The organism is Meiothermus sp. QL-1 (genome assembly GCF_003351145.1).
Taxonomy (GTDB): Bacteria; Deinococcota; Deinococci; order Deinococcales; family Thermaceae; genus Meiothermus.
In genome coordinates, this window is sequence record NZ_QQSV01000004.1 from 56,126 (window position 1) to 111,067 (window position 54,942).

The window sequence follows — 54,942 nt, forward strand, 5'->3', positions numbered from 1 at the left end:
GTTTTCAGGGCTCCTACACCGCCTTCATCCGCTACGTGGTGGCCCACCGCGCCGAGCGGACCCCCCGCGCGGTGGAAAAGGGCCTGGCAGAGCTGGTGGGGCTTGGGGTAGGGGCTTTCGGCGACATCGCCTACCGGCCCGAAGTTGTCGACTGGCTGGTGGAGCATAGCCCCCTGCCGGGGGTGGTCTACCTCGAGGTCATCCACCGCGACCCCCGGGAGGCGGAAGCGGTGGCCACCCGCCTGATGCGGCGCCTGGAGGGATGGCGAAAGGGCCGCCTGCGGGTGGGCCTGGCCCCCCACACCCCCTTCAACGTGAGCGGGCCCCTGCTGCAAAAACTGGCCCGCCTGGCCCGCCAGGAGGGCTTTCCCCTGCAGATGCATGTGGCCGAAAGCCCAGAGGAAGTTGAGTTGATGACCCGGGGAAGCGGCCCTTTGCAGAAGGTCGCTCGGGCCCTGGGCCTGCCCCCTTACCCCAGGGTGGGCCTCACCCCCGTGCGCTACCTGGCCGAGCTCGGGGTGCTGGGCCCCCACCTGACCATCGTCCATGGGGTGCAGGTGGACGAGGAAGAGGTGCGGATGCTGGCCCAGTCGGGCACCCGGGTGGTGGCCTGCCCCCGCAGCAACGCGGCCCTGGGCTGCGGCGCGTTTCCCTGGAGGCTGTACCTAAGACACGGCGTCGAAGTGGCCCTTGGCACCGACTCCCGCGCCAGCAGCCCCGACCTGGATGTGCGCAACGAGGCCCTCTTTCTTTGGGAACAGGTGGACCCCCGGATACTGGTGCGGGCCGCCGTGCGGGGCGGCTACCGGGTGCTGGGCCTCGAGCCCCCCCGCCTCACCCGCGGAAGCCCGGTTTCCCAGGTACAATCCTGGTGACCGGCGGACCGGTTTTTTATGCAGGTCGGCGCACTCATCCTCTACAGCGCGTTCGTAGGTGCCCTCACCGGGGTCTTCGCCGCCGGCTTCGTTTTCCTGTTGGGGATTTTCGCCCACTACCTGATGGGGGAAGTCCTGGGCTACCTCCCCCCGGGCCTGCCGGGGGAGGGGGGGCTCATGCAGGTCTTCCGGGGGCCCGCCTACGCGGGGCTGGCCCTTCTCCTGCCGGTGGTCTTCGCCGCCTCCAGCTACCTGGGCTCGGGCCGGGGGCTGGGCTGGCTTCTGGCCGCCTACCGCAGCGGCCAGGCGGTGCGCGCGGGCGAGTACTTCCGCGGCATCTTCGGCGCTTTGGTCCAGCTTGGGGCCGGCTCGCCCATGGGGCGGGAAGGACCCATGGCCGCTCTGGGGCTTTGGGTGGGCAGCGCCCTCGGTCGGCGCATCCCTTTGGGAGAGGCCAGCCGCTTCCTCCCCTTCGCCGGCATGGCCGCAGGCTTTGCCGCCGCCTTTCACGCCCCCATGGCCGGGGCCCTGCTGGCCAGCGAGATCGTCTACCGCGGCCTGGCTTTGGAAGTGGGGGCGCTGGCCCCGGCGCTCATCGGCGCGCTGGCCGGCTTCACCGTCTACGGCCTTTTCCACGGCTACGGCCCCCTGCTGGAGCTCACGCCCGGGCCCCTTGCCTGGCCCCAGCTCCTCTTCGGCCTGATCACCGGACTGGTCTGCGCCGGGGTGGGCACGCTCTGGCTCGAGGGCGAACGCCTCCTGCAGCGCCCCTTGCGCCGGCTTGGCTTCGGGGTGCGCCACGCCCTGTTCGGGGCTGTGCTGGGGCTGGCCCTCTTGCTGCTGCCCGAGGCCCTGGGCAGCGGCCTGCCCTGGGTCCAGCTCGGCACCTCGCCCATCCTCACCCTGCCCTTTCTGGGGGCACTTTTCCTGGCCCAGCTCGCCCTGCTGATTCTGGCCGGCGGGGTGCGGGCCTACGGCGGCCAGCTCACCCCGGCCCTGGCCCTGGGGGGGCTCAGCGGGCTGATCCTGGCCCAGCTCTTAGGCCAGGCCCTCCCCCCCATCGCCCCGCCCCCCGAGACCGCGGCCCTGGTGGGGATGGCCGCCATGCTGGCCGGGGTGGCCCGGGCCCCCTTCGCCGCGGTGGTCCTGGCAGGGGAGATGGGTGGGTACGGCCTGCTGCCTTTGGGCCTGGCCGCAGCCTTCTCCGCCTACGCCTTTACCAGCCCCCGGGGCAGCCTGGAGATGGAGGCTAGCCCAAATAGGGGTGCGCCAGAGGGCTCTCGCCCTGGAAGCGCTCCGCAAACCGCACCCCGGCCTCAGCCCCCAGCCTCGAGCGACCCGCCCTGAACTCCTCCAAAGAGTAGTTCCAGCGGTAGAAGCTCTGGTAAAAACTGAAGACCTGTTCGGCCACGGCCTGGCCCTCCTCGCCGATATCCACGTAAACCGCCGGTCGGGGTATATCGCTGCGGTAGTAATGCAAAAGCCGGATGGGCTCCCGGTGGGCAGCCCCCACCAGCTTGGGAATGCGGCAGAGCTTGAGGGCCGACAGGGTAGCCCAGTAGGTCGCCCGGTGGTCGGGGTGCACATCCTCGGGGTTCCAGGTCAGGACCACCTGGGGCTTCCAGGCCGCCACCACCCGGGCAATCGCCAGCGCCTCCTCCCGCCCCCCGGTAAGGCCGCAGTCGGGGAAATCCAGAAAAGCCCCCTCGGCCCCCACCATCTCGGCCACCCGCCTTCCGTGCCCTTCGCGCACCCGGGCCACCTCCTCAGGGGGCGCGTCGCCGAACTGGCTCGCCAGCTCGCCCCGGGTCAGCCAGAGGATCTTGACCGCATCCCCGCGCAAAGCGTGCTTGGCCAGCGTGCCACAGGCCCCTATCTCGTCGTCGGGATGAGCGAAAACCGCAAGCAAACGCACCCCCCAAGTATACCTAGGCCCCGTACGGCAGCCAGATGTTCTTGACCTCGGTGGCCCGGCGCAGCACCTCCTCCACCTCGGGCAGAGGACCGGTTTGGGGCAGGGTCCACGTGCGCTTCATGTTGCCAGCGCTGGCCCGCTCCACCATCGCCCACCCCTCGCGAGGGCCGGCGTACCAGAGGGCATCCACATCGTCGTGCTCGGCCAGGGTCTGGGCCAGCTCGTCGCGCACGCCGGTGACCAGGTTGAAGACCCCTGCGGGCAGATCGGAGCTCTCCAGCACCTGGTAGAAGTCGGCGACTAGGGGCGAGGGCACCACCACCAGGGTGTTGCCCAGGGCCAAAGCGGTCCCCGCCAGCCTGGCCAGGGCCAAAAGGGGCCAGTCGTCCGGGCAGACAATCCCCAGCACCCCCACGGGCTCCATGAGGGCCAGGGTAAGGCCCCGGAAGGGGGTGGGGTGAACCATCCCCTCGTGCTTGTCGGCCCAGGCTGCTGCGGTGAAAAGGGCCTCGATGGAGGCTTCCACCTCGGCCTCACCCAGCCGCCGGGCGAACTCCTGGGCCCGTTCGGCGAGGTTTTCAGCCAGGAAGTAGAGGATTTGGGCCCGCTGGTGGGCCGAAGCCCCGCGCCAGCCCTCCAGCGCCCCGCGGGCCGCTTCCACCGCGTTTCTTATGTCCTTGCGGTTGCCCAGGGGCACCTCCCCTAGAAGCCGGCCGTCGGGGGCGTAGACAAGCTGGCTATAGCCCGAGTCGGGGCGGGCCTGCTTGCCGCCAATGAAAAGCTTGACGGTGCGGTCGATGGGGGGAAGGCCCGGGGACGGGCTTCTTTCGGGCAGGCGGTCTGGCCCCGGGGGCTGGGGCTTGCGAGACGTGGTCCTCTTCAGGTAGGCCCAAAGCCCCTCCTTGCCCCCCTCCCGTTCAAACCCCGACTCGCGGTAGCCGCCGAAGCCGCTGGCCGCGTCGAAGAGGTTGGTGCTGTTGATCCAAACGGTGCCAGCCTTGAGCTTCATGGCCACCTCCAAGGCCTTCTGCACGTCCTCGCTCCAGATGCTGGCGGAAAGACCGTATCGGGTGTTGTTGGCCAGCCGCACCGCCTCCTCAGGGGTGCGGAAGGTGAGGGCTGCGAGCACCGGCCCGAAAATCTCCTCCTGGGCCAGGGTGGAGGCGGGGGCCACCTGGGTGAACAGGGTGGGGGGATAAAAGCAGCCCTCCTCCGGCACCGCCCAGGAGGGCTGCCAGAGCAGAGCCCCCTCCTCCTGGCCCTTCTGCACCAGACGCTTTATCTTTTCAAGCTGCGCCGGGGCGATGATGGCCCCCATGTCCACCGCCTTATCCAGGGGGTCACCCACCCGCAGCTTCTCCATGCGGGCCTTGAGCTTGGCGTACATCCGCTCGGCAATGCCCTCTTGCAGCAGAAGCCTCGAGCCCGCACAGCAGACCTGCCCCTGGTTGAACCAGATGGCATCCACCACCCCCTCCACCGCGCTGTCCAGGTCGGCGTCCTCAAAAACGATGAAAGGGGACTTCCCCCCAAGCTCCAAAGCCAGCCGCTTGCCGCTTCCGGCGGTGGCCCGGCGAATCTGGCGCCCTACCTCGGTGGAGCCGGTGAAGGCGATCTTGTCCACCCCGGGGTGCTCCACCAAAGCCGCCCCGGTCCGGCCATCGCCGGTGAGGATGTTGACCACCCCCGGCGGCAGCCCCACCCGCTGGCAGACCTCGGCGAACAGAAGAGCGGTGAGCGGGGTGAGCTCGGCCGGTTTCAGCACCACCGTGTTGCCCGTGGCCAGCGCTGGGGCCACCTTCCAGGCCAGCATCAGCAGGGGGAAGTTCCAGGGAATGATCTGGCCCACCACCCCGAGGGGCTCATAGCCGGCAAAGGCCTGGTCCATGAGCTGGGCCCAGCCCGCGTGGTAGTAAAAGTGCCGCACCACCAGGGGGATATCGATATCGCGGGCCTCGCGGATGGGCTTGCCGCTGTCCAGCGTCTCCAGCACTGCAAAAAGCCGGGCGTGCTTCTGCACCTGGCGGGCCATGGCGTAGAGGTAGCGGGCCCGGGCGTGCGGGGGGGTGTCGCGCCAGGCAGGGAAGGCTGCGCGGGCGGCCTGCACCGCCCGGTCCACATCGGCCGGACCGGCCTGGGCCACCTCAGCCAGCGGTCTTCCGTTGGCGGGGTTGTAGGTGGGGAACCACTCTCCGCTCTGGGGCTCGAGCCACTCCCCTCCGATGAAGAGGCTGAAGCGCTGGCGTGAGCTTAGCCAGGCCAAAGCCGGCCCGGCGTCCTCAGGGGCAGGGCCGTAGGGCAGGTTTTCCATTAGCTCGATAAGGTTCATGGGTTTCCAAAAGAGCCCGCGCCCTAGCCCAGCGGCTGGTACTGCATGGAGGCGTAGCGACCGAAGGCCAGGTGCTCGAGCTGACGCTCGATGTCGTTGAGAAGAGCGCTGGCGCCGATACGGAAAAGCCAGGGCTGCATCCACTCCACCCCCAGCTCCTCCCGCAGCAAAATGAGCCAGTCCAGCGCCTGCTTGGCGCTGCGAACCCCGCCTGCGGGCTTGAAACCCACGCGGTAGCCGGTGGCCTCGTGGTAGGCCCGGATAGCCCGCACCATCACCAGGCCAGCATCCAAAGTGGCGTTGACGGCCTCCTTGCCGGTGGAGGTCTTGATGAAGTCGGCCCCAGCCTGCATGGCCACCAGGCTGGCCTTGTAGACATTCCCAAGGGAGCCGAGCTCCCCCACCGCCAGGATGACCTTGAGGTGGGCCTCGCCGCAGGCTGCGCGGAAGTCGCGCACCTCCTGGTAAAGCGCCCGCCAGTTGCCGGTGAGCACGTGGTGGCGGGAGATAACCGCGTCGATTTCGCGGGCCCCGGCCACCACCGAGGCCTCGATTTCCTGCAGCTTGAGGCGGTGGGGGGTGAGGCCGGCGGGAAAACCGGTGGAGACCGCCGCCACGGGAATGCCGCTACCAGCAAGGGCCTCCACCGCAACCGGCACCATCTCGTGGTAGACGCAGACCGCCCCCACCCTGAGCGGAAGCCCCGCCACCCCCAAAGCCGCGAGCAGCTCGGGGCGCACCGGGGAGCGAGCCTTGGCGCACAGCCGGCGCACGGTGCCCGGGGTGTCGTCGCCCGAGAGGGTGGTGAGGTCGAGGGTCCGAACCGCGTGCAGAAGCCAGGCTGCCTGCCAGGCCTTCTTCACCGTGCGGCGGGCGGGCAGGGTGGCCACCCGACGCTCGACCGCCGTGCGGTTCACCCGGGCCTCCTCCACCCAGGAGAGGTCCAGAGGCATCCCGGGGTTGCGCGGCAGGGGATGGGGCTGGGAAAGGGTAAGCGCCATAGGGGCTTGGCCGATTATACACCCCGGCCAAAGGGGGTATACTAAAGCCTAAGGAGGAAGCCATGCCGCTAGGCCCGACCGAATTGCTCATCATTCTGCTCATCGTGGTGCTCCTGTTTGGCGCCCGAAAGCTGCCCGAGCTGGCTCGAGGCCTGGGCCAGTCGGCCCGGGAGTTCCGCAAGGCCCTCAACGAGGAGGAGAAGAAACCCGAAGAAAAGCCCGAGCAAAAACAGTCCTAGCCAGGCATCAGGTGCAGGCAGCGGGGGTCTAGGCGCACCTCGACAGCCCTTCCCTCGCAAAGCCCAAGCCCGGCCTGGCGGTGGCGGGGAAGGAGAAACTCCAGCTCCCCCTCCCCTACCCGGAGTTTCCCGTAGAGCTGCACCCCTTGGGGGCGCAGGTGGAGCACTTTGGCCAGGAACCGGTTCTCCGAACCCTCCTGGGTGAACACCTCTTCCGAGCGTAGCCCCACCCAGAGGGGCTGGCCGGGCTGGAGCCAGGGGGGGCGGGGGGTCTTTAAGGTCCCCAGGGGTGTTTGTACCCGGGCCCACCCGCCCTCCACAGCCACCGCCCGGCCCCTCATCAGGTTGCGGAAACCCACCAGCCGGGCCACCTCGAGGCTGGCCGGCCGGGCAAAGACCTCCTCCGGCGGCCCCTGCTGCACCAGGCCGGCGCGGGTCAGCACCCCCACCCAGTCGGCCCGCTGGGCCAGCCACTGGTCGTGGGAGGCGGCCAGGGTGGGAATGCCCAGGGCCCTGAGCTCCTCCAGCACCCCCCCGAACACCTCCTCCCGCGTCGCGGCATCGAGCGCGCTGGTGGGCTCGTCCAGCAGCAGGATCTGCGGGGAACGGGCCAGCGCCCGGGCCAGCGCCACCCGCTGCTGCTGCCCGCCCGAAAGCTCGCGCGGGAAACGCTCGGCCAGCTCGGCGATGCCCATCTGGGCCAGGTAGGCCAGGGCCCTGGCCCGGCGCTCGGGGGGGGGCAGGTGGGCCAGGGGAAAGGCCACGTTCTGCCAGGCCCGCAGGTGGGGGAAAAGGGCAAAATGCTGGGGCAGGTAGCCCACAGGGCGCTTCTGCGGCGGAAGACCGGCAAAAGGCTCGCCCTGCGCGGGCAAAAGGCCCGCCACCGCTTTGAGCAGGCTGGTCTTGCCCACCCCGCTCTCCCCCAGCAAGACCGTAAAACCCCGCACCGAAAGCCGTACCTGAAGCCTTATCGGCTGCTCGAGGGCATACGCGATCTCCACACGTCCTCCAGGGTACGCACCAGGTAGACCAGGGCAAAGCTTATGCCCAGCAAGACCCCCGCAGCCTCGGCCGCCCGCTCAAACCGCAGGGCCTGCACCTGGTCGTAGATGTAGATGCTCACCATCTGGGTCTTGCCAGGGATGCTCCCCCCCACCATCAGCACCACCCCAAACTCGCCCAGGGTATGGGCAAAGGCCAGGATGGAGCCCGAAAGAATACCGGGCCAGGTGAGGGGCAGGATGACCCCGAACCAAACCCGCCCCCAGCCTGCCCCCAGCGTCCGGGCAGTCTGCAGAAGATCGGGGTCCAGCGCCCGAAAGGCCTCGCGGTAGCCGTTGACGGCAAAGGGCAGGCTGAAGAGCACCGAGCCCACCACCAACCCTTCGAAGCGGAAGGCCCAGCTAAAACCAAAAGTCTGGGCCAGCGGGCCGTTTTGCCCCAGCAGCAGAAGCAGGTAGAACCCCAAAACCGTGGGCGGCAGGGTGAGGGGCAGGAGCACCACCGACTCGACGACCCGCTTGGCGAAAAACCTCTTGTGGGCCAGCACCCAGGCCAAAGGAATGCCCACCAGCAAAAGGATGGCGGTGGTGGTCAGGCCTACCGCCAGGGTAAGGCGCAGGGTCTGCCAGAAGGCGGGGTCGCTCATTCCTCTGGATTCTCTCCCGGCAGCAGAAAGCCGTAGTGGCGCAGAATCCGGCGGGCCTCCGGGGTGCCGATGAACTCATAGAAGCGGCGGACTTCCGCCCGGCCCTGCCCTTGCAGAATCACGTAGCTCTGGTTCAGGCGCAGGTGGCTGCTCAGGGGGGCCAGCCAGTAGACCCCGGCCCGCTCCAGGGCCTCACTTCTAGCGATGGAAAGCGCCAGGAGACCCAAATTGGTGCTGGTCAGGGCAAGCTGCGCGGTCTGGGCGATGTTCTCGCCATAGACAAACTCGAAACTGCTCTTTCCCTGGCGCAGGACCGAGGTGTCGTAGTAGGCCGGTATGCCGGCGGTCATCTCCTCCCAGGGCACAGGACGAAGGGGCCGCAACAGGCCAAAGCGCTGGAGCAGCGTCACCCCCGCCCGGCCATAGGGGGCATGCACCGGGTTGGCAATCGCCAGCCGGGTGGCCCGGGGGTCGAGCAGGAGGCGGGGGCCCAGGCTACGGGGGTCTAGGCCCTGCTGCACCAGGCCCCAGGAGGCCCAGAGCACCATCCGCCCCACCGCGTAAAGCCGGAGGGTGCCCGGCTCGGTGCGGCCAGCCTGTTCCAGCCGCTTGGGGAAGTCCTCATCGGCGGAAAAGAAGATGTCCGCCGGCAGGCCCTGCATGAGCTGGGTGTAGAACTTGCCTGAAGAGCCGAAGCTGAGCTCAACCCGGACCCCCGGGTTCTGCCGTGCGAAGGCCTGGACTATCTCGGGCAGGGCGTACTGCAGGTCGGCGGCCGCCACCACCCGCACGCTCTGGGCCCAGACCATACCCAAGCCCACCCCCAGGGCCAAAACCCATCCACGCATCCAACTCACCCCCTATAGTTACACTGTAACTATAAGGCCGGATGCCTAGCTCCACAAGCCGGGGTCCTCCAACAACCTCTGCACGAAGCCCAGACTGGCACGGGCCATCTGCTGGCGCCACAACAGCGAAACCCGGCGGACCCGGCTCTCTGCTTGCTGCTGCTCGAGCGAGCGAAGAATCCGCTCGTAGACCGCCTGCTGGGCCTGCAAGAAGCTCCTCAGGTCCAGCCCTAAGCGCAACAAAAAGGCAATCTTGAGCCGGAGGTCGGAGCGCCCATAGCGCAGACGCTCCACCGGGGTAAAGAGCCAGCCCAAAGCAGCCTGCCGCCCGGCCTCGGTCAGGGCGAAGAGGGTGCGGGGCGGGCCCGCCAGCCCCTCCTCGCACCGCACCACCTCGATCAGGCCCAGACTCTGCAGGTGCTCGAGGGAGCGGTAAACCTGGGGGCGCTGGATGCGCCAGATCTCCCCGAGCTCCCCCTCCAAGGAAAACAAGGCCGCCAGCCGAAAACCATGCGACTCACCCTCCAGCAGGGCCGACAGCACCGCCCAGTCGGTGGTGGAAAGCCGGGGAGGCATTCAGGGCACGGTGATGCGGGCCCGGTTCTCCCCCACCTGCTGGGGGGTGAGCCGGGGGGTGGTACTGCGCAGGTTGGCCACCTCCTGGGCGGTGATGGGCCGGTGGCCCTGGGGCAAAAGCCGGTCGTTGCCCCAGGCAGTGAGGACGTAGTTGAGCACCTGGGCCACCTGCTCGTCGCTGAGCTGGGGGAAGGCTGGCATCACCCCGTTGTAGTTCACCCCTCGGACCCGCACCGGCCCCTGCATGCCGTAGAGCATGACATAGATGAGATGGGCCCGGCCCTCGGGCGTCCGGATTAGCTCCGGAAGATGCTGGGCCAAAGGAGGGTAGGCCCCCACGCGGCCCTGGCCGCTATCGCCGTGGCAGAAGGCGCAGTTCTGCTGGTAAAGCTGGGCTCCTCCCTGGGCCAGCGCCACGCCCAGGCCGGTTACTAGAGCGAGCCACCTAAGCATGGCCTGAGTATAGGCCCAGGCCTTGGGGAAAAAGGTAAGCGACGGCCCCGGATTAACCCTAGGTAAACCCCCTTACCGTCAACCCCCGGCCCCGCTTAACCTGAATAGCGTGCGGCGGCTGCCCCTCTTTCCCCTGCCTCAGACGGTGGTTTTTCCCGGGCTTCTGATTCCCCTCTACATCTTCGAAGAGCGCTACAAGCAGATGGTGCGCCATCTGCTGGCCCAAGGCGAGGAACGGCGCTTCGTCATCACCCTCGCCACAGCCGCAGGCATCCGCGAGGTAGGGGGGTACGTAGAGCTGCTGGCCGCCTCGGAGAACCCCGATGGCACCTTCAACATCCTCTGCCGGGGTGGGGAGCGCTGCCGGGTGGAGGGGGTGGGCGTGCTCGAGCCCCACCTCTACCACACCACCCTGGACATCCCCTTTCCCCTGGAGAGGGCCCCCCGCAGCGAGGAGATCGTGGCCGCCTGGGATGCGCTGGAAACCTTTCGCAGCTACATGGCCGGCCTGGCCGACCCCAAGGCCCTGGAAGCGGCCCTCGCCAACCTGCCGGATGACCCCCTCTACCAGGCCACCTTCCTGTGCGCGAACCTGCGGGTCTCCCCTCTGGACAAGCAGGCCCTGCTGGAGGCCCCCTCGCTTCTGGCCCGGCTCGAGCTGGCCCAGACCCTCATGCGCCAGGGTCCTTTTCCAAACCACCCCGCCGAGGCCTAGGCCCAGTGGTTCAGCGGCCCATGCCCCCGGCCCAGGGGGGGTGCGCTCAGGAGGGCCCGGGTGAGGTAGGCCTTGGCCTCGGCCACCGCCACCTCCAGGGGCCTGCCCAGGGCCAGGAGGGCGGTGATGGCGGCGGAAAGGGTACACCCCGTGCCGTGGGTGTTCCGGGTGGGGACCCTTTGGGCGCGGAAGGCCTGGAGGCCCTCGGGGGTGGCCAGGAGGTCCACCGCCTCCTCCCCCTCCAGGTGCCCCCCCTTGAGGAGCACCGCCTTGGGGCCCAGGGCCAGGAGGGCCTTGGCCGCCTCCTCGGCCTCCTCCAGGGTGCGGATGGGGGCACCCAGGAGGGCTTCGGCCTCGAGGCGGTTGGGGGTGATGAGGCTGGCCAGGGGGAAAAGCTTCTCCTTAAGGGCAGCCACCGCCTCCGGGGCCAGGAGGGGGTCCCCCCCCTTGGCCACCATCACCGGGTCCACCACCAAAGGCCCAAGGCCAAACCGCCCCACCGCCTCAGCCACGGCCTCCACAATGGCCGCATCCCCCAAGGCCCCGGTCTTGGCCGCGTGGGGGGGCAGGTCCTCGGCCACGCTCCGGATCTGGGCGTAGACCAGGGCAGGGGGAAGCAGGTAAAGCTCCTGCACCCCCAGGGTGTTCTGGGCGGTGATGAGGGTGAGGGCACTGGTGCCATAGACCCCGAAGCGGGTGAAGACCTTGAGGTCCGCCTGCACCCCGGCCCCGCCCCCGGAGTCCGAGCCCGCGATGGTGAGGGCTACGCGCACGCTCCACCCCTAGACCACGGGCAGCTCCATCCGGGCCTTCCCCTTGAGCACCGCCTCCACCAGGTTCATGGGGCAGAAGGGGCCGCACATGCTGCAGGCCTTGGTGCGGCTTCCCCGCTCCTCCTTGAGGCGGCGGGCCTCCTCCGGGAAGAGGGCCAGGGCAAACTGCCCCTCCCAGTCCAGGCGGTAGCGGGCCTCGGACATCTTCCGGTTTCGCTCCAGGGCCCTGGGGTTCCCCCGGGCCACGTCCGCGGCATGGGCGGCAATCTTGAAGGCGATGACCCCCTCCTTCACGTGCTCGGGGGTGGGGAGGCCCAGGTGCTCCGCGGGGGTGAGGTAGCAGAGCATGTCCGCCCCCATCCAGCCCGCCAGGGCCCCGCCGATGGCCCCGGCGATGTGGTCAAAGCCCGCGGCGGTGTCCACGGGGAGCATGCCCAGGATATAGAAGGGAGCCCCCCCGGTGAGCTTTTTCTGGACCTGCACGTTGGTGGCCACCTCGTTCAAGGGGATGTGCCCGGGGCCTTCCACCATGGCCTGGACCCCGGCCCTCCGGGCCCGCTCCACCAGCTCCCCGATGGTAAGGAGCTCGGCAATCTGGGCGCGGTCGGTGCTGTCCGCCAGGGAGCCTGGGCGGAGGCCGTCCCCCAGGGAGAGGGTCATGTCGTAGGTGCGGGCGATGTCCAGGAGGTCGTCAAAGCGGGCGTAAAGGGGGTTCTCCTCCCCCCGGTGGAGCATCCAGGCGGCCATCAGGCCCCCGCCCCGGCTCACGATGCCCGTGGTCCTGTGGCTTTGCCGGTAGACCTCCAGGTTCTTCAGGGTCACCCCCACGTGGACGGTGATGTAGTCCACCCCCTCCTGGCCGTGCTCCTCAATCACCCCCAAGAGCTCGTCCGCGGACATGTCAAAGAAGTTCTTGCGCTTGGCCGCCCGGAACTCCGCCTCGTAGATGGGCACGGTGCCCAGGGGCACGGTGGCCACCTCCAGGATGCGGCGGCGGATGGCCTTGAGGTCGCCCCCCGTGGAGAGGTCCATGATGGTGTCCGCCCCGTACTGGATGGCCACCCGGGCCTTTTCCACCTCCTCCTCCGCGTCCACGTAATCGTAGGAGGTGCCCAGGTTGGCGTTCACCTTCACGGAAAGCCCCTCCCCGATGCCCTTGAAGTCCCGGAGGGTGTGGTGGTGAGGGTTGCGGGGGATCACGATGCGGCCCGATGCCACCCCCTCCCGCACAAACTCGGGGGAAACCCCCTCCTTCTCGGCCACGTAAGCCATCTCCTCGGTGATGATGCCCTTCCTTGCCGCCTCAAGCTGCGTCATACTCTACCCCCAAAAACCTAAGCACCCTATGGGCCGTCCAGGGGGCCAGGAGGACCCCGTTCCTCCCGTGCCCCACCGCCGCCAAAACCCCCTCTTCTACCTCCCCTATGAAAAGCTCCCCCAGGGGCCGGTAGCCCCAGAGAGCCCCCAAGAAACCCGCCCCCTCCAGGAGGGGAAAGCGCTCGTGGGCATAGTCGACAAGCCACCTCAAGCCGAAGAGGTCCACCCCCCCGCCCCAGCCCTCCCGGCTCGTGGCCCCCACGTACACCCCCCCTTCCCGGGGCAGGAGGTACCCATCCCCGGCGAAGAGGGGGGCGGGGGGCGGAGGGCCCTTTAGGAGGAGGGCCTCACCCCTAAGGGGCCGCACCGGCAGGCTAAAGCGCCCGCCCCAGGCCCCCACGGCCAGCAGGACCCACCGCACCCTGGCCTCCCCCTCCCGCCAGCGGACCCGGCCCTCCCCTACCCCCTCCACCTCGGCCTCGAGGCGGGGCACCCCCATGGCGGCAAGGGCCTGGAGGAGGGCGGCCCTCAGGGCCCTGGGGTTCACGTACCCCCCGGGGAAGGCCCTGGCGCCCAGGCCCCCCCGCACCGGGTAGGGCAGGGGCTCCTCCGCCCCCCAGAGGGCCTTTTCCCCCTGGGAGAGGGCCACCACGTGGGTGCCGGAAAACCCCGCCTCCACCTCGAGGCCCTGCCTCCTCAGCTCTGCTAAAAGGGCCGGGTAGTAGTCCAGGCCGAAGTGGGCCCCCTTGAGGAGCTCCCCGGAAAGCCCCTCGGGGTAGGGGGCCAGCATCCCGGCGCTGGCCAGGGTGGCCGCCCCCGCCTTCCCTGCGTCCAGAAGGAGCACGGAAAGGCCCCGCTTCCTGAGCTCGTAGGCGGCCAGGGCCCCCACCACCCCCGCCCCCACCACCGCCACCTCGGCCCTCATGCCCGGCCCCCCAGGGGCACCCCGTGGGTGGGGCTGGAGGGGCTTGCCCCCTCCCTGGGCCGCATGGGGCCCGCCAGGAAGGCCTTCCGCCCCGCCTCCACCGCCAGCCGGAAGGCCTCGGCCATGCGGGGAGGGTCCTGGGCCTCGGCGATGGCGGTGTTCACCAAAACGGCATCCAGCCCCAGCTCCATCACCTCCGCCGCATGGGAGGGCAGGCCCAGCCCCGCGTCCACCACCACCGGGGGGAGGCTCTCCCTCTCCCGGGCGAAGAGTTCCAGCAGGGCCCGGGTCCTCACCCCCCAGCCGGAGCCGATGGGGGCCGCCAGGGGCATCACCGTGGCCGTGCCCAGGGCGGCAAGCCGCTTGGCCAGGACCAAATCGGGCCCCATGTAGGGCAGGACCACGAAGCCCTCCTCCAGAAGCCTCTCCGCCGCCCTCAGGGTCTCCAGGGGGTCAGGGAGGAGGTAGCTGGGGTCGGGGATCACCTCCAGCTTCACCCACCTTTCCCCGGTGAGCACCCGGCCCAGGCGGGCCAGGCGCACCGCCTCCTCCGCCGTTTTGGCCCCGGCGGTGTTGGGCAGAAGCCGCACCCCCTCTAAGGCCTCCAGAAGGCCCACGTGCCCCGGGGCCTTAAGCTCCACCCGCCGCACGGAGACCGTAACCACCTCCGCCCCCGCCGCGGCCATGGCCTCCCGCATCACCCCGAAGTCCCGGAACTTCCCCGAGCCCAGGATGAGCCGGCTCCTAAGCTCCTCTTCCCCTACCTTCCAGGTGTCCATCTAGCCTCCTTGCATGAGGGCCACCACCTCCACCACGTCCCCTTCCCGCAGGACGTGGTGGGGGAGCTCGGTGCCGGGATAGGCCTCCTCGTTGAGGAGGACGGCCACCCGGCCAAGCTCTACCCCCAGCTCCTCCAGGGCCTCCCGCAGGGTTTTGCCCTCGAGGGGCTTGGGCTCGCCGTTAACCCACACCATAAAGCCGCTCCCTAAAGGCCCTGGCCGCCCGCTCGGGGTCCTCGGCGTCCAGGATGGCCCGCACCACCACCACCCGCCTGGCCCCCGCCTCCAGGACCTGGTCCAGGTTGGCAAGGTCTATGCCCCCGATGGCGAACCAGGGGGCCTCGAGGTGCTCCGCCGCCCAGCGCACATACCCCAGGCCCGCCGCCTTCCGCCCCGGCTTGGTGGGGGTCTCCCACACGGGCCCCACCGAGAGGTAGTCGGCCCCCTCCTCTAAGGCCCTTAGGGCCTGCTCGGGGGCGTGGGTGGACCGGCCCACCAGGCCGGAGAAAAACCGCCGGGCCTCCAGAGGGGTGAGGTCCCCCTGGCCCAGGTGCACCCCGTCCGCCCCCAGAAGGGCGGCCAGGTCGGGCCGGTCGTTGAGGAAGAAGGGCACCCCGTAGGCCTGGGCCAGGGCCCGCATCCTCTCCCCCAGCTCCAGGATGGGGCGGGCCTCCCAGTCCTTGGCCCGTAGCTGCAAGACCTCCACGCCCCCCGCCAGGGCCCGTTCCGTGCGCTCCAGGGTCTCCTCCTGGCTCCAGCCGGGCCTGGGGGTCACCACCAGGTAAAGCCTTCCCTGCAAGCCGCTCACCTCCTCAGGCCGGCAAGGCAAAGCCCTGCGGCCCAAGGAGAAAGGTGGGTTTTGGGGGTATTCTCCGCATAAGGCTTCCCTCCGCCGGCATTACCCGGATCAGGTTCCAAGGGTTGCTGGGATATACCCAGCTCTCAGCCCCTTGTTCAGGGCACCCCTAGCCTGTGCCCCCACTATAGCACGGCCTGTAGGAGAGGTGTGGGCTCACTCACACACGGCACAGGAAGAAGAAGCCCGCGGCCGCCAGCCCCGCGCTCATGGCCTTGGTGCCGCTGGTGAGGTCCAGGACCACGGGCACGTCCGGGTGCTTTTCCAAAAGGTCCTTCACGTGGCGGTAGATGGCCCCCACGTCGCTTTTGCCAATCTCCAGGGGATAGATGTCCTTCCCCGTCTCCTGGCGCAGGCGGGAGAGGAAGGAGGCGCTTTCCGGGGTGTGGAGCACATACACCTTCTCCGCCCCCGCCCCCAGGACGGCCAGGACCGTGGCCTCCGGGCTTGTGCCCAGGGTGTGGATGGAAACGGCAAAGGGCTGCCGGCTGGGGTAGACCCTGGGCTCCCGGCGCCAAAGCTCCAGGAGGGCCGGCCAGACCCGCTCCTGGTAAAGGGCCTGGGGGTTTCCCCCAGCCCTCACCGCCTCCTTGTAGGCCTGCCATAGGCTTTCTAACACCTGGTCCATACCCCAAACATACCCTAGGCCCGGCGCCGGAGGGGTTTGGGCCAAAGGAAGACCCGCCTGGCCAGCTCCAGGGGGCGGGCCGCCATGGATCTCCCGGGAACCTGCAGGGGGCGGTTTCCTGGAGGCAGGTTAGGCGCCTGGGCCCGCGGGGGCTCAATCACGGTAATCCTAAAGGGCGGAGGCGGTGGGAAGTCCTGCAGAACTTCCAGGGCAAGCTGCAGCTCCTGCCAGTGGTAGTAGCCCTGCCGCTCCAAAAAGAGGAGAAGCCTTGCCACCCTCAGGGAAGCCCAGCGCAGGTTTTCCTCCGAAAGGGGAGCGCGCTCATGGATGACCCGGTTGCGCAGGGCGATCAGCTCCCAAAGGCCCCTCACCAGCTCCCCATCCTGCTCCTGCAGGTACCCCTCCACCTGGGCCATCTTCTGGCCCAGGGTCCCCTCGGGGAAAGCCCCCAAGCGCTCCAGACCCTCCTCCAGGAGGAAGATGAGGCGGACAAAATCCCCCAGGATGTCCCCGGTACGTTTCCATTCAAACTGGAATTCCATACGTCACCAGAAACCGCACACCCGCGGGGAGGCCCCATAGCCCACCAGCCTTCCCCCCGAAGCCTGGACCAACTCCTCCCAGAAGGCGCGGATGGAGGTGGTGAGCCGGGCATTGGCGTTCCTGTCGTCCCCGGCGGTGAGCCCGGCAAAGCAAACCTCCTGGTCCTTCAGGTTGGGCAACCCCAGCTTCTGGCGAACCCGCTCCAGGAGTTTGCGGCGCACCTCCGGCCGCTCCAGTTTGAGGGTGTAGTCGTAGAGGTTCACCAGCTCAGATTGCTCAAAGCCGTGCACCAGAAGGAGGATCCGCCCCTTGCCCCTGGCCCGCTCCCCCGCAGCCTTCAGGGCGGCCACGATCTCCGTACCCCGGGTGCACTCGGCGATGGCCCGTTGCCGCAGCCCATCAAAGGCCTTCAGGGCCTCCTGGTGGAAGGTCTTTTTGAAGCGCTCCAGCTTAAACCTGGGGGTGTTCAGGGCATCCGGGGTTTCCAGCACGCGGATAGGCGCGGTATAGGAACGACCGGTAACAGGCGCTAGGGTGAGCCGCAAGGAGGCGTTGAGGAGCTTTTCCGAAAGCCTGGGGAGAACCTCCTCCGCCAGCATCTCCCGGTAGCCGTTTTGCACCCCTCGAGGCGCACTGCACCCCAGGGCCACCAGCACCTGGTACTCCTCCTTGCCGCCCATGAAGGGCAGGGTGAAGAACAGAAGGAGCTTGATCATACAGCCGGCCGAGCCTCCTTGGGGGGCTCAGGAGGTTCAGGCGAAGGAGGCAAGCGGGGCGGCTCCAAGGGAGGCAGGGCTCCGGTGAACTCCGGTGCGGGGTCCCAGTTGGGCCAGGCCCGGGAAAACCCCCGCCAGTAGGCCGCCACTTCCTCTCGGAAACGGGCCCCCAGGTAGTCCAGGTGGCGCTGGGTCTGCTGGTGGAGGAAGAAGAGCCTGCTGGAAAGGAGCTTTTCCTGGTTCTGCAAAAGGTAGTACCGCCGCAGGAGAAGCTCCCGCTCATGGGGCGTTTTGTAGCCCAAAAATACGGTGAAGGCCACCAGGCCTAACCCCAGGACCAAAAGCGCCACCAAGGCCCAGGTTCCGGGAGCAGGGTCCCCGGCGATGAGGGCCATGCGGCGGGTGAACTCAAAGCGCAAAAAGGCAAAGGTGGCGGCCATGGCCAAAGGGATGAGCCCCATGACCGAGGCCAGGACATAAGCTCCCTTGCGGAACTGGTTGCCCGCCTCATGCCCCATCCAGAACATGACCAGGGTGGCGATGGCCGAGACCACGTAGGCCTCCAGCTGGCTCAGTTCCAGGGTGTCCATGGCCAGCTTGTTGTAGACCAGCTCTGCGGAGAACACCGCGGTGATGAGGCCCCGCCTGCCCCACTCCGCCCACATGTGGGCGAATACCTCGGGGGTGGGTTCGTCCTTTCCCACCACCCCTTCCAGGGCCTGGCGCTGGGTGCGGACCTGAAGAAGCCTTTGTTCCAGCTTTGCCCGCTTGCGGTGGTACCGGTAGAGCAGGGCTTCCATAGCCCGGCGGTAGCGCTGGGCCAGCTCCTGGGGAAAGGCGGGAGGGGACAGGTAAGCCAAGGAGGCGTGCTTGCGGGATAGGCGCTTGCTGTCCCGGCCGCCGTACCAGTAGGCCCGGATGTTCCTAAGGGTTGCTAGCAGGCCCATGCTCCACCTCGGGGAAAAGGCTGTCCAGGTCCAGGGAGACCCCATGCTTGGCCATTAGGGTTGCGGCCTTCCTCCGCGCCTTGGACCATTCCAGGGCCAGGCGCTTTTGAAAGGCCTCCTCCCTCTGGCGCAACTCCTCTTCAAGATGCTTCAGGCGAAGCTCCTCCCGCAGAAGGGCCCGGTCCAGGAGGGGTTTGGGGTAGCGCCCTTCCGCCTCCAGGGCCTTCAGGTAGTCCAGGTTGCGCAAGAACTCCTCTCGGGAGCGCTCCAGGGGTTGGCAGGCCTTGCGGTGCTTGGCTTGCATCCTGATGACCCTCTGCCGGGTGGCCTCCGCGAGGGCCAAAAGGCGGGCCTTTAGGGCATCAGGCGAGGCGCTTTTGGCCAGCATGGCGAAGGCATGGTATCAAAACCGGGGGCGTTCCAGCGTTCACCTGCCCTTGACAAAAGGAGAGTCTGCCCCTTGACCAAAGCCCTTTTGGGCAAAGATAAGTAAGATGGATGCCAATGCCAAGGGCCGTTCTGGTGTCGGTTTTGGGAAGCGACCCTGCCACCACTGCCTTAGGGGTGAAGCTCCTCCTAAGCAAGTTGTCATCAGAAAGCTTGGCGGTTTTCTTGCTGGAGGATGGTGCACCTAAAGCCCAGCTCCCTAAGGCGTAGGAGCAGGGCCAGGGCCACCGTGGTCTTCCCTGCCCCCGAGTGGGGGGCGGCCAGGAGGAGCCTAGGGGTCCGCATCCCTTTCTAGGCTAAAGTACCAGTCCCGGTAGGGGGTGTTCTCCACCCGCCTCCCCGTGTAGTCCGGCCCTTCCCCCCACCAGGGGGGCCCCCGCTCCCCCAGGGCCCGCTTGGCCTCGTCCACCCTTCGGCGGGCCTCTTTGAGGGCCTCCAAGTCCCCCCGCCCTCTGGCCTCCCGCACCGCCCGCCGGGCCTGCATCAGGGCCTTCACCCAGCGTGCCCGCTCCTCCGGGAGAAGGCTTGGGTCCGTGCAACGCCAAAGCCTCCCCTTGGCCACGAAGTAGCGCCCATCGGGGGTTCTGGGGTAACGCATCGGAAGCTAAACCACCCGGCGCCTGAGCCAGGCCAGCGCCAGGCTGCCCGCAAGCGACAGCCCGGCCAGAAGGGCCAGGAGCCCCCCCACCTCTTCCTGCCGCACCCGCCAGACCATCTGGCGGGCCAGGCTGCGGTAGGTCTCCCTGAGCTGGCTGGCCGAATCAATGAAGAAGTAGGCCCCCTGGCCCACCCGGGCTATCTCCCGCAGGGTGGCCTCATCGAACTGGGCGGCTAGGGCATAGACCTCCGGCAGCCCCGGGACCGGGCCCTCGGTCACCCGGCCCACCCCGATGGCGTGGATGCGAATCTGCTGGCGGGCCGCCTCCTGCGCGGCCTCCAGCGGGTCCACCCCAGCCAGGCTGCGCCCATCGGTAAGAAGGATGATGGTGGCCAGGCTTCTGGGGTCCTGGACGTCCTGGCGCTCGGAGAGGGGGGGCAGGGCCGCGATGCTTTCCAGGATTGCATCGCCGATGGCGGTGCCCAGGTTCAGCTCGAGCCGGTCCACCGCTTCCAGCAGCCTCGCCCGGTCGGTGGTGAGGGGCACCACCAGATGGGCATCGCGGGCAAAGGCCACCAGGGCCACCCGCAGGCCCGGGGGCAGCTCGCGCAGAAAGGTGCGCAAAGCCGCCCGCGCCGCCTCAAAGCGGCTCGGGGCCACGTCGGTGGCGCGCATGGACAGGCTCACATCCACCGCGAGCACCACCGCTGCGCGGGGGTCGGTCTGCGGAACCGGCAGACTGGGCCGGGCCAAAGCCAGCAGGGCCAGCACCAGGGCCAGCAGGTAGAGCAAGGCCGGCAGGTGCGGTCTTAAGTAGCCCTTGGGCAGCGCCCGGACCAGGCGGGCCCCGTCGGGCAGCAGCACCGCCGCCCCTCCCGGCCGCCTGAGGGCCTGCCAGTAGAGCCAAACCAGCAAAGGCACCAACAGCAGCAAGCCCAGAGCCCAGGGCCAAAGAAACCCCATCCCCAACCCCCTAAGGCACCCGCCGCTGCCAGCGCAGGCTCAGGCCCGCCCCCACCACCATCAAGGCCGCCGCCAGCCCTGAAAGCAGGAAGGAGATCTCGGTCCGGGTGCCCTCCCAGCGGATTACCGTGCCCAGCTCCTTCACGATTGCCCGCAAGGCCTCCTCGGTGGGGGGGTAGGTGTTCCTGCCCCCCGTGGCCTGGGCTAAAAGCTCCAGGTTCCTCGGCTCAAAGGGCACGTAGTAGTTGCGCCCCTCGAGCCGCATCACTGTCCCCCCCGGCTGGCCCATGGGGAAGGTATAGAGCTTCACATTGCTCTCCTTTGCGAAGCGGGCGGCCAGCTCCAGGCTGGCGCGGGTGGGAAGCTCGAAGTTGCCCCGCACGTTAGAGGCCCCATCGGAAATTATCACCACGCTGCCCGGGGGCAGGTCCTTGGGAGGGGCCTCCACCGAGGGCAGCTCGGGCACCCCCTGCAGGGGGTCGATGGGGGCTAGGCCTGGGGGGGAAAGCTCCGGCGGGGGCCTCAATTGCCGCCGGCCGGGCAGCATCCGCACCGCGGTGACGATGGCGTTTTCAATCGAGGTGTTCTGCGCCGGTCCGAGCCGGTCTATGGCCTCCAAAATCCTCTGCCTATCGGTGGTAGGGAGCACCAACGCCGCGGCCGAGTCGGAAAAGCTCACCAGCCCAATCTGGGTGGTAGGGGGGGCCAGCTCCACAAACTTGCGGGCCGTGGCCTTGGCTGCCTCAAGGCGGTTTGGATTGAGGTCGGTAGCCAGCATGGAACGCGAAACATCCACGGCCAGCACCACCGCGGCCTTGTTGGTGGGCAAAGGTGGGCTCGCCACCGGCCGGGCCGCGGCCAAAAGCAGAAGGAACAGGGCCAAAAGCTGCAGGACCAGGGGCCAGCGCAGATGGGCTTTGGGCGGCTGGCGCACCACCGCAGCCCGAAGACGCGCCTCGGCAAAGGCCTCAGCGCTTTGGGCTCGGCGTCGCTGCACCCAGTAAAGAAACCCCAGCAGAAGCGGCAATACCAGCAAGAACCACAAAAACGCAGGCCAGGCAAAGCTCATTTTTGCCCCCTCCGGCGTAGGGTGAACTTCAGCAAGGGCTCGACCATGTCCTTTGCGGTGGAAAGGACAAGGGTATCCACCCGGGCCGAGCGGAAAATGCGCTCTAGCTCTGCCTCGCGGGCCTGCACCAGAGCCCGGTAGGCCCGGCGCACCCGGGGGTCGCTGGTGTCCAGCCAGACCTCCTCCCCGCTCTCGGGGTCGCGCAGGCGCAGCTCGCCGCCATCGGGCAGCTCGAGCTCGGCCGGGTCAAGGACGCGCACCGCCACCACGTCGTGGCGGTGGGCGAGACGCCTGAGCGAAGCGGCCCAGGGCGGCTCCTCTTGCGGGCTCAGGAAGTCCGAGACCACGAAAAGCAGCGCCCGGCGTCGAATTATCCGGGCCGCGTGCTCCAAAGCCCCCTCCAGCCCCTCCCCACCCCGCCCGCCCCGGGTGAGCGGCAGGAGCTCGCGCAACAGCCGCAGCACCTGCCGGCGACCCACCCCGGGCGGCACCAGCCGCAGGCCCGCCTCCGAAAAGCCAAGCGCCCCTACCCTGTCGCCGTGGCGGGCCGCGATGGCCGCGGCCACCCCGGCAAACTCCAGGGCTACCTCAGCCTTCAGCGCCCGCCGGGTGCCGAAATTCATGGAGGCCGTGAGGTCCACAATCAGCCAGACCGTTACCTCCTTTTCCTCGCGGTACTGGCGGATGTGGAGCTTCCCGGTGCGGGCGGTCACGTTCCAGTCGATGCGCCGCACCTCGTCGCCGGGCTGGTACTCGCGCACCTCGGCCAAATCGAGGCTCGGTCCATAGAAGAAGCCCCTGTAGTCGCCGAACAAAAACCCGTCCAGCCGCCTGATGACCCTAAACTCCAGCCGGCGCAGGAGCTCCGCGGGCAGCAGGCGGGGCCGTGGGGCCTCCGGCTCTGGAGGCAGGGTGAGCTCTATTTTGCTCCGGCGTCGCCAGGGCATGGTCTACACAGCTGGGTTCTCTGGGCGGGCCTCGCGGTAAGGGTCGCCCAGGTGCACCTTGGGCAGAGGGGTGGCGGCGATGATTTTTCGCACCACCTCCTCCAGCTTCACCTCGTCGGCCAGGGCCTCGTAGGAGAGAATCACCCGGTGGCGCAGCACCTCCGGGGCCAGGTCGCGCACATCTTCGGGCAGGGCATACTCCCGGCCGCGCACGATGGCCAGGGCCTTGGCCCCCAGGATCAGGTTGACGCTGGCCCGGGGGCTGCCCCCGTAGCTGATGTACTTCTTGAGGGCCGCAAGCCCCACCTCACCTGGGTCGCGGGTAGCCCGGGTCAGGCGCACGGCGTACTCGGTGACCGCCGGATGCACGTGCACCTGGTCGGCCATAGCCTGAAGGGCCCTGAGGTCTTCGGCGCTCATCACCTCCCGCACCGGCTCGAACCTGGAGGAGACCCGCTCCACCACGGTCATCTCCTCGTAAAAGGCCGGGTAGTCGAGCCAGACTTTGAACATAAAGCGGTCCACCTGGGCCTCGGGCAAAAAGTAGGTCCCCTCCGACTCGATGGGGTTCTGCGTAGCCAGCACCAAAAAGGGGTCGGGCAGCTTGTAGGTCTCGTGCCCGATGGTCACCTGCCGCTCCTGCATGGCCTCCAGCAGGGCAGACTGAATCTTGGCCGGGGCGCGGTTGATCTCATCGGCCAGAATCAGGTTGGCGAAGATGGGCCCCAGCTCCACCTCGAAGCGGGCCTCCCTGGGGTTGTAGATGCGGGTGCCCACAAGGTCGGCCGGCACCAGGTCGGGGGTGAACTGGATGCGCTTGAAGCTGGCGCCGATGGCCTCGGCCAAGGTCTTGACCGCCAGGGTCTTGGCCAGGCCCGGCACCCCTTCGATGAGGATGTGACCCCGGGCCAAGAGGGCCACCAGCATCCGCTCCAGCATCAGGTCCTGGCCTACGATGACCTTTTTGACCTCTAGAAGGAGGGTGCGCAGCCTGGCTGCGGCATCCAGAACGGCTTGGGGCTCGAGGAGGGTTTTCTGCTGCTCCATGTTCAACCTCAGCTAGATGCTGGAATCGGGCCCCCGCTCGGGCGGAAGAGGGCTGGGGGGCGGCGGGGTCCTGGGGTCTAGGGGGATGAGCTCGGGCGGGTCGCCGAACGGGCCGGGCCCTGGCAGCTCAAAGCGATAAAGCTGGCCGTCCTGGTAAATAAGGAGGGGGCACTCCTCGCCTTCCTGTGGCGGCCCGGCGCCTGGACCGCCAGGACCCGGAAGGGGGATGAGCTCCCGGGCATCCGGGGTGGGCGGCAGGGGCTGCTGCGGGTCGAACTGCACCCTCGTCCAGGAGGCCTGTGGCGCCGCGGACGGGGCCATCCAGCGGCCCAGGGCAAAGCCCACCGAAAGCAACAAAAGACTGAGGCCCACCGGCCCCCACCTGCGGTCCAACCCCTTGGGTCCCATACTTTACTTTATGGCGGGCTGCTGGGTTAAGTCTGAGAAGGGCCCCACTTTTAGCGAATCTCCACCCCCGACCACCTCTCCAAAAGCTGCGCTACTGCGGTGTGGTCCACCTCGCTCGAGCCCACCTCGCGCTTGGCCACCTCAAAGAACTCCCGCACCTGCCGAAGCAGCGGAGCCGGGGTGCCCGCAGCCTCGATTACCTTGCTGGCAATCCCCAGGTCCTTGGCCAAAAGCCCTAGGGCGAAGGTGTTGGGAAACTCGCGGGAGAGCACCCGCTGGCCAAACAGGTTCTCGCTCACATTAGAGCGGCCGGAGGAGGCGTTGATCACCTCCAGCGCCAGCCGGGCCTCCACCCCCTGCTTCACCAGGGCCACCATCCCCTCGCTCAAGGCCCAGAGGTTCACCGCCAAAAGCGCGTTGTTGATGGCCTTGACCGCGTGGCCGGCCCCTACGGGCCCCACGTGCACAATCTTGGAGGCGTATACCGCCATCACCGGCTGGGCACGGGCGAAGTCCTCGGGCCGCCCCCCCACCATCACTGTGGCCCGGCCCTCCACCGCCCCCGCCACCCCCCCCGAGAGGCAGGCGTCCAGATAGGCCACGCCCTTTTCCTCGAGCATCGCCGCAGTCTTTCGGGCCAGCTCCGGCTCGCCCGAGGTGTGGTCCACCCAGAGGGTCCCCGGGCGCAGGTAGGGCAGGAGCCTCAGGGCCAGCTCGTGCACCTCGTGGGAGGTGGGCAAGCAGGTGAAGAGCATCTCGGCCTGGGCCACCTCGGGCAGCTCCACCGGTCTGGAGCCAAAAGCCTCTGCGTGGGCCTGGGCCTTAGCAAAGGTGCGGTTCCAGACCAGGGTCTCGAAGCGGCGGGCCAGGTGCCCGGCCAGCGGGTAGCCCATGGCCCCCAGCCCAACGAAGGCCAGCTTAGGTGCTCGCTCGCCCATACCCCCTATCATATAGGGCCCTCGGCGCGTTATTGGGAGCGTTACAACCCCGGGGCTCCGCCCCTTTTCCTGGTAATGGCAAACCGGCAAGGCCCCCGCCGAAGGGCCAGGAAAGATAACGCCCTCTTTACGGAAAACCCGCCGGGAAGGACAAAAGTTCCCCTATCCTGGGGCTAGCTTGCATGGCTAAGGAGGACGCCTGGATGAAGTTGAGTCGCCTTTTGGTCGGTGCGGCCCTGCTGCTGGCGGGCTGTCCTCAGACCCCCCCGCCACCCCCCCCGGCCCAGCTCGAGCCCCCCCGCAACCTCATCGCCTGGGCCGCCTCACCCACCCAGGTCAGGCTTTCCTGGAGGCCCCCCACCGGGCTGAGCAACCCCAGCTTCGAGATCGAGCGCAGGGTGGGTGGAGGCCCCTTCGAGCCGGTCGCCAGCAGCCTGAGCGCCGCCGAGTACACCGACACACAGGCTGCAGGGGGCAAGACCCTGGTCTACCGGGTGCGCACCAAAACCGCCCAGGGCCAAAGCGCCTGGGTGGAGTCCAACCCGGTGCCGGTGCCCATGGGCTGCTCTAACCACCCCGACAACGGCCCAGCCCATATGGTGGGCTGCTTCAGCCCGGTGGTGGACAACTGGCCCCTGGTGGCCACCTACATCGCCCTCCTGCCCAACGGCAAGGTGGTGGCCTGGTACGCCTCGGACGACATTGGGCGCTACCGCGAAAACATCGATGTTCACCAGAGCAATGACCCCCGCAACGCCCCCCCCGCCCAGGAAGACGGCACCATGGTGACCATCTGGGACCCCGCGAGCGGAAGCTTTGAGGACGCCAGCTTCGGCAACGGCAGCCAACGCGGCGTCTCGGGCCAGCCCAAGGGCACCGACCTCTTCTGCGCCGGCTACACCGTGCTCGAAGATGGGCGGTTCTTCACCGCAGGGGGCAACCTGGGGCTCGAGTGGGGCAGCCTGCGCACCAATATCCTCGACCCCAGGACCAGGAGCTGGACCGAGGGCCCCGACATGTGGTGGGGCCGCTGGTACCCCACCGTGACCAAACTCCCCAACGGCGAGCTGCTGATCACCGGCGGCACCGCCAAGCCCAGGCCAGATTTCGTGGAGGGCTCGCCGAATACCCCCGACAACCCCTGCCGCACCCCTTCTGGCTCATGCCCCCCGGGGCTGGCCCAGGGCCTGCCCGGTGGGCTGGACAAAGGCGTCCGCACCCAAAACGCCCGCGGAACCGCCCACAACAACGCTTTCGAGATATACAACCCCGACACCAACACCCTGAGGATGCTGGAGGCCACCGCTGCGAGCGTAGCCTCCTTCGAGCACTACTACCCCTGGTGGCACGTCATTCCCAATGGCCTGGCCTTCCTCACCGGGGCGGGGGTGCACAAAGGGATCCTAGACTGGCAGGCCGGGCAGTGGGTGGGCCTCTGGCGGTCCTATCCCCCCTCCGGGGGCTATTCCACGGTCCCCTACGATGCCCACCGGATCTACGGCAGCTCGGTTATGTACGAGCCGGGCAAGGTGCTGGTCATAGGGGGAGGATACGCAGCCGACACCTACGACCCGCAAGGCACCCTGGAGATTTTCGCCCTCAACAACTGGGAAAACGGCCACACTACCCTGCACCTCGAGGCGAGCCTCAACCCCACCAGCCCCCCTACCATGAAACCCGGCCCCAAGATGCGCTACCGCCGCACCCACCTGGACGCCACCCTGCTCCCCAACGGCGAGATATTCGTGAACGGGGGACAGCAGGACGGCGGTGAGGAGACCACCTCCATCCCCGGCTACAGGCCCGATGGCTTCCCCAACCAGCGCCCGGCCCTGACCGGGGCACTGGCCCGGGAGTGGTGGCCCAAGACGGTCAACCCGGCCACGGTCTTCAACATCGACCTGGCCGTCTATAGAAGCGAGATCTGGAAACCGGGCCCCGAGAACGGCGGCACCGGCCGGTTCGTCCTGGGCCCCCGGGCCCAGCGGCCCCGCATCTACCACTCGGCCGCCCTCCTCCTGCCCGACGCCACCGTGCTCACGGTGGGGGGCGGCGGGTGCGGGCTTTGCGCGGGCAACTTCGAGACCGGCGGACGCGACGAGGGCTACTACGGCCGTTGGTACGGCCAGCCCGAGAAAATCAACCAGAAAAACCACGAGATCTACTACCCGGCCTACCTCTTCAAGGAGGATGGCAGCCTGGCCCCCAGGCCCATCATCACCCGGCTGGAGGGGCTGGCCCCCGACGCCGACTACCCCACCTTGGCCTACAACCAGTCCTTCACCGTGCACTGGAGCCACCCCGACCCCGCCCGCTCCATCCAACGGGTCACCTTCCTGGCCCTAGGGGCCCCCACCCACGGCTTCGACCAGAACCAGCGCTTCTTGCAGCTGGACTTCCAGCAAAGCGGCTACACCCTGACCGTGCGGGCCCCCTACGATAGGCAGTACGGCGGCCTCGCTCGCAACATCGCCCCCCCAGGCTTCTACATGCTCTTCCTGCTCGACGACAAGGGGGTGCCCTCGGTGGCCAAGATTCTCCGCATCCGCTAGCGCAGCAAGGCCGCCAGCAGAAGTCCAACGGCCAGGGTTCCCGCGAAGGCCACCCCCAGCGCCAGCCAAGCCCGGCCGGGCCCAAGCGGCCCCAGGGTGGCCTGGGTCGCCAGGTAGGCGAGGTAAGCGTTGGCCCCCAAAGCCGCCAGGGCCAGCAGGGGCAGCAAGGGGATGCCCACCAGGCTCAGCGCCAGAAGAAGGCCCAGCAGGGAGAAGAGCAGGTTGAGGGGGGCCCAGAACAGAGCAAAGCGGTAGGCCAGGTGGTCCAGGCTGCCCTGGCTGCCCCCTACGCGGTGGACCAGGTAGGCGAAGACCCAGAAGCCCAGCACGTTGCCCGCCACCCCGCTCAAAAAGCCCCCCGAGCCCAGGCTGAAAAGCCCCCCCACCGCCGCCGCAGCCAGCACGTAGAGCGAGGCTTCCAAGAAGCTTCCCCTTTTTGAGGCAAAGGCGGCCACGCTGGGCCGGGTCAGCACCTCCAAGCTCTGGGCCAGCATGGCGCCTAGGGTTCCGGTCATCTCCCGACCAGTCTACCGCGTTCTCTCATGGGCTTTTCAGGCACTGCCCCATAACCCTCCCATAGATTGGTGCCATGCGCTTTCTAGCCCTGCTCATCCTCTTCCTACCGGTCTGGGCCCAAGAGCCCTCCGCCCCCGAGGCCTACACGGTGGCCCGCATCGTGGCCCTGGGCCCGCACACCGCCACCGTGGAGATAGGAGGCGAGCGAAAGGAGGCTGAGCTGCCCACCGAGTTCGCCGGCTTCCACGTGGGCCAGCGGGTGGTGGTCTACCAGGCCGGCGGAAGGGCCTACATCGCCGAACCCTACCGCATCCCCTACCTGTGGGGCCTCCTGGGGCTCTTCGCCCTGGTCACCCTTACCCTGGGGCGGGGCAAGGGGCTGCGGGGGCTTTTGGGCACCGCCGCCAGCATGGGGGTGCTGGCTTTTTTCGTGGTGCCGCAGATCTCCTCCGGCAACAACCCCCTTCTGGTCACCTTCGTGGGGGCCTTCGGCATCCTGGCCCTCTCGATCTACTTCGTGCACGGGGTGAACCGCAAGACCACCGCGGCCCTTATTGGCACCACTCTGGCCACCATAGTGGCCCTGGTGCTCGCCTCGCTCCTCACTGAGTGGATGCAGTTCACCGGCCTCACCTCCGAGGAGACCTTCCTAGCACGCTTCCAGCTCGGGGGCCAGCTCGATTTGGTGGCCCTGTACCTGGCCGGGGTGGTGGTGGGGGCTTTGGGGGCCCTGAACGACGTGACCGTAACCCAGGCCGCGGTGGTGCAGGCCCTGGTCCAGGCCAACCCCCGCTACGGCCTGCGCGAGCTGTACAACCGGGGCATGACGGTGGGCTTCGACCACATCGGCAGCCTGGTCAACACCCTGGTGCTGGCCTACGCTGCAGGCAGCCTGCCCTTGCTGCTCCTCATCAGCAGAAGCGACGTGCCGCTTTACCTGCTGGTGAACAACGAGACCTTCGCCGCAGAGATCGTGACCATGCTGGTGGGCTCGCTGGCGCTGGTGCTGGCCGTACCCCTCACCACTTTGGTCGCGGCCTGGCTTTTGCGGGGGCGGAGGCTCGACTACATCGACCGGCGCTGGCCTGAAGCCTAGGGGCGGGGAATAATGGAGCCATGCAACTCAGCGGCAAAACCGCCCTCATCACCGGGGCAGGAAGCGGCATCGGCAGGGCCATCGCCGAGGTCTTCGCCCGCGAGGGGGCCCGGCTCATCCTAAACGACCTCTCCCCCACCGGGGCCGAGGTGGCCCGGGCCCTGGGCGGGGTCTTCATCCAGGCCGACCTGGCGAACCAGGCGGACGTAAGAGCCCTGGCCGAGGAGGCCTTGCGGCAGGGTCCCGTGGACATCCTGGTCAACAACGCGGGCCTGCAGCGCATCCATCCGGTGGAGGAATTCCCCGAGGAAACCTGGAACCAGATGCTCCAGGTCCTGCTCACCGCCCCCTTCCAGCTCATCAAGTACACCCTTCCCGGCATGAAGCAAAGGCGCTGGGGGCGGATCATCAACATCGCCTCGCTGCACGGGCTGGTGGCAAGCCCCTACAAGTCGGCCTATATCGCGGCCAAGCACGGTCTTCTAGGCCTGACCAAGACGGTGGCCCTCGAGGCGGCCGAGTACGGCATCACCGTGAACGCCATCTGCCCAGCCTACGTGCGCACTGCCCTGGTGGAGTCGCAAATTGCCGACCAGGCCCGCACCCTGGGCATCCCCGCTTCAGAGGTGATCGAGCGGGTCATGCTGGCCCCGGCGGCCATCAAGCGCCTGATTGAGCCTTTGGAGGTGGCGGAGTACGCCCTCTTCCTGGCCTCCGAAAAGGCCGGCGCCATCACCGGCTCAGCCCAGGTGATGGACCTGGGCTGGACCGCGCGCTAGCGCCTGTAGATTCGGCGCTCGGCCTCGATGGCCTGCAGGACCTCCTGGATCTCCCGGGTAAGGGCGCGGATCTCATCCAACTCGGTGGTGTTCTTTAGCTGGCTTTTTAGACGGTCTAAGCGCATCTCGTAGTAGACCTCACGCACCCGGGCCAGGGCCACCGCCAGGTGGGCCTCCAGGCTATCCCGCTCGAGGCTAGGGCTCTTCATGAGCACATCCATCAGCCGGGCCCCCTCCCCCCGCTGCTCGAAGTAGCGCAGAATGCGCCCCTTGCCCCGCTGCTCGCGGCAGACCCGCACGAACTCAGCCAGGAGGCTGCCCTCGGGCGGCCAGGTGTGGTCTTCTACATACTGCACCCAGTCTAAGAACTCCTCCTCTGGCACCCCGTACAGAAGCGCAATCACGTCCAGCTCGCGCAGCAGGCGCTTCTCGGTTAGGTCGGGGCGGCTCAGGCCCAAAGGCACCCCCCCAGGCGGGGTGGCCCGGCCCCGGCGGGCCTGGGCCAGGTAGTCCTCCAGGGCGCGGGGGGTGAGCCCCAGGGCGCTGATGACCTTGGCCTTTAGCCTCTCGGCCACCCGGTCAAAGGGCTCGGGCGACAAAAGGCGCGGCCGGAGAGCCTCGAGCACCTTCTGCTTGTGCTCGGGGCGGCGCAGGTCCAGCCCGGCCGCGGCCTGCTCGAAGCGGTAGTCCACCTCAGAGACTGCCTCGGCCAGGGCCTTCTCAAAAAGCGCCCGCCCTTGCTCCAACCCCAGCAGGTCGGCGGGGTCCTTACCCCCCTCCAGCTTCACCGCGTAGACCACAAAGCTGCGCGCAACCTCCAGGTCCAGGCTCTGCAGGGTGGCCCGGCGACCGGCCTCATCGGCATCGAAGGCCAGATACAGCTCAGCCACCCCGGCCCGCCGCAAAAGGTGGGCCTGCTCCCCGGAAAGCGAGGAGCCCAGCACCCCCACCGCCTCGCTAAAGCCCATCTGGTGCAGGGCTATCACGTCAAAAAGCCCTTCCACTACCACCGCTCGCTCGCGCTCGCGCAGGGTGGCGCGGGCCTGGGGGTAGCCATAGAGGAGGTGGCTCTTCTTGAAAAGGGCGGTCTCGGGGGAGTTCAGGTACTTGGGGTTATCGTCCGGCGCAAGGGCCCGGGCACTAAAGGCCACGATGCGCCCCAAGGGGTCCTGGAGGGGAAAGGTGACGCGGTGGCGGAAGCGGTCGAAATAGCGCCCCTCCCGCTCCAGGAGCACCCCTGCGGCCACCCCTTGGTCCGGGGGAATGCCGTGGTCGTGCAGGTAGCGGAGCAGTCCCTCGCGCGCAGGCGGGGCGTAGCCTAGGCCGAAGCGCTCGATGGAGGCCGGGAGCAGACCCCGGCCTTCCAGATAGGCCAGGGCCTCGCCCCCCAGGTGGCTTTTGAAGTAGGCCTGGGCCAGCTCGAGCACCCGCAGGGCCTCCTTGCGGGGGGAGGGGCGACCCCCAAAGCGGGGCAGCTCCACCCCGGCCTCCTGGGCAAGCCGCTCCAGGGCCTCGCGGAACTCCAGCCCCTCCACCCGCTGCAAAAAGGCGAAGATATCCCCCCCCGCCTTGCAGCCGAAGCAGTAGCAGAGCCCTTTGGCCTCGTCCACATAAAAGGAGGGGGTCTTCTCCTGGTGGAAGGGACAAAGCCCCTTCCAAACCCCCTTGCCGCTGGGCCTGAGCGCCACATACCGGCCCACCAGCTCGCGAATGGAGATGCGGGCGCGAATCAGCTCGATGGCCCGGGCGCTCTCGCTGTCCATAAACCCTCCGGCCCCAGCCGGGATGGACCCTTATTCTAGCGCCTGCCCCGGCTCTACCCCCACCCCCTCAAAAGGGCGCGGGCCCGGGAGGCGCCGGGCCCACCAGCGCAGCCAGATCCCCACGATACCGTAGCCGCGCAGCTTCTCGCTTCTAAGTTCCTGGCAAAGAAGCCGCCGCCAGAGCCTGGCCAGTGGGGTCTTGGCCTCAAAATCAGCCAGCCCAGACTCTCTTCCCTCTAGCAGCAGGATGTGTTCGTGCAGCAGACGGGCATACCCGTGGTGGAGCTCAAAGCCCGAAGCGGCGGTCTGGCGGAGCAGGTAGCGCGAGAGGGCCAAGGCCTTCCTGGCCGAGCGGGAATACAGGTGGAGGCCCAGCACGGTAAGCGCGTGGTAGTAGAGGCCCGGGTTATGCCCCTTCCGGGCCAGCCGGGCTGCCCGCCGCAGGTGGGGGCCCCCATCCTGCCCCTCGTAGCTCCTGCGCAGCCCCAAGGCCAGCTCCGCCAGCGCAAGGGCCTCGGCGTCCTCCACCTCCAGCCCCCACAGCAGCCGTTCCAGCATCTCGCCATGCCTGCGGCCCGGGGCTAGGGCGTGGGCCACGGCCAGGTAGCCGTGCAAAAGAGGGGAAGGGGCCTGGGCCAGCACCGCCTCGCCGTAGCGCAGCGCTTTTTCCAGTTGGCCCGACTCGAGGAAGTAGCGCAAGCAGGCCAGCCCCAGCCGCTCGACCACCCAGGCCGGCGCCCCCTCCACAAGGGGCTCGGCCTCTTCCAACAGCCGCTCGGCCTGCTCGAGCTGGCCCAGATCCAAAAGCAGGGCAGCCCGGCTGGCGTGGTAGAGGGCGGTGAACCAGGCCGGCAGGGCCTCGTGGGGGGCCACCAGGGCGCCGAGGGCCTCCTGCGGCTTGAACTGCCGCCAAAGGGCCTCAGCCAGAAGCTGGCGGGCCTCGAAGCACTCGGTGGGGTTCCGGGCGTGCTCCTCCAGGTAGCGCTCGCAGGCCCGCTGGGCCTCGGCCAACCGGCCCTCCCGCAGCCAGGCCCTGGCCCGCACCAGCAGGGCAGGGCCCTGCAGCCCCGGCGGAAGGCCTGCCAGCAAGTCCTCCGCCTCCGCGCCGGTGCGAACCCGGGCCAGGGCCAGCCGAAAGCGGGGCTCCTGGGCCTCCTCTGGCAAGGCCTCGACCGGCTCTGCCTGCCCTAGGGCCAAGCTGGCCTCCAGGCGCAGGGCCCAGGCCCACTGGCGCAGGGTGGGGGGAAGCTCGGGCGAGGCCAGCGGCCGAGCGGCCAGCTCCAGCGCTTCAGCGTAGCGACCCAGGGCCAGATGGGCCTCGGCAGCTTCCAGCGCGGCCTGCCAGGCCACCCTGCCCTCGGCCAAGCGCAAGGCCTCGAGGTAGCCCAGCAAAGCCCCAGCGTAGCGCCCCTCGCTCCAGGCCTGCTGCGCCACCAGCCGCCAGGCCTGGTAGGCCGCCCGGACGTCGCCGGCGGCCTCCAGATGGACGGCTGCTTCGGCCAACCGGCCCTGGCGCTGGTACCAGCGGGCCGCCTGCTGGTGCCAGCCCCGCGCCTGGCCCGCCCCCACCTGACCCAGCACAGCTTCCCGCAGCCAAGGGATGACGAAGCGAAGCTGCCCCTGCTCGTCGGCCTCGAGGAAACCCTCCCCCACCAGCCGGGTGAGGTCGGCCTCCTCCCCCACCAGGTGGCGCACCAGCTCGGGGGGTACCGTGGGCCCCAGCACTGCGGCGGCCTGCAGGGCCACCCGGGCCGGGCGGGGTAGACCGTCCAGGCGGGGCTGGTAGAGGGGGATGGGCTCGGGCTCCCCCGTCGCGGTCACGCTCAGCGCCCGCACCGCCAGGGGGTATCCTCCGCTGGCCTCGGCCAGGTGCAAACAGGTGGCAGGGGGCAGCTCAGGGCGAATCTGGTGGATGAGCCGCTGGGTCTCCTCCAACGAAAGGGGGCCCAGGGGTAGGGAGAGGAGGTCTTCGGCTGGCCCCCAGCGGTTCTGCCGGGCCACCAGGAGCAGCAAGACCCCTGGGGGGGCCGGCCGGCGGGTGAATTCCAGCACCGTGGGGTCGGCGCTGTGCAGGTCGTCCAGCACCACCACCACCGGCCCCTCCTGGGCTACCCGGGCCAGCAGGCGCTGCCAGGCCTCGACGAGCAGAGCATCCAGCTCGGACGCCGGTAGGCCCGGGTGGGGCTCCAAGCCCACGCTGTACTCCAAAACCGTTTGCAGATGCTCAGGCAGCTCGAGCTGCCGCAGCCGCACGAGGCCCTCCCGCAGAAGCTGCTGCAACCCCTGCCGCAAGGCATGGCGCAGGGCTACCCCCAGGGTCAGCCGAGGGGCCACCACCCCACGCACCCCTTGGGGTAGGGTCTCCACAAAACAGCGGGCCAGGTACGACTTGCCCACCCCCATCGGCCCATGCACCACCACCCGCCGCCCCGCCCCTTGCTGCACCTCGACCAGCGCCTCCCTAAGACGCTGCAGCTCCTTCTCGCGCCCCACCAGGTCGGGCGCTTCCGAGCGCATCCCCCTGTAGCAAAAGGGGACCAGGGGCTCAGCGAAGCCCTTGAGGGGCTGGGGTGGAAGGGGCTCGGCGAGCGCCCTGGGCACCAGCCGCACGGTGGTGGCGTCGCACCACACCTCCCCCGGGGGGGCCGCCTGAGAAAGGCGCTGGGCCAGGTTGACCGCCGGCCCCAGCACGGTCTGGTCCCCCGCCACCCCGCCGCCTAAAGGGGTGCGCAGCACCAGGCCGCTGGCCACCCCAGCCCGCCCCGGCAGAGGGCTGGAGGCAACCATCGCCCGAGCCGCCTCGAGGGCCGCCTGGGCGTCGGACTCCTGGCTGCGCGGCACCCCGAAGACGGCCAGGAAGCCATCGCCAAAGAACTTGTCCACATGGCCCCCATAGAGCCGAGCGTGGCTGGCCGCGGCCTGAAGGGCGTTGTGGGTAGCCTCCCAGGCGTCCTCCAAGGCGTGCTTTAGAGTGTATTCGGTGAAGCGCGAGAGGTCGAAGAAAACCACGCTCACCCAGCGCCGCTCCTGCACGAAGGACCCCCCAGGCCAAAGGGTGTTGCCGCAGTGAGCGCAAATTTCCTCACCGGCGGCGTTGCTGTGGCCACAGCGGGGGCAGATCATGGGTCGGGGGATACCTGCGAAAAACTTCTGCTCCTAAATGAAGGGCCCACCTCTGCACGCGAGCGCTAGCCAGCCCCAGTATACCAGGGTGTTGTGCGGCAACTATGGGGTTTTCAGCCGGGCCTCGAGCCGCTCCAGCAAGGCCTCGAGCCGGGCCTCGCTGTCGCAGCGTAGGGTGATGTGGCCCACCTTCCGGCCCGGCCGCACCGCCTTGCCGTACCAGTGCAGGTGGACCCCCGGCACCTCCAGCACCCGGGCCGGTTCGATGGCCTGTCCAATCAGGTTGAGCATGACGGCGTGCCCACGCGGCGTGGTGGAACCCAAGGGCCAGCCCAGCACGGCCCGCAGGTGGTTCTCAAACTGGCTGGTCTCGGCCCCCTCTATGGTCCAGTGGCCGGAGTTGTGGACCCGGGGGGCCATCTCGTTGGCCCAGAGGACCCCCTCCACCTCGAAAAGCTCAATGGCCAGCAGGCCCACGTAATCGAGGGCCTCCATCACCGCCAGCCCCAGGGCCTGGGCCTGGGCCTGCAAATGCTCCGAGCGGGGGGCTGGAGCCCGGCTTTTGCGCAGGATGCCCCCCTGATGGTGGTTCTCCACCAGGGGGTAGAAGGCCACCTCGCCCTTCTGCGAGCGCACCCCCAGCAGCGAGAGCTCGCGCGTAAAGGGCACCCAGGCCTCCAGGATTGATGGCACCCCACCCAAGCGGGCCCAGGCCTCCTCCAGGTCGGCCGGGGTCCTGATCAGATACTGCCCCTTGCCGTCGTAGCCCAACCGGCGGGTCTTGAGCAAGGCCGGGCAGCCGGTGTGCTCGAGCCCTGCCCAAAGCTCCTCCTTAGAACTCACCGGGTAGAAGCGCGGAGTGGGAATACCGAGCCGCTGGAAGAAGGTCTTCTCCGCCAGACGGTCCTGGGCCACCTCCAGGGCCTGGGGGGGAGGGTAGACCGGCAGGCGGTGGGCGAGGGTTTCCAGGGCCTTGAGGGGGATGTTCTCGAACTCGTAGGTCACCCCTTCAAGCCCCTCAGCGAAGCGCAGCAGGACCTCCTCCTCGTACTCCCCCACGCAAAGCTCGGCCACCTGGCCCGCAGGGGCCTCCTCTGAAGGGTCCAGGAAGCGGAAGGAAAGGCCTAGAGGGTACCCAGCCAAGGCCAGCATCCGCCCCAATTGCCCGCCCCCCAGCACGCCGATCCGCATGGGCATAGCCTACCTCAGACCTGGCGGGGGTCGGGCTGGGCCAGCACGGCCTCGGTCTGGGCGCTGCGGTAGCGGTGGAGGGCCTCCCTGAGGTGGGGGTACTTGCGGGCCAGGATGCTGGTGGCCAGCAGGGCCGCGTTAATGGCCCCGGCCTGGCCGATGGCCAGGGTGCCCACCGGCACCCCTGCGGGCATCTGCACAATGGAGAGCAGCGAGTCCAGGCCCTTGAGGCTCTTCGACTCCACCGGCACCCCCAGCACCGGCAACAGGGTCTTGGCCGCGGTCATCCCGGGCAGGTGGGCTGCCCCCCCGGCCGCGGCGATGATGACCTCAAGACCCCTTCCCTCAGCCTCCTCGGCATAGGCGAAGAGCAGATCAGGGGTGCGATGGGCCGAGACCACCCGCACCTCGTAGGGCACGCCCAGCGCCTCCAGGGTCTTGGCGGCGGGCTCGAGGGTCGCCCAGTCCGATTTGGAGCCCATAATAAGGCCCACCAGGGGATACTCCGGCACGTCCATCGGTCGTCTTTTTGGGCTGTTGCGCCCCAGGCTAGGGGCAGTTTAGCAGAAAAACAAAAGAACACAAGCCCGTTTTTCATCGCCCCGCTTGCTCTAGCCTGGGAATCTCAGGGAGACGGGAGCAAAAAACCCCGGCCCCAGACCCAAAACCCCTTGGCCCTTGAGGTAGAATCCCCCGCCGTGGAAACTCTTGAACTCCTTCGTACCAACCTGCTCTCCCCCGCCGTGCTGGCCTTCGTGCTGGGCATGGTGGCCACCCTGGTCCGCTCCGACCTCAAAATCCCTGAGGCACTCTACACCAGCCTCTCCATCTACTTGCTCCTGGCCATCGGCCTAAAGGGCGGGGCCGCGCTGGCCTCCACCCCTCTGGAGGAGGTCTGGAGGCCGGCCCTGGCCACCCTGGCCCTCGGGGTGCTCACCCCTCTTCTCGCCTACCTGGTCCTCCGCCGGCTGGGCCGGATGGATGTGGTCAACGCCGCGGCCCTCGCCGCCCACTACGGCTCGGTCTCGGCGGTTACCTTCGCCGCCGCCACCAGCTTCATGCAGGCCGCCAGGCAGCCGGTGGAGGGGTATCTGCCCACCCTGGTAGCCATCCTGGAGGTTCCGGCCATCGTCATAGCCCTGCTGATCGCCCGGCGCAACCTGAAGGGCAGCTCGATGGGTGAGGCGGTGCGGGAGATCCTCACCGGCCGGAGTATCCTGCTCTTGGTGGGCGGGTCGCTGATAGGCTTTTTAAGCGGGCCTGAGGGGCTTAAGAAGGTGAGCGCAGTCTTCGTGGAGCCCTTCCAGGGCGCACTGGTGCTGTTTTTGCTCGAGCTGGGCATGGTCGCAGCCAAACGCCTGCGCGACCTGCGGCAGGCGGGGGCCTTCTTGGTGGGCTTCGGCCTGGGGATGCCGGTGGTGCACGGGGCGCTGGGGGTCTGGCTGGGCAGCCTGGCCGGGATGTCGGTGGGCGGGGCCACGGTCCTCGGCACCATGGCCGCCAGCGCCTCCTACATCGCCGCCCCCGCCGCGGTGCGCATCGCCCTACCCCAGGCCAACCCCAGCTACTACCTGACCGCCTCTTTGGGCATCACCTTTCCCTTCAACCTGACCTTGGGGATTCCCCTCTACTTCGCCCTCTCCCGCCTCGTGCACGGAGGTAGCTGATGGCCCTGGTCGCACGCAAGCTGGTCACCATCATCGCCGAGGGATTCCTGGAAGAGCGCCTGGTACGGGATATCAAAAGGCTCGGAGCCAGGGGCTACACCATCACCGAGGCCCGCGGCGAGGGCAGCCGGGGGGTGCGGGCCAGCGAGTGGGAGGGGAGCAACATCCGGCTCGAGACCATCGTGAGCCCCGAGGTGGCCGAGAAAATCCTGGCCCACCTGGCCGAGGCCTACTTCCCCAACTACGCGGTCATCGCCTACGTGGAGACCGTGGAGGTGGTCCGGGGGGAGAAGTACACCTAGTAGACTCCTAGCATGCCCAAACACATCGTCAGCATCTCCATCGGCTCCTCCAAGCGCAACGCCCGGACCGAGCTGAAACTTTTGGGGGAGAGCTTCGTGCTCGAGCGCATCGGCACCGACGGGAGCTGGGAGAAGGCCCTGGAGCTAATCCGCGAGCTGGACGGGAAGGTAGACGCCTTCGGGCTCGGGGGGGCCGACCTTTATGTTTACGCCGGGGGGCGGCGTTACACCTTCCGCGAGGCCGCCCGCCTGGCCCGGGCCGCCCGCAAGACCCCCCTGGTGGACGGCTCGGGCCTCAAGCACACCCTTGAGCGGCAGGCCGTGCGGCTTCTGGGGCCGCAGATAGGCTGGAAAGACCAGCGGGTCCTTGTCCCCAGCGCGGTGGACCGCTTCGGCCTGGCCGAGGCCCTGGACGAGGCGGGGGCCCAGGTGCTCTACGGCGACCTCATCTTCGGCCTGGGGCTGCCCATCCCCATCTACCGCCTTTCCCTGCTGCAAAAGCTGGCCTATTTGCTTCTGCCCCTCATCACCCAGCTTCCCTTCCAGTGGCTTTACCCCACCGGGGCTAAACAGGAAGCACAGGTCCTGGACTGGCGGCAGCGGTACTACGCCTGGGCCGATGTGGTGGCCGGGGACTGGCACTTCATCCGCCGCTACATGCCCCCGCGGATGGAGGGAAAAACCGTCCTCACCAACACCACCACCCCCGAGGACCTGGCGTTTTTACGGGCGCGGGGGGTGGCCCGGCTCATCACCACCACCCCCCGCCTGGAGGGCCGCAGCTTCGGCACCAACGTGATGGAGGCCCTCATCGTGGCCCTGGCAGGCCGGCATCCCCTGGACGAGGCCGACTACCTGGCCTATATCCAGAGGCTGGGGCTAAAGCCGGAGATCACCGAGCTTTCTTCCGTCTAGGCCTGACCTGCTGCAAATAGGCCTCCAGCCCCGCCAGGTCGCCCTGGGCCAGGTAGGCTGCCTGCCGAGGCCAGGTGGGGAGGCTTGGGGCCGGGCGCAGACCAGCCCTGGCCAGCGCCGCGCGCAGCTCGGCCTCGCTGGCCTGGGCCAGCCCGGCATAGGTGGTGAGGCCCGCCTGCTTCAGGGCGCGGGCCATCCGGGGCCCGATGCCCCAGACGCGGGTGAGGTCGTCCGGCCTTTTGCGTGGCCGGGGGGTCTGGGCCAGGTAGGCCTCGAGCCGGTACCCCGCCGCCTCGGCCGCCCGGTTCTGCCGGGCCTCGAGGGAGCGCCAGGCCCGCTTCACAGCCCCCTTGCGCGCCCCCGAGGCCCCCTCGGCGTGGGCCCAGGCCAGCGCCACGCCCCGCAGGCCGGCCCAAAGACCGGCGTGGGCCTCGCGGTTGAAGTAGAGGCTGCCGGCAAACTCGTGCACCTGCAGATACCCCCGCCAGCGCGCGTCCTGCAACCAGCGCTCAAGAGCCTCGGGCAGGGACTTGGGGTCGGGCGGCCCGGCAAAGCCGACCAGCACCCCCACAAGCCCCGCCGCCCGGCGGGCCGCCCCCGCCTCCAGGCCCGCCGCGCAGCAGGCCTGCTCGAAAACCCCTTGGAGCCGCCAGTCCTCCAGGTGGGCCCCAAGCCCCTGCAAAAGGGCCCAGCCCACCAGGGCCGCCCGCACCTCGGGGGCCTCAGCCCTGCCGGCCCAGAGGGCTCCCTCCAGCCGCCTCAGCACCTCCTCTGGTCTGGGCGCTTCCAGCGCAGAAAGCCGCCCCGCCCCCGCGTAAAGCGCCCCCAGCCCAGCCCCAATCTCCGCCCGCAAAGCCTCGTCCAACTCCCCCTCTAGCAGGCGGCACAGCCGGAAGGGCGCCAGCAGACGGCCAAGGGGCTCGTGCACCGGCAAAAGCCAAAGCGAAATCCAGGCCTCGGCCAGACTCGGCACCCCCTGCCCCTGGAGGTGCTGGTAGAGCTGGGCATAGCTGCCGTCGGCGTCGTAGACCTCCTGCCAGTCCAGAAAGACCCGGCGCTGGTAGGGGCCGAGCTCGAGGTAAAGCCCCTCCTCGAAAAAGGCCCGGCTGGGGTAGAGATGCTCGAGGCCCGTCACCTGGTCGCGGAAGCGGCAGTAGTACCCGGCCTCTGGGGAAAGCCCCAGCCCCTCTCCCAGGCTCACCTGCCGCAAGGTGCGCCCCGTGGCGCCCCCAAAGAGCCGGGGCACCGAGGTGCGCAGCCGGACCCGCACGGTGGCGTTTTTGTTATGGTAGACCACCAAGGCCCGCTCGGAACCGGCCCGGTTGGAGAAGGCGAAGACGTCCTCGCAGACCCCTTCCTCGCTCCAGGCATCGTATAGAACGAAGTTTTCCACCTCGGCAAAAAGGTGGCGCTTCTTGAGCAGGGGAAAGATCTGCTGCTGGTGGTAGGCCACAAAGCCCTCGTCGGGCACTTCGTCCAGGTAGGCCCGGCCGTATTCCATGCCGTAGCGCTCGGCCAGGCCCTCCACCTGGCCGTGGGCCAGCATGGGCAGGCCCGGCAGGGTGGCGCAGAGGGTCATCACCCCGAAGTACTTGTCCCCCTTGCCAAACTGCTCCACCGCGGTCTTCTCGTCGGGGTTGCTGAGGAAGTTGACGAAGCGCTTGAGGATTTCCGGCTCGAACTCGAGGGTGTTCTTGAGCACCTGGCGATAGCGCGCGTTCTCCTCATCGCGCAGCATATGCATGAAGGCCGAGTTATAAACCCGGTGCATCCCTAGGCTGCGCACGAAGTAGCCCTCCATCATCCAGAAGGCCTCGGCCAGAAGGAGGGTCTCGGGGGCTTCCTGGGCCACCCGGTCCACCACCTCGCGCCAGAACTCCTGCGGCATGGCCTGGTCAAAGGCCTCCTGGGGCATGGCGTGCTCGGCCCGGCTGGGGATGGAAGGCCCCCAGGGCGAGCCCCCCGGAGGGGGAAACCAGAGCCGCTGGTAGTGGCGCTTGGTCAGGGTCATGGCGGCGTCGAAGCGGATGATGGGGAAGCGGCGGGCCACCTCGAGGATGGTCCCTATGACCGCCTCGCGCACCTCGGGCAGGAGGTAGTTGAGCTGGGCGGTGTCGTTCCAGGGCGTGGCCGTGCCGTCGTTGCCGTGGTAGATGTAGCGCACCTCGCCGCTGGCGCGGTCCACCCGCTTAAAGACCACCGCCGCGTCGGTGCGGTCGTAGTAGTGGTCCTCCAGGTAAAGGCCCACCCTTGGGTCGGCCGAGAGGTCGGGCCCGGCAAAGGTGTAGCTGGGGTAGGGGGGGTAGGGCAGGCCGATGAACCACTCCGGGTGCTCCACCACCCAGCGCCCGTCCATGGCGGTGTGGTTGGGCACCATGTCGGCGGCCAGGCGCAGGCCGTGCTTCCAGGCCTTCCGCTGCAGGACCGCCAGGGCCTCCTCGCCCCCCAGCTCCTCGGCAATCCTGTAGTCGTAGATGGCGTAGGCCGAGGCCAGGGCCTCGGGGTTGCCCATCCGCCGCTTGATCTCGCGCGAGGCCCGGCTCCGCTCCCACAGGCCGATCAGCCACAGCGCGTTCACCCCCCAGCCGGCCAGCCTTTCCAGCTCCTCTTCGGGAATGGCGTCCAGGGTGCGGATGGGGCGGCGGTACTTCTTAGATAGCTGGTCGAGCCAGACATAGGTGTTCTTGGCCAGGAGCACCACCCGGGGCATCCAGTCCTGGTCAGGGCTGAAGGCCTCGGGCTCTACCTCAGCAGCCCTGCGGAGTTCCTGGGGGTGGAGCAGAGCGCTTTCAGCCGGAGGGCCTCCCCACCCTACCGGCAGCGCAAACGAGCGCCGGGCCTCCCGGATGACGTCCAGCGCCACCAGCACCCGGTAGTAAAGCCGCCCCAGCCGACCCCCGAAGCGCTCGAGCAAAAAGCGGAGCTGGGCCTCCAGGGAGTGGGGGTGCAGCAAGGCCGGCAGGCGCAGCAGCCTGAAAAGCGAGAGGCCCCCTTCTAGGGGCTCGGCCTCGAAAAAGCGCTCCAGGTGGGCGATGAGGGCGGAATAGGCGGTGGTGCGGGCCAGATTCTGGTCGTCGAACAGCTCCCTGAAGGGCCCAAAAGCCGGGTTCGCGTTGGCCAGGTGGAGCATCAAAAGCTCCTCCAGCAAAACCTCGCGGTGGGGCAGCCCCTCGGTCGCACCGGCCATGTAGGCCCCCAGCCCCACCTCGCCCCGGTAGACCGGCAGGGGGGGAAACTCGCTGGCAAAGGCGCACAGCGTCCGCTCCAAGGCCTCCTCCCCTACCTGCTCGGCCAGATAGGCCAAAGCCCGCCCCCACACCCCCGGGTGGGCGGCGGCGTGCTGCCGCACCAGCAGGTGCAGCATCTCGTCGATCAGGCCCATGGCGTTGAGGTCTGCCGGGCTCACCGCCTGGTGGGGCGGCCTTTGGGCGTTCATGGCCTCGGCGAAGCGCCGGGCGGCCTGGAAATCGGCCAGTATTACGTTCCCGCTCAACGAAAAAAGCGAGAGGTCGAAGCGGTAGCGATCGCGCGCCTGCCGGGAGACGTGGAACTCAAAGACACCCCTCATACACCCCCTCCGCCCACCCCAAGTCTAACAGCCCACGCGTCAGGGCAGCTTGGTCCCCTGGTAAACTGGGCCCATGCCGGAGGTTCGCGCCGAGCTTTTCATCCCCAAACCCCCTGCCGAGGTCTACCGGGCCGCCCGCGACCTGGCTGGGCTCAAGCCCTACCTGAAGGACGTGGAGACCCTGGAGGTGATCGAGGACCAAGGCACCACCTCCCGCACCCGCTTTGTGGCGGTGGCCATGGGCAAAAAGGTGCGCTGGATTGAGGAGGAGCGCTGGTTCGACGCCGAACTGCGCAACGAGTTCGAGAGCACCGAGGGGGACTTCGACCTCTACCGCGGCACCTGGAGCTTCCTGCCCGAGGGCGAGGGCACCCGGGCGGTGCTGTGGCTCGAGTACCAGCTCAACCTGCCCATCTTCGGGGGGCTGCTGCAAAAACTGGTGCACAAGCTCATGCAGGAAAACGTGGAGGGCCTCCTGGCCGGGCTCAAGGCGCGCTGCTTGGCGGCTTAGGCCCTGGCGCGCGTATACTCGTCTCATGGGCTCGAGGGCCGCCAGGGACCCGCACGGCCTCTGCATAACTATGCAGCCCGGAGCACTCCTATGCCGCTTCACCTGTACAACACCCTGACCCGCCGCAAAGAGGTCTTCGTGCCGACCACCCCGGGCCACGTGGGCATCTACGTCTGCGGCCCCACGGTCTACGCCGAGCCCCACCTGGGCCACGCCCGGGGGCCCATCGTCTACGACGTGCTAAGGCGCTGGCTGCGCCGGCTCGGCTACAAGGTGCGCTTCGTCTCCAATATCACCGACGTGGGCCACCTCACCGACGACGCCGACCAGGGCGAGGACAAAATCGCTCGCCGGGCGCGGCTCGAGCGGCTGGAGCCCATGGAGATAGCCGAGAAGTACATGTGGAGCTACTTCGACGAGATGCAGGCTCTGAACGTCCTGCGCCCGGACATCGCCCCCCGGGCCAGCGGCCACATCCCCGAGCAGATTGAGCTCACCCTGGCCCTGCTGGAGCGGGGCCACGCCTACGTGGCCAACGGCTCGGTCTACTTCCGGGTGCGCAGCTGGCCCAGCTTCGGCAAGCTCTCTAACCGCGACATCGAGGAACAGGAGGCCGGGGCCCGGGTAGAGGTGCGGGAGGAAAAGGAAGACCCGCGCGACTTCGCCCTGTGGAAGCGGGCCGAGCCTGGGCACATCATGCGCTGGAACTCGCCCTGGGGCATGGGCTTCCCGGGCTGGCACATCGAGTGCTCGGCCATGAGCCTCAAGTACCTGGGCGACGGCTTCGATATCCACGCGGGCGGCGTGGACCTGCAGTTCCCCCACCACGAGGCCGAAATCGCCCAGGCCGAGGCCGCCGGCCACGCCTTTGCCCGCTACTGGCTGCACCACTACCACGTGCTCCTGAACGGGCAGAAGATGGCCAAGAGCACCGGGCACTTCGTCACCCTGGCCGAACTCAGGGCCCGCTACGAACCCATGTACATCCGGCTCTACCTGCTCAGCAGCCACTACCGCAGCGTGCTGGACTTCACCGACGCGGGGCTGGAGGCCGCCAAGAACGGCTACCTGCGCCTTCTGAACGCCTACCGCGAGGTGCGCCGGCAACTGCCCTCGGCCCCACCCGGGCGGCATGAGGGCCTCGAAGAAGCCCTGGACAACCTGGAGCGGGAGTTCACCCAGGCCCTCAACGACGACCTCAACACCCCCCAGGCCCTCGCCGCTTTCTTCAACTTCGTGACCCAGCTCAACAAGGCCCTGCTCGAGCGCCCAGGCCGGGAGAGCCTACAGCGGGCCGAGCAGGCCTTCGCCGAACTTGGCGAGGGGGTGCTGGGGCTTTTCCCGTCCCGGGTGCTGGAAGCCCGGCTGGAAGGGGCCCTGCTGCAGGGGCTGGTCGAGCTTCTGCTGGAGGTGCGGGAGGAGGCCCGTAAGAACCGCAACTTTGCCCTGGCCGACCGGATCCGCGCTCGGCTGGGGGAGCTTGGGGTGGTGGTGGAGGACACCCGCGAGGGCCCCAAGTGGCGGGTGGAGCCCCCGCCCGCCCCCACAGCATAAAAAAGGCCCCCCCGAGGGGGGCCGGGCGGGTTCTGGAGCTACTCGCGGTTGGACATCATGATGGCGGCGTAGTGGAGCAGGGTGGCCACCGAGTTGGCCAGCGCCGCCACATAGGTCAGGGCTGCCGCGGTCAGCACCGCGCGGGCCCCGTCCATCTCGCTGCGGTCCAGCAGGTTCATCTTCTTGAGGATGTTCAGGGCCCGGTTGGAGGCGTCGAACTCAATAGGCAGGGTGATGAGCTGGAACAGAGCCGCCGCAGCAAAGAGCCAGAGGCCAATGCTCATGAGACCGGTGGCCTGCAGTAGCATTCCCGCCAGGAAGATCCAAGGGCCGAACATGCTGCCGATGTTGGCGATGGGCAGGATGCTGTGGCGCACCCGCAGCCAGGCATAGCTCTTGGCATCCTGGATGGCATGGCCCACCTCGTGGGCCGCCACCGCCAGCGCGGCCGCCGAGGGGGAGTGGAAGTTGGGCTCAGACAGACGAACCGCCTTGGCGATGGGGTCGTAGTGGTCGGTCAGGGCCCCCGGCACCATCTCCACCTTGACGTGGTGCAGGCCATAAGCGTCCAGAATGGCCCGGGCCACCTGCTCCCCGGTGGCCCCTCGGCTGTTGGCCACCCGGCTGTAGCGGGCGTAGGTGCGCTGCAACCAGAACTGGATGAACAGCGTCGCCACGAAGACCGCAATCATTAGAAAGAAAGTAATCGTCGTCATCCTTCCCTCCTATGCACTCAGGGTAGCAAACGCTAGATGAGCGCTCTGAGCCTCAGACCACGGGCCAGCGAAAAAAACAATCCCCAGCTTTTTCCGCTAGGCCCAGCTCGATTTTAGGGCATCCGGACAAAAAAGTATACCCTGCTAGGGCTGCAGCGGCTGGCTCCGCACGGTGAAGCGAAGAGCGGTGCGCTCCTCGTTTTCCAGCTCGAGCTTCACAAAAGCAGGCTTCACAATCAAGTCCAGGTTGTCGGGGGCGATGTAGCCCCGAGCGATGGCGATGGCCTTGACCGCCTGGTTTACCGCCTCGGGGCCGATGGCCTGCACCTCGACCTCGCTTTGGGAACGCAGCAGAGCGGCGATGGCACCTGCAACGGAGTTGGGACGTGACTTGCCGGATACGCGCAGCGTTTCCACAAAACCTCCTCGGCGTTACGCTTCTTTTGCATTGTAGGAGAGGGCAGCAGCCCATGTCAAGAAAATGCGCTCACAAACGGCTTTGCCCCCGCTTGACACCTGACATAACCCTGAGCGGGGTTTTCTTGCCGCCATTCCATATTGACGCTAAAACAGGAGGGGCGTATACTGCTCCAAATCTTCGCATAACCTTGCGAAGATTTCTTCCCCCCACACACCTGTTGCTTCTCGGAGGTCGCAAGTGAGATTTAGCCAAGCCTACCCTGGTATACCAACAGGACGCGACGCCTGCGGCATCATCGCCATTGCCGAAAAGAGCGCTCGCCCGAGCCACGCCAACGTGCAGCGCACTTTGGAGAGCCTCTACAAGATGGCGCACCGGGCCGGTCTCATCCGGGGGGAAGGCGACGGTACTGGCATCCAAACCGACCTCCCGCGTGAGCTATGGGCCGCCTACCTCTACGAGGCCGGCCTAGACAGCAACCTCGCCCAAAACCCCCGCTTCTTCGTGGGGCACTTTTTCATCCCCAAAAGCGAGGGGGCGCGGGTCCAGGAGCTCTTCGACCTCTTCCGGGTAGAGGGCTCCAAGCGAGGCATCAAGCTCCTCCTGGAGCGGCGGGGCGAGACCAACAGCAGCGTGCTGGGGCCGGTGGGCAGGCGCACCGAGCCCCTCTTCTACCAGGTGGCCGGTCTCTCCACCGATGGCGACGGTCCTCTTTGGGAGCTGGGCCTCCTTTTGGAGGAACGCTTCCCGGTGCACGTGGTCTCCCTCTCCACCGCCACCGTGGTCTACAAGGTGCGGGGTTCGGCGGAAATCCTGAAGCGCTACTACCCCGAGCTCTCCCGCGCCGAGTACAAATCCACCCTCACCTTGGGCCACAACCGCTACTCCACCAACACCCTCTCCACCTTCGAGCAGGTGCAGCCCTTCGGGCTGCTGGGTCACAACGGCGAGATCAACACCATCGAGCGCCTGCGGCGCGAGGGGCGGTTTTTGGGCATCCCCCTTACCGGGGGCTCCGACTCGCAGGACCTCAACCGCATCCTGGAGGGGCTGCTCTACCGCTTTGGCCTCTCGCTGCCGGAGGCCATAGATCTGGTCTTCCCTCCGGTCCTGGGCGAGATCAAGAACTACTCCCCCGCTCTGCAGGACCTCTACATGAACCTGCGCCAGCGCTTCGGGCCCTTAGCCCAGGGACCTGCTGCTTTGGTCACCCGCCACCGCGACGAGGCGGTCTTCGGTACCGATGCCATGGGGCTCAGACCGCTGTGGTTCGTGGAAACCGAAAGCGAGTACGTCTTCAGCTCCGAGCGGGGGGTTTTCACGGTGGAGGAGTTCGTGGCCGAACCGCGCCCCTTTGCCCCAGGAGAGAAGATGTACCTGCGGCTCACGCCGGAAGGGGCCCGGCTGTATCCCTTTGACCGCCATCAGCGGCAGGTGCTGGAGCGCATCCTGACCAAGACCCAGAACCTGGAGGGCTATCGGGTCCACCTGGCTGGTCCCCGCTACGCCGCCCCACCCCCCCTGGCCGGAGGGGCCGAGACCCAGGTGGAGGAAAAGCCTGCCCCCCCCTCGCTCGGGCTCGAGCGGGCCTACGGCTTCGACCGCTGGGATGGAAGCTACCTGGAGGCCCTGGCCGAGTCGGGCAACGAGCCCATCGGCTCGCTGGGCTACGACGGGCCCCTGGCAGCCCTGAACCCCGAAAAACCCAACCTCTCGGAGTTTCTCAAGGAGACCGTGGCCGTGGTGACCAACCCGGCCATCGACCGGGAGCGCGAGATAGAGCACTTCTCCACCCGTACCATCCTGGGCCGGCGGCCCATGCCGGATGGGCGGGGGGCGGGGCACGTGGAGGAGCTGGTGGTGCCCCTCCTGCTGGAGGAGACCAGCCCGGCCGTGGCCGCGATCGCCCAGGGCCAGGGCACCCTGACCTACGAGGAGGCTTTGCGCCGCTTCCGCCACGCAGTGCTTCTGTCGCAGTTCTCGGTGGAGGAGGGAATTGCCGCCGGGCTCAAGCGCTTGAAGGAAGCTGCGGTGGAGGCCGTGCGGGCCGGGGCTGAGCTTCTGGTGCTTTCGGACCGGGGCGCGTTTGAGGGAGGGGTCTGGCTCGACATCTACCTGGCCCTGGCGGCTGTTGGACAGGCGCTGGAAGAGGCCCGCGACGAAGAGGGCATCTCGCTGCGCCGTCGCACCTCCATCCTGGTCCACTCCGGAGGGGTGCGCAACCTGCACGACGTGGCGGTCTGCCTGGGCCTGGGGGCCGACGCGGTAGCCCCCTGGCTGATGCAGCAGAAGGCCCAGGCAGCCAAGGGCATCCTGGGGCTGCAAAACCTGCTCGAGGGCCTCAAAAAGGGCCTGGAGAAGGTGATATCCACCATGGGCATCCACGAGGTGCGCGGCTACGGGCGCATCTTCAGCGCCATCGGGCTCAAACCGGAGCTGGCCCAGGCCCTGGGGGTGCGCAACTTCCTGGGCTCGGACAAGGCCGGGTATGGCCTATTGGAGCTCGAGCGCACCGCCTTGGAGCGTTTGAACCTGCTCAACGCCGAAAAGGTGCCCCCAGCCAAGGACTTCCGCTTCAACTCCCGCATCTTCAAGGCTGCGCTGGAGGTGGCCACCGGCCAATCCCCCTACGCCCACTTCCAGGAGAAGGTGCGGGGGCTCGAGCAGGAATCGCCGGTGGCCGCCCGGCAGCTCCTGGGCATCCGCCTGGCCGAGAAATCCCCGGTGAGCCCGGAAGAGGTGGACCTCTCCGTGGGCGGCCACTCTCTGCCCTTCGTAATCACCGCCATGAGCTTTGGCTCCCAGGGCGAGGCCAGCTTCCGGGCCTACGTAGAGGCAGCCAAGAAGCTCAACATGGTCTGCATTAACGGCGAGGGCGGGGAAATTCCCGACATGCTGGGCAAGTACACCCACTGGCGGGGCCAGCAAGTGGCCTCGGGTCGCTTTGGAGCCCACGCCTACATGCTCAACTCGGCCAGCTTCATCGAGATCAAGATCGGGCAGGGGGCCAAGCCAGGGGAAGGGGGGCACCTACCCGGCAAGAAGGTCACCGCCAAGGTGGCCGCGGCTCGCAACGCGGTGCCCGGGGTAGACCTGATCTCCCCCTCCAACAACCACGACCTCTACTCCATCGAGGACCTGGCCCAGCTCATCGAGGAGCTCAAGACCGTCAACCCCGCGGCCAAGGTCTCGGTCAAGGTGCCGGTAATCCCCGGCATCGGCACCATCGCGGTGGGCATCGCCAAAGCCGGGGCCGACGTGATCGCCCTCTCCGGCTTCGAAGGGGGCACCGGGGCGGCCCGCTGGCATGCGCTGAAGTACGCCGGTCTTCCGGTGGAAATCGGGGTGCGCCGGGCCCACCGGGCCCTGGTGCGGGCTGGCCTGCGCGACAAGGTGGAGCTCTGGGCCGACGGAGGGCTCAAGACGGCCTACGATGTGCTGCGCATGGTGCTTCTGGGGGCCGACCGGGTGGGCATGGCCACCATGGCCATGGTGGCCATCGGCTGCACCATCTGCCGCCAGTGCCAGACCGACACCTGCCACGTGGGCATTGCCACCCAGATTGAGACGGTAGAGCAGGCCCAGGCCCACGGCCTCAAGCGCTTCGTGCCGCAGGAGCTGGAGCGGGCCACCGAGCAGCTCGTGACCTTTTTCAAGGCCAAGGGAGAGGAGCTGAGGAGGCTGGTGGCCGCTCTGGGGGCCCAGAGCCTGCGCGAGCTGGTGGGGCGGAGCGACCTCCTGGTGCAAGAGGGGCACACCGAGGACCTGGACCTGAGCTACTTCTTCGAGCCCGTGGCCGCCCCCGACTGGCTGCGCGAGCGCGCCGCCCACATCCTGCGCAAACCCCTCAACCAGCTCACCCGCTCCATCACCGAGGTGGTCACCGCAGCCTATGCCGCCGGCGAGCGCGAGCTGGTGTTCCAGGAGGGCCCCGTGGGCTCCACTGACCGTGCGCTGGGCACCCATCTGGCCGGGGAGATCGCCCGCCGCCGACTCTACGGCAAGGGCTGGGACGCCCGGGTGGAGCTCCGCTTCGACGCCGGAAGCGTGGCCGGCAACGGGATCGCCGCCTTCAACGTAGAAGGGCTGGACATCGTGGTGGAAGGGGGCGCGCAGGACGGCATCGCCAAGAACGCCTTTGGCGGACGGGTGGCCATCCTCAAAGGGCGCAACCCCTACGGCCAGTACGTGGACGGCTCGGTGGGCAAGTCCTTCGCCTACGGGGCCATCGGCGGCCTGCTGATTGTGGAGGGGCAGGCCGACAGCCGCTTCTGCATCCGGCTTTCCGGGGCCGATGTGGTGCTGGGGGGTGAGCCCGACCGCCCGGTGCAGGACGAGCTGGGCAACATCGCCGCGCGGGCCCAAGCCAAGGGCTTCGCCTTTGAGTACATGACCCGGGGGCGGGCGGTGGTGCTGGGCGACCCCGGGCCCTGGATCTGCTCGGGCATGACCGGTGGCCGGGTCTACCTGCGCTACTGGCCGGAGATGGGCCTCACCGAGGAGGCCATGCAGCGGCGGCTGGCCAAGGGGGCCCGGGTGGTCATCCAGAAGCTGGACGAGCGGGGTGTGGCCGACGTGCGCGAGCTGATGAGCGCTTACCTGGACGCCCTGCGCGCGGCCGAGCGGGAGGAGAAGGCCGAGCGGCTGCTCCGCCTCCTGGCCGACCCCGCGGCCCACTTCCGCATGGTGGTGCCGGTGAACCAGCAGGTGGCCCAGGAGGTGAGCACCGAGTAGGGGTAGAATGGGCCGGCGTGGAGGTTGAGGCCCTGCTAGAAAAGCTCCTGGCCCGCACGGGTCTGCGCGAGCCGCATGTGGCCATGCTGCGGCGGCTCGAGCCCCTCATGTCCCCCCTGGCGCCCGAGGTCGCCCTGGCCTTCTACGACTACCTGGGGCGCGACCCCGAGATGCACCAGATCCTCTGGGGCACCCCGGGCCGGGTAGAGCGGCTTTACCGCACCTTCGCCGCCTGGTACCGCGACATCTTCTCCGGAAACTACGACACCGCCTACGCCAAGCGGCGCTTTCGCATCGGCCTGGTGCATGCCCACGTGGGGGTGCGGCCCGAGCATGTGCTTCCTGCGGCAGGCATTGTGCAGGAGCTGACCCTCGAGCACCTGCGGCAGGCCCTGCGCGGCAGCGAGGTCTTTTTGGCCATCGAGTCCTTCGAGAAGATTATGGCCGTGGAGATGGCCCTGATGGAGGAGAGCTACCTCTGGGCCCTGGTGGAGGGGCTCAAGCACACCCAGGAGGTGCGGGAAGCCGCGCGGCTGGGGGCCCGCATCCTGCTGGAGGCCCCATAGGCGTATGATGGGGCGGTGGTACGGGCCATCCTCTTCGACCTGGACGAGACCCTGATCCTCGACCACCCCGTCTCGCACCACGCTCTGCGAAGCTGTGCCCTATACGCAAGCTCCTGGTACAGCCTGGACACCGACCGGCTGGTGCAGGCCGCCGAAGAGGCCGCTCTCCGGCTCTGGCAGACCTCCCCGGTCTACGCCTACACCCAGCGCATCGGCCACAGCGCGGGAGAGGGGCTCTGGGCCCGCTACACGGTGCAGACCCACCCCGCCCTCAAAACCCTCCACGACTGGGCCCCCGGCTTCCGGGTGGCGGTGTGGCAGGAGGCCCTGGCGGACCAGGGCATCCACGATGAGGCGCTGTGCGAGGCCCTGGCCTGCCGCTACCTGGGGGCACGCCGGCTATTTCCCCGCTATCCCGAGGTGGACGCACTGCTGAAGGCCCTTCGGGGCTACAGGCTGGGCTTGGTGACCAATGGGGTGCCGGATCTGCAGCGGGAGAAGCTGGAGGGCGCCCTGCTGGAGCAGTACTTCGAGGTGGTGGCGGTCTCGGGGGAGCTGGACATGGGCAAGCCCGAGCGGGGCATCTTCGAGTGGGCCTGTCAGGGGCTGGGGGTGGAGCCGGCCGAGTGCGTGATGGTGGGGGACAACCCCGAGCGGGATGTGGCCGGAGCGATACAGGCCGGGATGCGCTCGGTCTGGGTGAAGCGGGGCTTCAAGCCCCGGGACCCCCGCTACCGGGCCGACCTCGAGGTAAAAAGCCTGCTGGAGCTTTTGCCCTGGCTAGCGCAGGGCCTTTAGGGCCAGCTTGATGAGCTCCTGGGTGCTGGCCCCGGGGTTCTTCCGGGCCAGCTCCGCCACCACGCTGCGCACCTGGCCCTCCCGGAAACCCAGCGTCAAAAGGGCCAGCTCGGCCTCCTCGGCCTGGGGGGTGCGCACCAGTCCCTTGCCTTCGCCGAGCAGATGGGGCGGGATCCTTCCCTTGAGCTCCAGGGCCATCCGCTCGGCGAGCTTCCGACCCACCCCCGGGGCGGCTGTAAGGAGGCGCAGGTCGCCCTCGGCCAGGGCCCGGGCCAGCAAGGCCGGGCTCTGGGCCGAGAGCAGGCTCAACGCCACCCGGGGGCCCACCCCCGAGACCGAGAGCAAAAGCTCGAAAAGCTCCAGGCTTTGCTCGTCCGGGAAGCCGTACAGGGCCAGCTCATCCTCGCGCACCACCAGCCGGGTGTAAAAAGCCGCCTCCTGGCCCTCGGCCAACCCGGCCAGGGCGGGGGCTGGACAACCCACCTCGAGCCCCACCCCCCCCACCAGCAGCACCACGCTGCTGGGGCCTTTTTTCAGCACCGTACCCTTGAGGTAGCGCACCACAGCCTAGCGGCCCTGAAAGCGCGGGGGGCGCTTTTCGTAGAAGGCCTGGACCCCCTCCTGGTGGTCCTCGGTGCGCCCCGCCACCTCCTGGAGCAAAGCCTCGTACTCCAGCATCTCCTCCAGGGTGGCGCTGGCGCTCCGGCGCAGGGCCCGCTTGATGAGGCCATAGGTCTTGGTGGGGCCCTGGGCCAGCTCCTGGGCCAGCCGGGCCACCTCTTCTGCGAAGGACTCCGCCGGCACCACCCGGTTGACCAGGCCCAAGGCCCTGGCCTCCTCGGCCCCCAGCCGGGGCGAGAGGGCCGCCAGCTCAAAGGCCCGGGCATAGCCCACCAGCCGGGGCAGGTAGTAGTTCATACCCGCATCGGGAATCAGGCCTATCCGGCTAAAGCCGGTGGTGAAGAAGGCGTCCGAGGCGGCCACCCGCAGATCGCAGGCCAGGGCCAGCGAGAGCCCTGCCCCCGCCGCTGCCCCGTGGATGGCTGCCACCACCGGCTTCTCCAGGCTGGCGATGCCCTCCACCACCCCCTGGTAGTTGCGCAGATGGCCTTTGTAGGAGATGCGCTGCCCCTCGAACTCGCGCAGGTCCTGCCCCGAGCAGAACCCCCGGCCTGCCCCGCGCAGCACCACCACCCGCACCTCCGGGGCCGTCGCCTCCTTGGCAAAGGCTCTGGCCAGCTCCCGCAGCAGCTCGGTGGTGAGGGCGTTGATGGCCTCGGGCCGGTTCAGGGTAAGGGTCAGAATGCCGTCCTGCAGCTCGCGCAAAAGCACCATACTAGCGTCCTTTCCAAACCGGCTTCCGTTTCTCCACAAAAGCCCGGGTTCCCTCGGCCTTGTCCTCGCTGCCGAAGGCCAGGAGGAACTGGGCCCGCTCGAAGGCCAGGCCCTCCTCGAGGCCCACCTCGAGCGCCTGCCCCACCGCCTCCTTGGCCAGCCGCGCAGCAAGCGGCGCCCGCTCGGCCATGGCCTGGGCCAGCTCCAAGGCCTCCTCTAGGTAGAGCTCCACCGGCACCACCCGGTTCACCAAACCATGCCGCAAAGCCTCCCAGGCCGTGAGCACCCGACCGGCCAGGATTACCTCCAAAGCCAGGTATTTTCCCACTTGTCGGGTCAGGCGCTGGGTTCCCCCGCCGCCGGGAATGAGGCCCAGGTTAATCTCCGGCTGGGCAAAGCGGGCCGTCTCGGAGGCCACGATGACGTCGCAGAGCATGGCCAGCTCGCACCCCCCTCCGTAGGCGTACCCCGAGACCGCGGCCACCAGGGGCTTGCGGGCCCTGCGCAAAACCTCGTAGGCCGAGGCGCGCTCCCCCTTGAGAAGCTCAGGGAGGCTGGTCTGCTGGAACTCCAGGATATCCGCCCCAGCCGCAAAGGCCCGCTCGTTGCCGGCAATCACTATGGCGCCAATGGCCTCGTCCTCATCAAAGGCCCGTACCGCCCGGGCCAGCTCGCCCAGCATGGCGCTGCTCAGGGCGTTGAGCTGCTGGGGCCGGTTGAGCTGCACCAGCCCCACCCGGCCCCGGCTTTCTACTCGGATGCTTTGGTACATGGCTGCTACAGAGGAAAACGCTCGTTCTCCCAAACGTCGATGAAAGCAGTGCCAGCAGCCAGCCGGGCGCTGTGGAGCACCCCGGCGGGAATGTGGTAGTAGTCCCCCTTGCGAAAGACCCGCTTTTCTCCCCCAATGGTGAACTCCACCTCGCCCTCCAGCACCACCCCCCACTGCCCCTCGTGGGCGTGCTCGGGCACAAAGGTCTCCTCGGCCACCTGGGCAAACCCCACCTGGCCCTTGTAGCCCGAAAGAACCGCCATCCGCAGGCCAGGCCAAAGCTCTACCTGTTTGAAGGCTGCAAACCACTCAGGGAAAACCATAAGGACCCCGGCTATAGCTTACACTCTTGCACCGAGGCTACGGCCATTTCCAGGCTGGCCTTGTCCAGCGGCACCACCTCGCCCAAGCGCAGGTAGACGAGCCGCACCAGGGGCTCTATCCCCCAGCCCTGCCGCACCGCCTGTAGGTAGATCCCAAGCTGGAAGTGGTACTGCTCGGGGTTTTTCTCCTGGTCGGTCTTGTAGTCCTCCAGGTACCAGGTCTCCCCCACCCGGTACAGCCGGTCGATGACCCCCTGCCAGACCGTAGAACCCAGGGGCAGGGCCACCCCCAGCTCGGCGTGGTCCTCCTCGCGGGGCCAGGGCAGCTTCTCGCCGAGGAGCTGGTGATAGCTCTGCAAAAGCGCCCGGACCTCGGCCATGATGCCCTCCCGCTCCTCGGGGCCGAAGGGGAACATCACCTCCTGGGCCTCGAGGCTGGCCATCTCCAGGGGGTTATCGGGATGCCAGTGCTGGGCGATGGCGTAGTGCACCAGCGTTCCCACAGCCCGCGCCCGGCCCGGCCGCTCCTCGCCCTCCTCGGGGTCGGGCAGGGGCAGGGGCTCGGCCTCGAGGCGCTTGTAGGCCGAGGGGGAAAAGAGCGGCGGAAAGGGCTCTGGCTCGAACCGCTGCGCGGTCCAGGGGGAGGGCGGGGGAGGCTCGGGCGGAGGGGGGGGCTGCTCAAAGCCAAGCCTCCGGTAGGGCCAGGTTTTCAGCATGAAATCGGGCCGGTCATAGGGTTTGGCGTTGGGCCCCAGGCCCATCTCGGCCAGCACCCCTGCCCAGCCCTCCGGCCCCCGCTTGCCCACGCTTCCCGTGAGCAGCAGCACGTCGCGGGCCCGGGAGACCGCCACGTAAAAGAGCCGGTAGCTTTCCTCCTCGGCCAGGGCCCGGGCCTCTTCCCTGAAGGCCTCGAAGCAGGGGGTGCCTCGCAAAGCCAGCTCCTGGACGGGTCCGTCCTCGGCCTCCCGTCTTTTCAGGTACAGGGGGTCGCTCCTTTTGTCGAGGCCCCGCCCCAGGTCGAAGACCGCCACCAGCGGCCACTCCAGCCCCTTGGCCCGGTGCACGGTGAGGATCTGCACCCCTTCCCCCGACTGGGGCACATCGCCGGCCTCGGCCTGGTGGGAAAGCTGCTCCAGGCGCTCCAGCAGGCCCTCCAGGCTCTGGGGCGGCCTGGGGGCGAAATAAAACAGCAGGGCGTCCACATTCTCCCGCGCGCGGGGCGTGAGGAAGTCCTGGTAGG

General features: G+C 68.3%; 55 protein-coding genes and 1 riboswitch (2 of these 56 only partly in view). Of the genes, 15 read left to right on the plus strand and 40 right to left on the minus strand.

Annotated elements, in window-relative coordinates; genetic code table 11:
• A protein-coding gene (locus DV704_RS06260) for an amidohydrolase family protein (protein WP_114798839.1) crosses the window boundary here: on the plus strand, positions 1–875 show its 3' portion. Its footprint begins 166 nt before the window's first position; 875 of the gene's 1,041 nt are visible here — the last part of the coding sequence; its start codon lies off the left edge, out of view; it ends in the stop codon at positions 873–875.
• 18 nt (positions 876–893) lie between these two features.
• Positions 894–2,222: a chloride channel protein gene (locus DV704_RS06265; RefSeq protein ID WP_114798726.1), complete on the plus strand. Its 1,329-nt coding sequence runs from the start codon at positions 894–896 to the stop codon at positions 2,220–2,222.
• Here DV704_RS06265 and DV704_RS06270 read toward each other — a convergent pair.
• The 3 genes from DV704_RS06270 to deoC are packed head-to-tail and all read right to left on the minus strand — an operon-like array spanning position 2,125 to position 6,120.
• Positions 2,125–2,790: a PIG-L deacetylase family protein gene (locus DV704_RS06270; RefSeq protein WP_114798727.1), complete on the minus strand. Its 666-nt coding sequence runs from the start codon at positions 2,788–2,790 to the stop codon at positions 2,125–2,127. The two genes, DV704_RS06265 and DV704_RS06270, sit on opposite strands and share 98 nt — an antisense overlap.
• 13 nt (positions 2,791–2,803) lie before the next feature.
• On the minus strand, positions 2,804–5,119 hold the full coding sequence (locus DV704_RS06275; protein ID WP_114798728.1) for an aldehyde dehydrogenase family protein: 2,316 nt from the start codon (positions 5,117–5,119) through the stop codon (positions 2,804–2,806).
• A gap of 23 nt (positions 5,120–5,142) precedes the next feature.
• Positions 5,143–6,120 carry a deoxyribose-phosphate aldolase gene (gene deoC / locus DV704_RS06280; RefSeq protein ID WP_114798729.1) on the minus strand — a complete coding sequence of 326 codons (978 nt, stop codon included), beginning with the start codon at positions 6,118–6,120 and terminating at the stop codon, positions 5,143–5,145.
• A gap of 62 nt (positions 6,121–6,182) precedes the next feature.
• Between deoC and tatA the strand changes: the two genes are divergently transcribed.
• Positions 6,183–6,359, plus strand: coding sequence for a twin-arginine translocase TatA/TatE family subunit (gene tatA, locus DV704_RS06285; protein ID WP_114798730.1), 177 nt, complete (start codon positions 6,183–6,185; stop codon positions 6,357–6,359).
• On the opposite strand, the gene DV704_RS06290 is transcribed toward tatA, so the two are convergent.
• The 5 genes from DV704_RS06290 to DV704_RS06310 are packed head-to-tail and all read right to left on the minus strand — an operon-like array spanning position 6,356 to position 9,884.
• Positions 6,356–7,360 carry an ABC transporter ATP-binding protein gene (locus DV704_RS06290; protein WP_114798731.1) on the minus strand — a complete coding sequence of 335 codons (1,005 nt, stop codon included), beginning with the start codon at positions 7,358–7,360 and terminating at the stop codon, positions 6,356–6,358. The genes tatA and DV704_RS06290 overlap by 4 nt on opposite strands.
• Entirely contained in the window at positions 7,327–8,007 is a 681-nt protein-coding gene (gene modB, locus DV704_RS06295; RefSeq protein WP_114798732.1) for a molybdate ABC transporter permease subunit, read from the minus strand. Before modB ends, DV704_RS06290 begins: the two co-directional genes overlap by 34 nt.
• Entirely contained in the window at positions 8,004–8,855 is an 852-nt protein-coding gene (gene modA / locus DV704_RS06300) for a molybdate ABC transporter substrate-binding protein (protein WP_114798733.1), read from the minus strand. The genes modB and modA overlap by 4 nt, the downstream gene beginning before the upstream one ends.
• Before the next feature lie 45 nt (positions 8,856–8,900).
• A complete protein-coding gene (locus tag DV704_RS06305; protein WP_114798734.1) occupies positions 8,901–9,431 on the minus strand; it encodes a PadR family transcriptional regulator in 531 nt (176 codons plus the stop codon).
• The gene (locus DV704_RS06310) at positions 9,432–9,884 is read right to left on the minus strand and encodes a cytochrome c (protein ID WP_114798735.1); all 453 of its coding nucleotides are present in this window, start codon (positions 9,882–9,884) and stop codon (positions 9,432–9,434) included.
• A gap of 109 nt (positions 9,885–9,993) precedes the next feature.
• On the opposite strand from DV704_RS06310, the gene DV704_RS06315 reads away from it, so the two are divergent.
• Positions 9,994–10,599 (plus strand): LON peptidase substrate-binding domain-containing protein, encoded by a 606-nt coding sequence (locus DV704_RS06315; RefSeq protein ID WP_114798736.1) that lies wholly within the window; start codon positions 9,994–9,996, stop codon positions 10,597–10,599.
• Here the strand turns inward: DV704_RS06315 and thiD are convergent.
• From thiD to DV704_RS06405, 19 genes are all read right to left on the minus strand, one after another.
• The gene (thiD, locus tag DV704_RS06320) at positions 10,596–11,372 is read right to left on the minus strand and encodes a bifunctional hydroxymethylpyrimidine kinase/phosphomethylpyrimidine kinase (protein WP_114798737.1); all 777 of its coding nucleotides are present in this window, start codon (positions 11,370–11,372) and stop codon (positions 10,596–10,598) included. The genes DV704_RS06315 and thiD overlap by 4 nt on opposite strands.
• Before the next feature lie 9 nt (positions 11,373–11,381).
• Entirely contained in the window at positions 11,382–12,689 is a 1,308-nt protein-coding gene (gene thiC, locus DV704_RS06325; protein ID WP_114798738.1) for a phosphomethylpyrimidine synthase ThiC, read from the minus strand.
• On the minus strand, positions 12,676–13,614 hold the full coding sequence (locus DV704_RS06330; protein WP_114798739.1) for an FAD-dependent oxidoreductase: 939 nt from the start codon (positions 13,612–13,614) through the stop codon (positions 12,676–12,678). Before DV704_RS06330 ends, thiC begins: the two co-directional genes overlap by 14 nt.
• Positions 13,611–14,393, minus strand: coding sequence for a thiazole synthase (locus DV704_RS06335; protein ID WP_114798740.1), 783 nt, complete (start codon positions 14,391–14,393; stop codon positions 13,611–13,613). The genes DV704_RS06330 and DV704_RS06335 overlap by 4 nt, the downstream gene beginning before the upstream one ends.
• Positions 14,394–14,588 carry a sulfur carrier protein ThiS gene (thiS, locus tag DV704_RS06340; RefSeq protein WP_114798741.1) on the minus strand — a complete coding sequence of 65 codons (195 nt, stop codon included), beginning with the start codon at positions 14,586–14,588 and terminating at the stop codon, positions 14,394–14,396.
• Entirely contained in the window at positions 14,575–15,192 is a 618-nt protein-coding gene (gene thiE, locus DV704_RS06345) for a thiamine phosphate synthase (RefSeq protein ID WP_114798840.1), read from the minus strand. Before thiE ends, thiS begins: the two co-directional genes overlap by 14 nt.
• Positions 15,193–15,260: 68 nt before the next feature.
• A riboswitch (TPP riboswitch) is annotated at positions 15,261–15,370 on the minus strand.
• A 39-nt stretch (positions 15,371–15,409) separates the two neighbouring features.
• Complete coding sequence (locus DV704_RS06350) at positions 15,410–15,877, minus strand: hypothetical protein (protein ID WP_305037669.1); 468 nt, start codon at positions 15,875–15,877, stop codon at positions 15,410–15,412.
• Between the two features lie 14 nt (positions 15,878–15,891).
• Complete coding sequence (locus DV704_RS06355; protein WP_114798742.1) at positions 15,892–16,419, minus strand: hypothetical protein; 528 nt, start codon at positions 16,417–16,419, stop codon at positions 15,892–15,894.
• A 3-nt stretch (positions 16,420–16,422) separates the two neighbouring features.
• Positions 16,423–17,136 (minus strand): hypothetical protein, encoded by a 714-nt coding sequence (locus tag DV704_RS06360; protein WP_114798743.1) that lies wholly within the window; start codon positions 17,134–17,136, stop codon positions 16,423–16,425.
• Positions 17,133–18,083: a hypothetical protein gene (locus DV704_RS06365; RefSeq protein ID WP_114798744.1), complete on the minus strand. Its 951-nt coding sequence runs from the start codon at positions 18,081–18,083 to the stop codon at positions 17,133–17,135. The genes DV704_RS06360 and DV704_RS06365 overlap by 4 nt, the downstream gene beginning before the upstream one ends.
• Positions 18,061–18,471, minus strand: a complete 411-nt coding sequence (locus DV704_RS06370; protein ID WP_114798745.1) for a hypothetical protein — start codon at positions 18,469–18,471, stop codon at positions 18,061–18,063. The genes DV704_RS06365 and DV704_RS06370 overlap by 23 nt, the downstream gene beginning before the upstream one ends.
• 203 nt (positions 18,472–18,674) lie before the next feature.
• On the minus strand, positions 18,675–18,815 hold the full coding sequence (locus DV704_RS12155) for a hypothetical protein (protein WP_158539611.1): 141 nt from the start codon (positions 18,813–18,815) through the stop codon (positions 18,675–18,677).
• Entirely contained in the window at positions 18,802–19,128 is a 327-nt protein-coding gene (locus tag DV704_RS06375) for a hypothetical protein (RefSeq protein WP_114798746.1), read from the minus strand. Before DV704_RS06375 ends, DV704_RS12155 begins: the two co-directional genes overlap by 14 nt.
• 6 nt (positions 19,129–19,134) lie before the next feature.
• Positions 19,135–20,091, minus strand: coding sequence for a VWA domain-containing protein (locus DV704_RS06380; protein ID WP_114798747.1), 957 nt, complete (start codon positions 20,089–20,091; stop codon positions 19,135–19,137).
• Positions 20,092–20,101: 10 nt separating this feature from the next.
• Positions 20,102–21,160 carry a VWA domain-containing protein gene (locus DV704_RS06385; RefSeq protein ID WP_114798748.1) on the minus strand — a complete coding sequence of 353 codons (1,059 nt, stop codon included), beginning with the start codon at positions 21,158–21,160 and terminating at the stop codon, positions 20,102–20,104.
• Positions 21,157–22,107, minus strand: coding sequence for a DUF58 domain-containing protein (locus DV704_RS06390; RefSeq protein WP_114798749.1), 951 nt, complete (start codon positions 22,105–22,107; stop codon positions 21,157–21,159). The genes DV704_RS06385 and DV704_RS06390 overlap by 4 nt, the downstream gene beginning before the upstream one ends.
• 3 nt (positions 22,108–22,110) lie before the next feature.
• Positions 22,111–23,154, minus strand: coding sequence for a MoxR family ATPase (locus DV704_RS06395; protein ID WP_199489948.1), 1,044 nt, complete (start codon positions 23,152–23,154; stop codon positions 22,111–22,113).
• Positions 23,155–23,166: 12 nt separating this feature from the next.
• On the minus strand, positions 23,167–23,562 hold the full coding sequence (locus DV704_RS06400; RefSeq protein ID WP_114798751.1) for a hypothetical protein: 396 nt from the start codon (positions 23,560–23,562) through the stop codon (positions 23,167–23,169).
• A gap of 50 nt (positions 23,563–23,612) precedes the next feature.
• Positions 23,613–24,500, minus strand: a complete 888-nt coding sequence (locus DV704_RS06405) for an NAD(P)-dependent oxidoreductase (RefSeq protein ID WP_114798752.1) — start codon at positions 24,498–24,500, stop codon at positions 23,613–23,615.
• A 203-nt stretch (positions 24,501–24,703) separates the two neighbouring features.
• On the opposite strand from DV704_RS06405, the gene DV704_RS06410 reads away from it, so the two are divergent.
• On the plus strand, positions 24,704–27,052 hold the full coding sequence (locus DV704_RS06410) for a galactose oxidase-like domain-containing protein (protein WP_147279589.1): 2,349 nt from the start codon (positions 24,704–24,706) through the stop codon (positions 27,050–27,052).
• Here DV704_RS06410 and DV704_RS06415 read toward each other — a convergent pair.
• Entirely contained in the window at positions 27,049–27,567 is a 519-nt protein-coding gene (locus tag DV704_RS06415) for a hypothetical protein (RefSeq protein WP_114798754.1), read from the minus strand. The two genes, DV704_RS06410 and DV704_RS06415, sit on opposite strands and share 4 nt — an antisense overlap.
• A gap of 74 nt (positions 27,568–27,641) precedes the next feature.
• On the opposite strand from DV704_RS06415, the gene DV704_RS06420 reads away from it, so the two are divergent.
• Entirely contained in the window at positions 27,642–28,664 is a 1,023-nt protein-coding gene (locus DV704_RS06420) for a YibE/F family protein (protein WP_114798755.1), read from the plus strand.
• A gap of 20 nt (positions 28,665–28,684) precedes the next feature.
• Entirely contained in the window at positions 28,685–29,443 is a 759-nt protein-coding gene (locus DV704_RS06425) for a 3-hydroxybutyrate dehydrogenase (protein WP_114798756.1), read from the plus strand.
• Here DV704_RS06425 and dnaG read toward each other — a convergent pair.
• The 4 genes from dnaG to purE all read right to left on the minus strand — a co-directional run bounded on the left by dnaG (position 29,440) and on the right by purE (position 36,038).
• On the minus strand, positions 29,440–31,206 hold the full coding sequence (gene dnaG / locus DV704_RS06430; protein ID WP_114798757.1) for a DNA primase: 1,767 nt from the start codon (positions 31,204–31,206) through the stop codon (positions 29,440–29,442). The two genes, DV704_RS06425 and dnaG, sit on opposite strands and share 4 nt — an antisense overlap.
• 30 nt (positions 31,207–31,236) lie before the next feature.
• The gene (locus tag DV704_RS12445) at positions 31,237–34,329 is read right to left on the minus strand and encodes an AAA family ATPase (RefSeq protein ID WP_114798758.1); all 3,093 of its coding nucleotides are present in this window, start codon (positions 34,327–34,329) and stop codon (positions 31,237–31,239) included.
• Positions 34,330–34,431: 102 nt separating this feature from the next.
• On the minus strand, positions 34,432–35,520 hold the full coding sequence (locus DV704_RS06440; protein WP_114798759.1) for a 5-(carboxyamino)imidazole ribonucleotide synthase: 1,089 nt from the start codon (positions 35,518–35,520) through the stop codon (positions 34,432–34,434).
• A gap of 14 nt (positions 35,521–35,534) precedes the next feature.
• Positions 35,535–36,038 (minus strand): 5-(carboxyamino)imidazole ribonucleotide mutase, encoded by a 504-nt coding sequence (purE, locus tag DV704_RS06445; RefSeq protein WP_114798760.1) that lies wholly within the window; start codon positions 36,036–36,038, stop codon positions 35,535–35,537.
• A gap of 180 nt (positions 36,039–36,218) precedes the next feature.
• Here purE and DV704_RS06450 point away from each other — a divergent pair, with 180 nt between their 5' ends.
• The 3 genes from DV704_RS06450 to DV704_RS06460 are packed head-to-tail and all read left to right on the plus strand — an operon-like array spanning position 36,219 to position 38,404.
• Positions 36,219–37,187, plus strand: coding sequence for a sodium-dependent bicarbonate transport family permease (locus tag DV704_RS06450; RefSeq protein ID WP_114798761.1), 969 nt, complete (start codon positions 36,219–36,221; stop codon positions 37,185–37,187).
• Positions 37,187–37,489 (plus strand): transcriptional regulator, encoded by a 303-nt coding sequence (locus tag DV704_RS06455; RefSeq protein ID WP_114798762.1) that lies wholly within the window; start codon positions 37,187–37,189, stop codon positions 37,487–37,489. Before DV704_RS06450 ends, DV704_RS06455 begins: the two co-directional genes overlap by 1 nt.
• Before the next feature lie 12 nt (positions 37,490–37,501).
• Positions 37,502–38,404: a quinate 5-dehydrogenase gene (locus tag DV704_RS06460; RefSeq protein ID WP_114798763.1), complete on the plus strand. Its 903-nt coding sequence runs from the start codon at positions 37,502–37,504 to the stop codon at positions 38,402–38,404.
• Here the strand turns inward: DV704_RS06460 and DV704_RS06465 are convergent.
• Positions 38,382–41,972, minus strand: a complete 3,591-nt coding sequence (locus DV704_RS06465; protein WP_114798764.1) for an alpha-amylase family glycosyl hydrolase — start codon at positions 41,970–41,972, stop codon at positions 38,382–38,384. The genes DV704_RS06460 and DV704_RS06465 overlap by 23 nt on opposite strands.
• A 73-nt stretch (positions 41,973–42,045) precedes the next feature.
• On the opposite strand from DV704_RS06465, the gene DV704_RS06470 reads away from it, so the two are divergent.
• Complete coding sequence (locus tag DV704_RS06470; protein WP_114798765.1) at positions 42,046–42,483, plus strand: type II toxin-antitoxin system RatA family toxin; 438 nt, start codon at positions 42,046–42,048, stop codon at positions 42,481–42,483.
• 90 nt (positions 42,484–42,573) lie between these two features.
• Positions 42,574–44,037: a cysteine--tRNA ligase gene (gene cysS, locus DV704_RS06475; protein WP_114798766.1), complete on the plus strand. Its 1,464-nt coding sequence runs from the start codon at positions 42,574–42,576 to the stop codon at positions 44,035–44,037.
• Positions 44,038–44,075: 38 nt separating this feature from the next.
• On the opposite strand, the gene DV704_RS06480 is transcribed toward cysS, so the two are convergent.
• Complete coding sequence (locus tag DV704_RS06480) at positions 44,076–44,753, minus strand: zinc metallopeptidase (RefSeq protein ID WP_199489949.1); 678 nt, start codon at positions 44,751–44,753, stop codon at positions 44,076–44,078.
• Positions 44,754–44,897: 144 nt separating this feature from the next.
• On the minus strand, positions 44,898–45,170 hold the full coding sequence (locus DV704_RS06485; RefSeq protein WP_114798768.1) for a stage V sporulation protein S: 273 nt from the start codon (positions 45,168–45,170) through the stop codon (positions 44,898–44,900).
• A 241-nt stretch (positions 45,171–45,411) separates the two neighbouring features.
• Between DV704_RS06485 and DV704_RS06490 the strand changes: the two genes are divergently transcribed.
• From DV704_RS06490 to DV704_RS06500, 3 genes are read left to right on the plus strand one after another with little or no spacing between them, the layout of a single operon-like run.
• Positions 45,412–49,908, plus strand: a complete 4,497-nt coding sequence (locus DV704_RS06490; RefSeq protein WP_114798769.1) for a glutamate synthase-related protein — start codon at positions 45,412–45,414, stop codon at positions 49,906–49,908.
• A gap of 17 nt (positions 49,909–49,925) precedes the next feature.
• On the plus strand, positions 49,926–50,474 hold the full coding sequence (locus tag DV704_RS06495) for a protoglobin domain-containing protein (RefSeq protein WP_114798770.1): 549 nt from the start codon (positions 49,926–49,928) through the stop codon (positions 50,472–50,474).
• A 15-nt stretch (positions 50,475–50,489) separates the two neighbouring features.
• Positions 50,490–51,272 carry an HAD family hydrolase gene (locus DV704_RS06500; RefSeq protein ID WP_114798771.1) on the plus strand — a complete coding sequence of 261 codons (783 nt, stop codon included), beginning with the start codon at positions 50,490–50,492 and terminating at the stop codon, positions 51,270–51,272.
• Here DV704_RS06500 and ruvA read toward each other — a convergent pair.
• The 5 genes in view from ruvA to DV704_RS06525 are tightly spaced (at most 11 nt apart) and all read right to left on the minus strand, a layout consistent with a single transcriptional unit that may run on beyond the window.
• Complete coding sequence (gene ruvA / locus DV704_RS06505) at positions 51,255–51,836, minus strand: Holliday junction branch migration protein RuvA (protein ID WP_114798772.1); 582 nt, start codon at positions 51,834–51,836, stop codon at positions 51,255–51,257. The two genes, DV704_RS06500 and ruvA, sit on opposite strands and share 18 nt — an antisense overlap.
• A gap of 3 nt (positions 51,837–51,839) precedes the next feature.
• A complete protein-coding gene (locus tag DV704_RS06510) occupies positions 51,840–52,604 on the minus strand; it encodes an enoyl-CoA hydratase-related protein (protein ID WP_369911034.1) in 765 nt (254 codons plus the stop codon).
• Positions 52,605–52,608: 4 nt separating this feature from the next.
• Positions 52,609–53,379, minus strand: coding sequence for an enoyl-CoA hydratase-related protein (locus DV704_RS06515; protein WP_114798774.1), 771 nt, complete (start codon positions 53,377–53,379; stop codon positions 52,609–52,611).
• Between the two features lie 5 nt (positions 53,380–53,384).
• Positions 53,385–53,702, minus strand: coding sequence for a cupin domain-containing protein (locus DV704_RS06520; protein WP_114798775.1), 318 nt, complete (start codon positions 53,700–53,702; stop codon positions 53,385–53,387).
• An 11-nt stretch (positions 53,703–53,713) separates the two neighbouring features.
• Positions 53,714–54,942: the 3' end of an exodeoxyribonuclease V subunit beta gene (locus DV704_RS06525; RefSeq protein WP_114798776.1), read on the minus strand. 1,501 nt of this gene lie beyond the right edge of the window; only the last 1,229 of its 2,730 coding nucleotides appear in the window; its start codon lies off the right edge, out of view — the gene reads right to left on this strand; the stop codon is at positions 53,714–53,716.

What these genes read in the sequence shown, in the direction of transcription:
- thiS (WP_114798741.1), bottom strand. Translation starts at nt 14,588, where the DNA reads ATGGTGTGGGTTAACGGCGAGCCCAAGCCCCTCGAGGGCAAAACCCTG.
- DV704_RS06520 (WP_114798775.1), bottom strand. Translation starts at nt 53,702, where the DNA reads ATGGTTTTCCCTGAGTGGTTTGCAGCCTTCAAACAGGTAGAGCTTTGG.
- DV704_RS06380 (WP_114798747.1), bottom strand. Translation starts at nt 20,091, where the DNA reads ATGGGGTTTCTTTGGCCCTGGGCTCTGGGCTTGCTGCTGTTGGTGCCT.
- tatA (WP_114798730.1), top strand. Translation starts at nt 6,183, where the DNA reads ATGCCGCTAGGCCCGACCGAATTGCTCATCATTCTGCTCATCGTGGTG.
- DV704_RS06395 (WP_199489948.1), bottom strand. Translation starts at nt 23,154, where the DNA reads ATGGAGCAGCAGAAAACCCTCCTCGAGCCCCAAGCCGTTCTGGATGCC.
- thiC (WP_114798738.1), bottom strand. Translation starts at nt 12,689, where the DNA reads ATGACGCAGCTTGAGGCGGCAAGGAAGGGCATCATCACCGAGGAGATG.
- DV704_RS06460 (WP_114798763.1), top strand. Translation starts at nt 37,502, where the DNA reads ATGCCCAAACACATCGTCAGCATCTCCATCGGCTCCTCCAAGCGCAAC.
- dnaG (WP_114798757.1), bottom strand. Translation starts at nt 31,206, where the DNA reads ATGGACAGCGAGAGCGCCCGGGCCATCGAGCTGATTCGCGCCCGCATC.
- modA (WP_114798733.1), bottom strand. Translation starts at nt 8,855, where the DNA reads ATGCGTGGATGGGTTTTGGCCCTGGGGGTGGGCTTGGGTATGGTCTGG.
- DV704_RS06420 (WP_114798755.1), top strand. Translation starts at nt 27,642, where the DNA reads ATGCGCTTTCTAGCCCTGCTCATCCTCTTCCTACCGGTCTGGGCCCAA.
- DV704_RS06470 (WP_114798765.1), top strand. Translation starts at nt 42,046, where the DNA reads ATGCCGGAGGTTCGCGCCGAGCTTTTCATCCCCAAACCCCCTGCCGAG.
- DV704_RS06400 (WP_114798751.1), bottom strand. Translation starts at nt 23,562, where the DNA reads ATGGGACCCAAGGGGTTGGACCGCAGGTGGGGGCCGGTGGGCCTCAGT.
- DV704_RS06465 (WP_114798764.1), bottom strand. Translation starts at nt 41,972, where the DNA reads ATGAGGGGTGTCTTTGAGTTCCACGTCTCCCGGCAGGCGCGCGATCGC.
- deoC (WP_114798729.1), bottom strand. Translation starts at nt 6,120, where the DNA reads ATGGCGCTTACCCTTTCCCAGCCCCATCCCCTGCCGCGCAACCCCGGG.
- DV704_RS06310 (WP_114798735.1), bottom strand. Translation starts at nt 9,884, where the DNA reads ATGCTTAGGTGGCTCGCTCTAGTAACCGGCCTGGGCGTGGCGCTGGCC.
- DV704_RS06365 (WP_114798744.1), bottom strand. Translation starts at nt 18,083, where the DNA reads ATGGGCCTGCTAGCAACCCTTAGGAACATCCGGGCCTACTGGTACGGC.
- DV704_RS06350 (WP_305037669.1), bottom strand. Translation starts at nt 15,877, where the DNA reads ATGGACCAGGTGTTAGAAAGCCTATGGCAGGCCTACAAGGAGGCGGTG.
- DV704_RS06415 (WP_114798754.1), bottom strand. Translation starts at nt 27,567, where the DNA reads ATGACCGGAACCCTAGGCGCCATGCTGGCCCAGAGCTTGGAGGTGCTG.
- DV704_RS06405 (WP_114798752.1), bottom strand. Translation starts at nt 24,500, where the DNA reads ATGGGCGAGCGAGCACCTAAGCTGGCCTTCGTTGGGCTGGGGGCCATG.
- DV704_RS06390 (WP_114798749.1), bottom strand. Translation starts at nt 22,107, where the DNA reads ATGCCCTGGCGACGCCGGAGCAAAATAGAGCTCACCCTGCCTCCAGAG.
- DV704_RS06425 (WP_114798756.1), top strand. Translation starts at nt 28,685, where the DNA reads ATGCAACTCAGCGGCAAAACCGCCCTCATCACCGGGGCAGGAAGCGGC.
- DV704_RS12155 (WP_158539611.1), bottom strand. Translation starts at nt 18,815, where the DNA reads ATGCGGACCCCTAGGCTCCTCCTGGCCGCCCCCCACTCGGGGGCAGGG.
- DV704_RS06455 (WP_114798762.1), top strand. Translation starts at nt 37,187, where the DNA reads ATGGCCCTGGTCGCACGCAAGCTGGTCACCATCATCGCCGAGGGATTC.
- DV704_RS06265 (WP_114798726.1), top strand. Translation starts at nt 894, where the DNA reads ATGCAGGTCGGCGCACTCATCCTCTACAGCGCGTTCGTAGGTGCCCTC.
- DV704_RS06335 (WP_114798740.1), bottom strand. Translation starts at nt 14,393, where the DNA reads ATGGACACCTGGAAGGTAGGGGAAGAGGAGCTTAGGAGCCGGCTCATC.
- DV704_RS06305 (WP_114798734.1), bottom strand. Translation starts at nt 9,431, where the DNA reads ATGCCTCCCCGGCTTTCCACCACCGACTGGGCGGTGCTGTCGGCCCTG.
- DV704_RS12445 (WP_114798758.1), bottom strand. Translation starts at nt 34,329, where the DNA reads ATGATCTGCCCCCGCTGTGGCCACAGCAACGCCGCCGGTGAGGAAATT.
- modB (WP_114798732.1), bottom strand. Translation starts at nt 8,007, where the DNA reads ATGAGCGACCCCGCCTTCTGGCAGACCCTGCGCCTTACCCTGGCGGTA.
- purE (WP_114798760.1), bottom strand. Translation starts at nt 36,038, where the DNA reads ATGGACGTGCCGGAGTATCCCCTGGTGGGCCTTATTATGGGCTCCAAA.
- DV704_RS06275 (WP_114798728.1), bottom strand. Translation starts at nt 5,119, where the DNA reads ATGAACCTTATCGAGCTAATGGAAAACCTGCCCTACGGCCCTGCCCCT.
- DV704_RS06375 (WP_114798746.1), bottom strand. Translation starts at nt 19,128, where the DNA reads ATGCGTTACCCCAGAACCCCCGATGGGCGCTACTTCGTGGCCAAGGGG.
- DV704_RS06355 (WP_114798742.1), bottom strand. Translation starts at nt 16,419, where the DNA reads ATGGAATTCCAGTTTGAATGGAAACGTACCGGGGACATCCTGGGGGAT.
- cysS (WP_114798766.1), top strand. Translation starts at nt 42,574, where the DNA reads ATGCCGCTTCACCTGTACAACACCCTGACCCGCCGCAAAGAGGTCTTC.
- DV704_RS06480 (WP_199489949.1), bottom strand. Translation starts at nt 44,753, where the DNA reads ATGACGACGATTACTTTCTTTCTAATGATTGCGGTCTTCGTGGCGACG.
- DV704_RS06385 (WP_114798748.1), bottom strand. Translation starts at nt 21,160, where the DNA reads ATGAGCTTTGCCTGGCCTGCGTTTTTGTGGTTCTTGCTGGTATTGCCG.
- DV704_RS06515 (WP_114798774.1), bottom strand. Translation starts at nt 53,379, where the DNA reads ATGTACCAAAGCATCCGAGTAGAAAGCCGGGGCCGGGTGGGGCTGGTG.
- DV704_RS06370 (WP_114798745.1), bottom strand. Translation starts at nt 18,471, where the DNA reads ATGCTGGCCAAAAGCGCCTCGCCTGATGCCCTAAAGGCCCGCCTTTTG.
- DV704_RS06360 (WP_114798743.1), bottom strand. Translation starts at nt 17,136, where the DNA reads ATGATCAAGCTCCTTCTGTTCTTCACCCTGCCCTTCATGGGCGGCAAG.
- DV704_RS06440 (WP_114798759.1), bottom strand. Translation starts at nt 35,520, where the DNA reads ATGCGGATCGGCGTGCTGGGGGGCGGGCAATTGGGGCGGATGCTGGCC.
- DV704_RS06330 (WP_114798739.1), bottom strand. Translation starts at nt 13,614, where the DNA reads ATGAGGGCCGAGGTGGCGGTGGTGGGGGCGGGGGTGGTGGGGGCCCTG.
- DV704_RS06410 (WP_147279589.1), top strand. Translation starts at nt 24,704, where the DNA reads ATGAAGTTGAGTCGCCTTTTGGTCGGTGCGGCCCTGCTGCTGGCGGGC.